Raw genomic sequence first — 56,860 nt, forward strand, 5'->3', positions numbered from 1 at the left:
TCAAGCGTTTCGCCGAGGCGACCGATGCCGAGACCTTCTATGGCGCGGCCCTGCGCGAGCGGATGAAGCAGATCGAGGATATTCCGGACAACGTCCTCTATCACGACGATCTCAATCCGGGCGCGCGCGCCTTCGCCCTGCACGAGGTGCTGGCCGCGGCGGAGCCCCATGGGCTGCAATTCCTGGCCGAGGCCTCCTTCCCGAACAATTTCGGTGGAGCCCGTGGGGCGGCGCAGCAGGTGCTGAACGAGATTCCGATCACGGAGCCGCTGCGACAGGAGCAATCGCTCGACCTGCTCATCGGTCGCTGCTTCCGCCAGACTCTGCTCTGCCGCGCCGACGTCGCGCTGCAGCGCGGCTTCTCGCACTTCAGCCTCGAGCCCTACCATCTTGCGGCGAGCGTGAGCGAGGTCGAGGAGAAGGACGAGAAGCGGCCGGAGGCGGTGAGTTTCCTGTTCTCGGAAGGAGTGCGCCTCGCTTTGGATCTGCCGTCGGCCATCGCGGCCCTGCGGGCACTGGGCAAGGCTTGGCCCGGCAGCATTGACCATGGCGAGCTCGTGGCGCTGGCCTTGCTCGAGGCGAAAGACAGCCTGGGCCCCGATCTCGTCCGCGAGAAGGGCCGTCTCAACGAGGCGCTGACCGCGATCTACCGCGCCGGCCTGCTCGAGATCAATCTGGAGCCGCATCAGCTGACGACGCGCATCAGCGAGCGGCCGCTTGCGAGCCTGCTGGCGCGTCGCCAGGCACTGACCAGCCAGGAGGTCACCGATCTGCGCCATCGCGCGGTCGCGCTCGACGGAATCGTGGTGCGCAAGTTCGTCAGCCTGCTGGACGGGACGCGGACGCCGGCGATGCTGCTCGACGAGATCAATGCCTTCCTGACGGAAGCGCATGCCTCTGGTCGCGATGCCTCGACGTTGCCGAAAAAGGCCACGGCCGAGGAGGTCGACCTGCATTTGAAGGATGTCGCGCGGCTGGCCTTGCTGGCAGGCTGAGCTTGCCGTGGTCGGACCGCCTGCGTATTGCGGAGCGCGGCAGTAGCGGTAGCGAGGGATGAGTCAGCGCTTCAAGCAGTTTCAGGCCGCATTCCAGGAGGATGCCTGCCTCGAAACCATCATGCAGGCGCGGCAGGGCGGCATCACCCTGGCCTGCTCGGCCTGCGGGAAGACGTCGGCTTTCGCGCCGCGGGTGAAGCTGCGCGCCTATGCCTGTCCGCATTGCGGTTTCCTGGTCTCGCCCTGCAAGGGGACGCCGCTGGAGAGCCGGCGCACGTCTCTCCAGCTCTGGTTCTTCGCGCTCAAGGCGTTGACCGAGCAAGGGCCGCGCGGCGCGGCGACGACCGTGGAACGCGAGGGAAATATTCCGGCCCAGCAGGCGCGCCGGATGATCGCCGAATTGCAGGAGGCGGCCGGTAAGGATGGCAGTCCCCCAAGCTGGCTCGTCGCAGCGCAAAAGTCGGTGATCGGTGGCGCCAATGCCACGAACCTTGCTGCCGGCGTGCCCTTCGCTGCGACGGATGGCAGCTCCCGGCTCCGGCTCGTCTCTTTTATCGGCGGAGGTGCGCTGGTTCTGGCCATCGCCGGCGGTGTCGCGGTCGCGACCCTGCGACCGGGATCGACCGAGCTGAGCGGCGGGTTCGAGCCGATCGAAAGCGTCGAGGCGCCATCGCTCAGGGCGCCGACCCGGCCTTCACTTATCCTGTCCTCGGTCGAAGGCGACCTCGAAGCGGCGCGTCAGGCGACGCAGTACGCACTGAACGCCGATCCATCGCTCGCTAAGATCAAGGAGCAGATCGCGACGGAGACGCCCAACCAGCCGGCGCTGCCGATCCCGGTGATGCCGCCGTCGAACATCATTCTGGTGCCGCCCACCTCTTCAGGTAAGCCGGGTGCCCCGATCGCGGCTCCGCGAAGCCAGTTGCCGCAGGCGCCGGTGAACTACGCCGGCGATCCCAACCAGGTCCTGACCTTCGGACCGATCAAGATCCGCCGGCATCTGGTCGAGATGATCGTCAGGGCAGGGCGCGTCGTCGGCGCCGACCCGACCCTGCTGATGGCAGTCGCCGACAAGGAATCCTCCTTCTCGACCGCGGTGCAGGCGAAGACCTCCTCGGCGACCGGGCTCTATCAGTTCATCGAGCAGACCTGGCTCGGCGTGATCTTCGAATTCGGCCGCAAGCACGGACTTCATGCCGAGGCCGCTCTCATCGGCCGCAACGGCCGGCAGTTCGTCATCGCCGACGCGAACGAGCGCCAGCGCATCCTTGATCTTCGGCGCGAACCCTATCTCTCGGCCCTGCTGGCGGGTGAAATGCTCAAGCGCGACACGCTCAGGCTGGAGAAGGCGATGGGGCGCCATCTCACCGGCGGCGAGATCTACCTGATCCATTTCCTCGGGCCGGATGCGGCACAGACCTTCATCGAGACGATGGAGGAGACGCCCGGCGCCAGTGCGGCGGCGCTGCTGCCGCGCCCGGCCGAGGCCAACCGCCCGATCTTCTATGCCCAGTCCGGCGGTGAGACCAAGACGCTCTCGGTGTCCGAGGTTCACAAGAAATTCGACGAGATGATCAAGGTCAGGCTCGACCGCTACAAGGTCGTGCGTGGGCCTGCTGCCGCGCCGGCGCGGACGCCACAGAAATAGGCGCCCGAGGCGAATACCCGCCAGGTTGGGCCAAAGCGATCGCGGGCGCAGCGAATTTGCCGCGAAAGCTGCCATGGCCCATGATCAAGCGAGCGCACAGGCGAGGAGACGACGATGGCGAAGAACCGGTTCGAGCAGGTCGATGAGCCGCAGCCCGATGCCATCACGCTGAGCCTTGGCCAGCGCGACGGCAAGAGCTTCATCCGCATTGCCTGTCCGGCTGAGCTGGCTGCCGGCCATCTCGCCAATGATTTCGTCAGTGACGAGCTCGACCCGATCGAAGGGTTCCGCTCGGCCGTCCGCCTCGCCAACGAGATCAAGGCGCCGATCGTCGTCGAGGACAATGAAGGCCTGTGGCAGGCGGAATGGGGCGAGCTGTTCCGGGAGGAGTGAGGAGCGCAACCTCTCACCGTCATTCCGGCCGTAGCGAAGCGGAGCGCCGGAATCCATCGTAGGGCGCTTTACTCTACGATGGATTCCGGAGCTGCGCGCCTTCGGCGCTTGTCCGGAATGACGGCTACTCCTTGAAGAGAAGCCGTCAGCTTCACTCGATCCTAAAATACTTGATACCGATGCCGACCTTGCCACCGGCCCGGGCGATGTCCTGGTGCAGGCCGGGGAAGATGTCGCCGGCCGGAGCCGGGTTGGGGCCCGACAGTGTTGGCAGCGGCGCCTGGCTCACGAGGGCAAGGACCGTCTGTGGCCTGACCGGGGCACCGGAGGCGGCGGTCGATTCCAGTTTCAGGCTGAAGCTCGCCTTTCCGCCCTCGCGACGGGTGTAATTCGCGAGATTGTAGACCAGCCCGTCATCGCCGACGAGCAGGATGTCGAGATGCCGGTTCGGGTCGCTCTCGACCGTGCCCGAGAGCGCGTCGCCGCTCTTGATGGTGAAGGCGCCGATCTGCATCACCGGGCTGCGGTCGATGCCGCGACCGAGCTGGCGCAGGAAGTCGACCATCGGGCATTGCGCTGTGGTGATCGTACGCAGGCTGATCTGCGCCTCGTAGCCCTGCGCCTTCTTGAAAGCTCCGTCGAAGCTGACGAAGGGCTCGGCCGAGCTGCCGAAGCCTTCGATCGCGGTGCGCTTGTCGGCGATCGCCGTTGGCCAGAGGAAGAAGCAGGCGCCACCGTCATAATCCGCGACATAGCGCGCCGTCCGTTCGGCGGCCGTGCGCGGCTCGGGCTCCGGGGTGGACGCTGTCGGCAACGGAACGGTCGGTGTCGGCTTCGGGCCGGTCGTCGACGTTGGGCTGGGCGGCGGTGACGTCGGCGTCGGCGTCGGCGTCGGGTTCAGCTCCGGCGGGGCGGCTGCGGGCGGCTGAGGCGGCGCAGTCGGTCCCGGAGAGGTCGGCGGCTGCAAGGTGGGTGGTTCGTTCTGGCTTGCCGGCTGCGGCGACGGTGCCGGCGGAGCCGGGTTCACGGGGGTGAGTTCGGGGGCAGGCGTGCCCGGTGCCGGACCCAGTGCAGGCGGCTGACGATTGTCGCTCAGCGGAGGCGGCGAGGTGTTCATCGCCTGCTGTGTCGGGCTGCCGCCGCCCAATATTTGCCAGGCGACGAAGCCGCCGCCCGCGAGGAGAGCGAGCGCCGCGACCCCCGCGACCAGCGGCCAGGGGAAGGCACGCTTGCCGCTGGGCCCCGCGCTACCCTTGGCCTGCCAGGCGGCGACCTCGGCCATGTCGGCCTGGCGATCCTTCGGATCGGGCGCGAGCATGCGCGCCAGCAGCGGGCGGATGCGCTTGTCGATGGCCGACAGATCCGGAATGCGGCGGCGCTTCTCGAGGATCTGCATCTGCGTTCCGCCCATGTCGAGCGGGCGGCCGCCGAGCGCCTCGGCGAGAACGAGGCCGAGGCTGTAGATATCGGACTTGCCGGTGACCTCGGCGCCGTAGAGGCCGAGTTGCTCGGGCGAGACGTAGTTGTATTTGCCGGCAAAGCCGGAGCCGATCACCGTCTTCTCGGCCAGTTTCGATTTGGCGATGCCGAAATCGATGATCTTGGCGCGCGTGACCTGGCCGCCGGGCAGGATGATGTTGTCGGGCGAAACGTCGCGATGGGTGATGCCGAGCATATGGGCGGCATGCAGGCCGGACGCGATGCGCCGGCGCAGCAGGTCGACCTGCTCAAAGGGTAACGGGCCGTCCTTCAACCGGTCCGACAAGGCCTGGCCGTCGACGAACTCCATGGCGAGATAGGTCGCCTGCGTCGCGGGGTCGACGGTGAAGACGTAGTAGCGGACGATCGCCTCGTTATAGAGGTTGTGCAGCGCCGACGCCTCGTTACGGAACAAGGCGAGGACATTGGCGTCCTGCGCCATGTCGGGGCGCACGATCTTGATCGCGACGGCGTCGCCGGTCTGGATGGCGCGGCCCTGATAGACCTCGCCCATGCCGCCGGTCGCGATCAGGCGCTCGATCTCGTAGATGCCGTTCAGCCGCACGCCGGGCGCCAGGCCCGTGCGCGGCAGGAAGACGGTGCGGTCGGGGTCGCTCATGGCGCATCGCTCCGGCGCTGGCGCATGTTCGGCACCCAGCGCGTCTTCTCGGTTCCGCCGTCGTGATGATAGCGCACCACGATCACGGTGACATTGTCGGTGGCGCCGCGCTCCAGGGTCAGCGCCAGCAGCGCATCACTGGCGGCCTGCGCACCGCCTGAGACGGCTGCCCGCAGAATCTCCTCGTCGCGGACATGGTCGGTGAGGCCGTCCGAGCAGAGCACGAAGACGTCGCCGCCTTCGAGTTCGCCATGGTCGATCTCGAGCTCTGGCCGATCATGGACGCCGATGGCGCGGGTGATGACGTGCCGCCGCGGCCAGGTCCGCGCCTCTTCGACGGTCAGCAGGCCGCGTTCGATCATGTCTTGCGCCTCGGTGTGATCGCGCGAGACCTGGGTGATGCGATTGCCGCGGACGAGGTAGATGCGGCTGTCGCCACACCAGACGCAGGCGAAGTGGCGGCCATGGGCAAGCAGCACGGCGAGGGTCGCGCCCATGGTGGCGCCGTCATGCTCGCGGATCTTGCGGCGCAGTTCCGCATTGGCCTCGATCACGCCGCGCTCGAGCCGGTCGAGCAATTCGGCAGCGGAGCCGGCGGGGCCGATGGCGGACAGGCTCGCGGCCACGGTCGCGCTCGCCATGGCGCCGTTCTGATGGCCGCCCATGCCGTCTGCGACGGCCCAGAGACCATGCTCGGGCCGGACAACCAGATTGTCCTCGTTATGGCTGCGCACGCGCCCGGCATGGCTGACTGCACCCGTCTCGAAGGCAGCGCCGGGGCTGTGCTCGTTCATGCTGTCGATCCTGCACCGAGGAAGGCGTCGAAGCGTCCGGTCAGAAGGCCGGTGAAGAGATAGGGGCTCGGCAAGCCCTGGCCGACCAGAGCGAGCGGCTCGAAATCGTCGCCGCCGACCGTCCAGAGATAACTGGCATGGGCAAAGGAGCGGGTATGGTCCTCGACTCGCAAAGCGGTGAGCCGCGCCGGGAAAGTGGCGGAATCGAGCGCGCTGACGATCGTGCCGTCCGAGAGCCTGACCATATCGGCGGGTGGGGCAGCCATGAGCTCGTCGCTCGGCATGGCGAGCCCGCCGAGCGCCTGCGAGACCGCTTCGAAGCTCGCGTCGGGTTCGAGCGCGCGCAGCAGGAAATCCTCGGCCTGTGCGAACCAGGCGTCCTGCGGATCAAGCTCTGGCGGCGGGATCGCAGCCCCAGGCCCGGCGAGCGCGAAGACCGTCAGCGGGAAATAGCGGCCGATGCCGTCGACCGACGGCATGAAGGCGCCGGCGACCGTCGTGCCGCAGAAGGCGCTGCCGAACCAGAAGCGCCAGATCGGGGCGTTCAGGAAGGCATTCTGCCAGCCAGTGCCGAGCTCGACCCGGCTGGCGGTGAGCCCGCCCTGGAGCCAGGGCTCATAGGCCGAGAGAAAGGCCGTTGGCGCGCCCAGCGCGATGAAGTCCCGTTTGCCCGGAAGCTTCCCGAACAGTCCGCAGCCCATTCTCAAATCCCCGCCGGACAACGGATTTCGCGCAGCGCCGGCAGCACCAGCGGGTTCTTCAGCGAGCCGACGCCGAACTGGTAGCCGACCTGGCGGCCGCTTGCGGCGAGCGTGAAGACGACGTTGTCGCCCTGGCGCAGCACCGAGCCGGCATCGAGCAGGCGGAAGAACGACCAGTCGCCGTCGCGCTCGAACATCTTGACCTCGCTCGGGGCGGCTGGCGTCGGGCTGTTGGAGAAGAAGCCACCGCCGAAGATGCCGCCGGCATTGTTGTTGGCAGCAGCGCCACCGATCGCGAGGATGATCGAGGTCTTCTTCAACCCCGCGCCCGGCCACATCACCGGCGTCGGCGTGTTGACGCCCTGCTGGCTGGCGACCGTGAAGCCGTTGATCTCGAGCTTGGCGCTCTGCGCATCGGAGGAGATGGTGGTCGGGACGACGACCATCTGGAAGTTGGGCAGGTTGCCGCCGGTCGGGAAGAAGGCTTCGCGGATGTCGCTGGCGCGCTGGAATTCGCGCAAGGTCGTTGGCGAGAGGGCGCGGGCGACCCGGCTGTCCTGGCGCCAGCTCCAGTTCTGGCCGGACTTGTCGATATAGGGGTCGAGCCGCTCCTTCATGAACTTGTCCATGGTGCCGCCGGGAGCGAACATACTGGCGAAGGCGGTGAGCGGCACGTCGCGGGTCGAGCCCTTCACGAAGGGATAGCGGTTGGTCAGGATGTCGGCGCACTGGCGCGCGACGTCGCTGGCGAGCGCCTGGCGCAGCAGCGAGACGGTCGCGCCGGTGGCATCGCCCTCGAAATCGTTCACGGCGGCGACGATCATCGCGTCGAACGGTGCCGGATAACGCGAGGAATTGCCACGCAGCGAGGCGATCAGCGGCACCAGCGCCGCATTTGCTGCGGCAGCCTGCGCCGGCGTGGTCGCGGCCATTGCGAGGTTCTGGTTGATCTCGGCGAAGATCTGCAGCGCCTGATCGACCGGCCGCTTGCCGCCATCGCCTTCGACGAGGACATGGAAGGCCTTGAACTGCGACTCGATATTGGCGCCGAGCGCCTCGCCGCCACCGCCGCCGCCGAGGACGCGGTCGACGCCGGGCGCGCTGAGCGGCAGGCTGGTGCCGAGGCGGCTGAGCGAATAATTGGCGCGCTGCTCCAGGGTCTTGGCGGCATGGTCCGCGACCTGGCCGGCCATCTTCTCGGCTGCCTGCGTCCCGGGGGGGCGTTTCGGCGCCGCGCGCTCCTTGGTCAGCTGCGTCTCGTCGCGGATGGACTCGAGCAGCTGCTTGAAGGGCGAGGTCGGTGCGGCGATCGCCGAGAGCGCGATGTATTTCGGCTTGTCGGCATTGAGGGGGCGCAGCTTCAGCCGGCGCAGCGTCCGTTGCCAGGAGGCGGTGAAGTCACGCGCATAGAGCTTGAGCAGGTCCTGGAACAGGCTGGCGTATTGCGAGGTGATCGCAGCCTGGTCGGCATTGTCGCCGAGCACCCAGCGCTCCTTCTCGATGCGCTCGCCGATATCGCCGAGCCGGTCGACGAAGGCGCTCTGGAAGCCGTCATAGGTGTAGAAATAGGGCACCCGGACCGAATCCAGATCCTCGCCGGAGACGCCCTCGAAGACCAGCCGCGCATCCGAGCCGCCGCGGATCGCCGCGACCCAGTCGCGGCTGGCGTTGCGCCCTTGCGTGCGCAGCAACTCGTAGGCGCGCTCGGCGATGCTGAGCCGGCGCAACGTGCGCTGGCTGCTCTCGATCAGCGGCTGGTTGAGCTTGACCACCGGCTCGCTGCCGTCGTCGAGATCGAGCAGCGCGATGAGATGCTCCTCCAGCGCCTCGCGGCCCTTGGCGTTGGCGGCGCCGGGGAAGAGGTTCTCGGTCCAGTCGAGCCGCATCCAGGCGAGCACGAGGTCGCGGTCGAGCGGGGCCCGGCCGCCGACCATCAGATAGACCTTGAGCGCTTCGTAGATGAAGCCGGGGTTGTTGACGTTGGCCTCGAGCTGCTCCTCGAGCCGGAAGATGATGCGCGAGCGCAGCAGCCGTTCCAGCGCCTGATGATAGCTCTCCTGAGCCGCCGATTGCAGCCGCTCGCGCTGACTCAGGCCGAAGGTGGCGGCAACCGGCGTCGGCTCGTCCTTGTCGGCGTAACCCGCCGGCATATGGCGCAGCTTGTGCAGCAACGGCAGGACCCGGCTGAAATTGCGGTCCGACAGCGTCGTCTCCTGCAGCACCGGCGCGGCGCTGGAACGGTAGTCGGCGAGGCCGTAATTGCTCTGGTTGATCAGGTCGCTGTTGCGGGCATAGCTCGTCCACCACATGCCGCCGAGCGCCACCGAGACCAGGGCGACCGCGGCGAAGCCGGCGATGCGCAGCAGGGTGGAACGGCGCGCGGCGCGCAGGTCGGTCGAGACCCAGCCGGATTCGCCGATGATCACCTTCTGGATCAGGTCAGTGAGGAAGAAGCTCTTGCCACGGCCGGAATAGCTGCCGGAATCGGCGTGCTCGCTGCCGAAATTACGCGATAGCGCACCGATCAGCTGGTCGATCGGCGTGCCTTCCTGGGTGCCGGAGGTGAAGTAGAAGCCACGCAGCGTCGCGCTCGACTGATAGCGCGTCGGTTCGAAGACCCGGCCGAGGAAGTCGTTCACGATCGGCTTCAGCGCCGCCATCTGGCTCGGCAGGCCGAAGAGCTTCGCGCGCGAGGTCGGGTTGTGCTCGTCCTGCAAGCGGTCGGAGAGGCGCTCGTTCAGGCGCTCGATCAGCGCGTCGAACTCGGGCAGCACGTCGCCGATCATGTTGCGGGTCTTGTCGACGGTCTGGAAGGTGTGGCCCCAGACCATGCGCCGCTGCGGCTCGGAGAGCGCGGCGAAGAATTCGTTGAAGCCGGCGATCAGGTCGGTCTTGGTGAAGACCGCATAGACCGGGAAGTCGACCTTCAGCCGCTCGTTGAGCTCGAGCAGGCGGGCGCGGATCGCCTCGGCATGGGCGGTGATCTCCTCCTGCGAGGAGGTCAGCAGGTCCTCGACGCTGATCGCGACCATGACGCCGTTGATCGGCTGGCGCGGCCGGTTGGACTTGAGCAGATCGAGGAAGGCGAGCCAACTCGTCCGCTCGGCCTTGCTGTCGGTGTCCTGGGTGGTGTAGCGGCCGGCAGTGTCGATCAGCACCGCCTCTTCGGCGAACCACCAGTCGCAATAGCGGGTGCCGCCATTACCGGCGACCGCCGCCGGTGCCTGGCCGCCGCGGGCGAGCGGGAACTTCAGGCCGGAGTTGACCAGAGCGGTGGTCTTGCCGGCGCCTGGCGGGCCGATGATCACGTACCAGGGCAGGTCGTAGAGATAGTCGCCGCCATCCTTGCCGCGGGTGCGCCTGAGCGTCGCCAGCGCATCGCGCATGCCGGCGCCGAGCGCGGCACCGTCGCCTGCTTGCGACTCTTCCTTGGCCATCGCCTCGGAGAGTGCGGCGACAGCCCTGCGCCGGCGGATCACGATCCAGGCGATCCAGCCGAGCGCGCCGAGCATCAGGACGAGTGCGATCGGCAGCCGGACCCAGAATGATTCGAACGGACGCACCTCGCCGAAGGCGACGAAGGGGCCGCCGAACCAGATCAGCAGCGTCAGCGCGAGTGCGCCGACAAAGATGGCTGCGATCCTGAGCCACGTCGCGAGATTCATCGTCTGCCCGTCTCCTGCATCTTCGCCCGTCCTAGCCGTTTCGCTGGATCAGGATCTCGACGCGCCGGTTCTTCGCTTTTCCGGCTGCGGTTGCGTTGGTGTCGATCGGCGCATCCTGGCCCTTGCCATCGGTGCTGATCCGGTCCGGCTGCTTCAGCTTGCTTTTCAGGAGGTCGCCGACCGCCACCGCGCGTGCCTTCGACAGCTCGAGATTGGAGGGGAAGCGTGCGGTGCGGATGGGGTCGGAGTCGGAGTGACCGACGACCTTGATCGCGCCGCCTTCCTCGTTGAGCACGGCGGAGATCCGCTCGATCAGCGGGCGGAACTCGCCCCGCACCACGGCCTGGCCCGGGTCGAACAGCGTGATGTCCATCAGGCGCACGATGATCAGGTTCGGCGTGACCTGGCAGGTGATCGGCGGCTGCACCGTGCCGCAGACCTTGGGTTGCTGTGCCGGAGGCGGCAATGGCGGCGGCGGCCTTGCGGTGACCTTGCGGATGATCTCGATGTCGCTCTTGGGGTGGACAGAGAGCAAGGCGGCGGCCGAGGCCTCGGCATTGCCGCCGAGCAAGGCGCGGAAGATGAAGTAGAGGCCGAGCACGGCAACCGCCGCCACGGCGGCGACTGACCAGACCGGTATCTTGAAGCGCGCCAGCCGCCCGACCAGAGCCTGGCCTTGCCAGCGTGGCGACAATTCGGGATCGGGCTGCTTCACACGCCTCAGCGTCTCGAACAGGCTGCGCTGGATCATCTGCAGATTGGCGGCGCCGCCGGCCGAGGTGCGGTGCACGCCCTCGAAGCCGAGTGCCAGGCAGGCATGCATCAGTTCGAGCAGGTCGTAATTGACTGATGGGTCCCGCTTGGCGCGCTCGAGCTCTTCGAAGAAGCGCACGCCGCCAGTCCGCTCGCCGAAGAAGCGCGAGAGCATGCTGTACTGCGTCCAGACATGGCGCTCGTCGCCGGGGATGTTCTGGACGATGTCGTCGGCGAAGGCGCAGATGATGTATTTTGCCGTGCGCGTCTGCTCGGCGGTGAAGCCCGCGGCCCGCACCTCATGGTCGAAGGCCTCGATGGTCTCGCCGACCTGGCCGATCATCTGCGTTGCCGGCGCGCTTGAGAGATTGGCGCGCAGGCGCCCGAGCAGGAGCAGCAGCGGGCCGGCGGCCTTGAGCAGCGGATTGACGTTGGGCGTGAGCATCTGCTCGCGCTTCGGCAGGGCTTGCGGCACATAGCCCTGCGGGGGCGGTGGCGCGCTTTGCCGCGGTTGCGGCTGCGACATCCACTCCTCGCCGCCTGGCACGCCGGGTGAGGGGGCTGCCTGCGGGTATTGCGGGCCGCCCGAGGGCCCATAGGGCGAGGCCTGCGGCGGGTAGCCTGCAGGCTGCTGCGGCGGATAGGGCGCGTTTGGCGGCGGATAAGGCTGGCCCTGCGGCGGATATCCCGGAGCTGCGTCCGGTGCCGGGCGTGAGGTTGGCGGCACGCGCCGTCCCGCCGGGTTCGGCCGGATGAAGGTCCGGTCCGAGCGGCCGAACGGATCGGAGCCGTCGTTGCTCATCGCCTGCCCTCGAGCACGGCCCAGAGCTCCATTTCGAGATCGGGCCAGTCACCGGAGAAATGCATGCCGATCGAACTCGCCGTGCTGAACTCCGGCCAGAGTGGCGAGGTGCGGTCGAGATAGAAATAGACGTGATCGGTCAGCGCCCGGATCTGGGGCGGCGGCGTCGGCAAATGAACGAGATTGATGCCCGGCAGGTGGGCATGGACGATCTCGTTCATCTTGGTGTTGGGACCGATCTTGAACAGATGCGGAAACTGCGACTGGATTTCGGTGAGGGGCCGGCGCGCCGCGACTTCGAGGATCAGCGTCGCATTGCGCATCAGCGCGCGGTCGCGGATCGTCGACATGAAGGCGTTCTGCGCGCGCTCGACGATCTCGAGCCGGATGGCGCGGCGGCCGAGCTGGGCCGAGAGGAAGTCCTGGATGTCGCGCACCACCGGGGTGAAGCAGCCTTCCAGGTCGTCATGGTCATAGGCCGGGTAGTCGCGGGCGCGGCGTTCGGCGGTGGTGAAGGTGGCAAGCTCCCCGGCGATGGTGAGCAAGGCGATGAACAGGCGCTCGGGATGGACGAAGCGCGAGCCGCGCATGTGCTTCAGCACCGGGATGTGCCGGTTGAGCAATTGCAGGATGAAGTAGTCGGCGCTCTGCAGGCCACCGCCCGCGGTCGGGTCGGCGGCGTAGCGGGCGAGCTCCTCGAGCTTGTTGTCGATCCAGCCGATGACACGGTCCATCCAGCCGTCGACGACCGGATGGGCCGAGCAGAGCAGCACCGGCGGGGCGAATTTCTCGTCGAACAGGATGGCGCGATCGCGCACTTCCAGCACGCGCCCGAGCGCGAGGCCGACATAGCCGGGCTTGCCGGTCTTGCGCAGCTCCAGGCCGAAGCGCGGATGGGCGATGTCGATCTCCTCGTCGACCCGCAGCGAGGCGGTCGAATCGATCAGCATCTCGGTTGCCGGATAGAAGCGGCTGGCCGAGCCGTTCAGGCTGTCCTCGACTTCGCGGGTATTGGAGGAGGCGAGCGGCAGCGAGAGCCAGGCGACCTGGCCGGCGGCGTTCTCCGGCACTTCGATCGCCGGTGGCAGCGGTGAATTGTCAGGCATGGCGAAGGGCGTGCCGTCCGGCATCACGCCGACGGCGCGCCTGAGCCCGATGCGGCTCTGCTGCGCCAGGTCGCGGTCGATCTCGAGCACCGAGAACCCCCACGGATAAGGCGTGACCTGCCGGACGCGATTCTCCAACAGATTCTCGAGATAACGATCGTTCTGCTGCAGATGATGCGGCCGCAGGAACAAGCCTTCGGACCAGACGACCTTACTATACCACGACATCCGGTTCTCGCTATCTCAAGGCCTTCCAAGAACCATATACAGCTCGTTCCCGAGCGTCACCATGGCACGGTCGCCGATGCTTAAACCATTGCTGGCTTTTGAGCGTATTTCGCGGTGCAGCCCTGGCGAAACGGTCGCAAGTGGGCGCAGATGGATGTAGCGTGAGAGGCAGCCGACCGACCGTCGCATATCGGGGCAGCAGGATGACCCAGAACCAGGCGCCAGACTATGATCGCAGCGGGCGGTTCCCGATCGACGAGGATGGCTGGCAAGTCATCAATCTCGATCGCGACCTCTATCCCGGCGGGCCCTGGGCGTTCCGCGTCCTCGCGCCCGGATTTCCGGTGTTCCACGGCGGCTACCGTTATGCCGGCGAGCGCGATGCCCAGGGGCGCAGGCGGGTGGTGATGTCGCATCTGGGAGGCAGGCTGGCGGCATCCGAATACGGTCGTGTGATCCTCACCGCCGCGATGCTCAGACGCGTTGAAGACCATCTGCGCGCCTATGCCATGCTCCATGCCGGCCAATTGTTCGGAAAGCCGATCCTCGGTGTCGACTTCGTCGCCGAAGACCGGCGGGTCGAGATCTTCTGAGGTGACGCGATGACGACGGCTGCCGATGCGATCGCGCGCCTAGGGGGGAAACCGAGCGTTGCGGAGCTCATCGCGCTGGCCCGCGAGGTCCCGGCGACTGCAACTGGCCCGGGAGCGATCCTCTATTCCCGCCTCGGCTCGAAGGCGGCGAAGGCCGAGGACGTGGTCGCCGAGGCGCAGGAAGCGACCGGATACGCCCTGATCGACGATACGCCCCGTGCCGCCTTCCTCATGAGCCGCCGATTTCAGCTCGCGCTCGCTGAGGCGTTCGGTCTGACGGGTGTCGACGACGACGAGGTGATCGAAAAACTTCAGACGGGCTCCTGGCTGCCGGCGACCGACCCGCAAAGGGCAGCCGCGACCGCGGCGAATGAGCTGCTCTACGGGGTCGAGGGTGATGCCAAGTCGCTGCAGGATTCGTTCTGGGGCGATGCGTCGCGTGAATTCATCGAGAGCCTCGAGGGACCTGTCCACGTCATGCTGATGATGGGCCAGCCGGTCCAGAAGGTGTTCTGGGCCGTCGAGTTGCCGGCGGTGCTGGCCGCAGCTGCTGCCGGCAAGCTCGCATCGAACGCGACCATCAACGGTGTTCCGGTGGCGTCGCTGCCGGCGAACCGGGATGCCGCCTTCGCGGTCTTGACGGCCTCGGCAGACAGGAACGCCAAGGCCTTCATGAACAGCGCGGCGGTGACCGCGGCCGCAGCCGGTGGCGCTGGAGCCGGTGGTGGTGGAGGTGGAGGCGGCGGAGGAGGCCGTCCGGCCGCCCGCATTCTCGACCCGGTGATCCACCCGCTGCCAGGAGTACTGCAGCCAGGGCCGGGGAGCTTCAACGTGATCATCGGGGGCAAGCTCGCCTGGCGCGGCGTTCCGGCCGGCGCAGCGGCGGCGATCCAGTCCGCCAAGGCGGTCTCCGATGCGGCGATCCAGGTTGCCGAGGCGGCGACGCTCGCGGCGGCGGGCACACCGGGGGCGCCGGTGGCCAAGGCTGCGGAGGAAACCGCGAAGGCAACCGCAGCCGCCAGCATGGGCTCGATGATCTCGGGTGCCGCCGGCGGTGCCGACATCCACCTCTGCGCGACGCCCCTGCCACTGCCGCCGCACGGGCCAGGCGTCGTCATCGACGGCTCGCAGACCGTGCTGGTCAACGGCTTGCCGCTTTGCCGCATGGGCGACACGATCATCGAGGCGGTCGGGCCGCCCAACAAGATCGCCATGGGCGAGCCCACCGTGCTGATCGGTGGCTGAAATGGGGCGCCGTCGTTCTCCCGATCGCGCGGTCTCCGGCCAGGAGCGCTTCCGCCTGCTGCGGGTCGAGCGCTTTTCCTCCGATACCGAAAAGGCGATCTGGCACGGCCGTTCGCGCAACGCGCGCGTCGCCAAGGTGCTGGTCTACATGGCGGCGATCCGGATGCCGGGCCAGGGAGGGCTGCCGCTGACGCCCAACCCGAATGTGACCTGCAAGGGCGCCGAGCAGCAGTTCTTCAGCGCCTCCGGCGAGAATGAGGCCGCGCATCTGCTGCCCGGCCAGATCCTGATCGACAACGCCTATCCCTGGCTCTTCCTCCAGGGCGAGCCGGCGCGGCTCCTGCAGAATGAATTCGCCTATGTCGACCCGATCCATGCCAACTACAACGCGGCCGACCGGCTGGCCGAGCGCAACGGCATGGTCGATACGTTCGCTGCCGCCTGCCGCGCCGTGCTGACCAGCGCGGGCGAGCCCGAGCGGGACGTCTCGAACGCGTATCATCGCGTCTGGGTCACGGGGGCTTTGTCGGCGATCGCGGCGGCCGAGCACGAGTTGCGCTCCGAGCCGCTGCCGCCGCCACTGGTCTACGGTGAGGGCGTGGAAGACTACGGCATGATCCTCAATCTCGAGGAACGCAGCCAGGCGATGAACGACGAGGAGATCTGGAACAATTTCGAGCAACTCAGCATGCTCGACTATTACCGAGCCGCCTTCGACGAGACGCCGTCCGAGATCGAGCCGCGTGCGATCATCGCAGTGCTCTCGGGCCTGGTCCGGTAGCTTCTCCACGAACTGCCGGCACCGCGGCTGCGAAACCTGACCTTAAGGAATTCGCGTGCAGCACTGGCCTCCTTCAACTGGAGGTCGCTGACATGGTGCAGCGCCATATCCTCGATCGTCTGCGGGCCGTCAGCCTGCGCCACCAGATCTATGCTGCGAGCTGCGCCTTCTTCGTCGTGATCTGCGCGCTGGTGGCGGTTGCGCTCCTATCCTTCCGGCAGCAGGCGGAATACCAGGACAAGCTCAGCCTGTCGTCGCGTTCAGCCGCCTATGTCGAGCGGGCGAACGGCTTGATCTACGCCGTCGTGATGGAATCGCGCGGTATCTACATGTCGAGCGATTCCGCGACGGTGGCGCGCTACGGCGAAAACCTGCTGAAGCGCAATCGCGACCTTGCCGAGGTGGTCGATGCCTGGGAGAAGATCGTCCGAAACGACGATGCCGGGCTCTTTGCGACGTTCAAGACGCGCATTGTCGAGTTCATCCGGTTCCGGGCCGAGCTGGTGCGCCGCGCCAATGTCATCAGCCAGGCGGCCGGGCGGGCTTGGGGCGACAACGAAGCAAACCGCACCGCCAGAACTGCCCTCAATGCCGACCTGGAAGCGCTCGGGCAGATCTATGCGCGGCGAGCCGACGAGGTCGTCATCCTGAATCAACGCGCCTGGTTCACCACCTGGCTCATCGTTCTGCTCGGTCTCGTGGCGCTCGCTCTCGCCGCTTATGTTGGCGCGGTGATCCGCCGCTCGCTGATCGCCCCGTTGCACGAGATCACTGAAACCGCCGACCACATCGCGGCGGGCAAGGTCGTCGTCACTGTGCCACACAGCGAGCGTCTCGACGAAGTCGGCAAGCTCGGCCAGGCCGTGCAGCAGCTTCAGGACACGCTGATCCGCAACAAGGAATTGCGGACGCTCGAACGGACGAGTTCGCGGCAGCGCGACAATCTCGAAATTCAGCTCCAGGAGAACAAGCGCCATCTGCTGGCTGCGATCAACAGCATGATGCCGGGCCTGATGATGCTGGACCCTGAGGGCAAGGTCATCCTGATGAACGCGTCCTACCGGAAGATCTATCGGCTTCCCCAGGACATGCCGCAATCGGGCCTGACAATCCGCGATATCCTTCGGCGCCGGATCGAGATCGGCACCTTCGCCGGCGACGTCGAGAGCTATGTCGAGGCCATCCTTGCGCGGATCGAGCAGGGCAGGCCCGCCGTCAAACATGTCGACCTCAAGGATGGACGGGTCATCCGTATCGTCGAACGGCCGATGACTGGCGGCGTCGGCTGGGTGTCGACGCATGAGGATTTCACCGAGCAGCGGCATCTGCAGCACTCGCTCGAGCGCACCGAGCATCTGCTCGCCGCGATCATGGAGAACATCCGCGTAGCCATCGTCGTCAAGGATGCGGCCACGCTCCGCTACATATTCGTCAATCGCGCGGCAGAGGTCCTGTTCGGCGTCGGTCGCACCGAGATGATCGGGCGGACGGCACGCGATGTCTTCGGTGCCGAGACCGCTGAGTGGATCGAGCGCGAGGATCGCCAGCTCCAGCGGGCGGATGCCGGTGCCACAATGACGGTCCGCGCGATCGAGACACCCGGGAACGGCCGCCGCCTGATCGGCATCAGGCATGTGCCGATCGCGAGCGATGACGGTGAGGCGCGCGTGCTGCTGAGCCTGATCGAGGAGCAGGCCGAGCAGGCGACGGAGGCGGCCGGCTGAGGCGCGTTGCCTCAGCTCTCGCGGCGCGCGGGTGAAGCGGTCGCGACGATCAGCCCGGCGACGACGATCACGGCGATTCCGGCCCAGGTCATCGGCGAGGGCAGGTCACCGAACAGGGCGTAGCCAAGCACAGTTGCGCCGATCAGTTCGAGATAGACGAAGGGCGAGAGCGTCTGCACCTGCGCCAGGCGGAAGGCGCTGATCGTCATCAGGTTGCTGAGCGTCGAGACGAGGCCCATCAGCAGGATCAGCAGCAAGCCTTCGCGGGTCGGCGTCGTCCATTGCAGCAGGGCGAAAGGCATCAGCATCAGGATGCCGAGCACGAGCTGGATCGTCAGCGTCGCCACCGGCGGCCTGTCCTGCGCGGTGGCGCGGGTCAGCACCAGATAGCAGGCCATGCAGAAGCCGGAAGCGAGCGCGATCAGCGTGTCGGTGCTGGTCTCGGTGCCCGGACGCACGACGAGGATGGCACCGACGAAGCCGAGGGCGACGGCGATCAGCTTTCGCCGGTCGAGCCGCTCGCGCAGCACGATCGAGGCAAGCAGGGTCGCCGCGATCGGGGCGATGAAATAGGCGCCGAGCGCATCGGCCAGCGGAATGCGTGTGATCGCCACGAAATAGAGCGTCATCGCCGTGACGAGGAAGGCGGTGCGCAGGATCTGCGCCAGCCAGTATCTGCCTGACGATGCCGAGGGAGATACCGGTGCACGCCCGCGCTGGACCAGGGCGACCGGGAGGATGAAACCGAGCGCCGCGACATAGCGTATCCAGCTCAGGAAGGCTGGAGAGTGCGCGCCGCTGAGGTATTTGGCGATGGCGTCGGAGGTCGGGATGATCAGCATTGCCACCGCCATCAGCACGACGCCGAGCGCCTCGTTGCGGAGCCGAGGGCGGGGCTGATCTGAGGAGGAGGTCATGCGGCCGAGCCTTACATGATTCCGCCTGACGGGCAGGTGCTGTCGTTAACGCCTTTGAAGTCCCGGTAAATGCTCGTTAACCGCTTGCGGTATTGGCCAGCCAGCATTGCCCTTGCGATATTGACGCGAACAAACAGAAAACTAATATGAACATATAGAGAACATTGGAGATCGGACATGCTGGTTGCTCGCAAACTGATGGCCGGAGCCGTGGAGTTCCTGGCGCTCGCGCTCTTCGTCGGAATGATCTGGGTCTGGGCGGCGCTCGCCTCGGGGCCGCACGTCTGAGGGGCACGGCGGACGGGAGCCGGGGAGGCTTCGTTCGCATGTCCACAGCCTCGCATCCCGGCCCGCTCGACCGAGATGGGGTGGCGCGCCATAACCGGTTCGGAGCATGCTCCGGGATCAAGAATCGGCGCAGGCTCTCCCGCTCGGCAAACTGGCTGAACGGATGGCGCGCCGGAGGGCGCGATGACCGACCGAAAAGACGACGCACTGGTTCAGGACGAGGTCGGCTTCGTCCACCTCCATGTCCATTCGAGCTATTCGCTGCTCGAGGGCGCGATCCAGGTCGGCACGCTCGCCAAGCTCGCTGCAGGCGATGGCCAGCCGGCCATGGCGCTGACCGATACCAACAACCTGTTCGGTGCGCTCGAATTCTCCGAGAAATTGGCGAGCTCCGGCATCCAGCCGATCGCCGGCGTGCAGCTCTCCGTCGATTTCGCCGATGAGGACACGGGCGGACGCAAGCCGGTCCAGAGTGTGACGCCACATCTCGTCCTGCTGGCGACGAGCGAGGCCGGCTACAGCAATCTGATGAGGCTGGTGACGCAGGCCTGCCTGGTGGCGGGAGCCGGCGCGCCGGTCGCGGCGATCGACCATGTCGCCGCATGCGCCCATGATCTGATTGCGCTGACCGGCGGCTTCGGTGGGCCGCTCGACGCAGCTTTGCGTGCCGGCCAGCCGGCCCAGGCTGCGGCACGGCTTGCGCGCCTCCGCGAGATCTTCGGCGATCGACTCTATGTCGAGCTCCAGCGCCATGATCGCGAGGACGGAGCGGCGATCGAGGCCGGGCTGCTGCGGCTCGCCTATGACAATGACCTGCCAATCGTCGCGACCAACGAGCCGTATTTCGGCAAGCCTGCCGATTTCGAGGCGCATGACGCGCTGCTCGCCGTCGCGGCCGGCCGGCTGGTTTCCGACAATGAGCGCCGGCGCGTCACGCCGGAGCATTATTTCGCCAGCCGCGCCGAGATGAAGCGCCGCTTCGCCGACCTGCCGGAAGCTCTGGCCTCGACGGTCGAGATCGCCCGGCGCTGCTCCTGGCGCGTCGGCCTGCGCAAACCGATCCTGCCGCGCTTCGGCGAGGAGGGGCGCGACGAAGCCGAGGAACTGGAGAGCCAGGCGAAGGCGGGGCTCGAAGCACGGTTGGCCAAGCATGGGCCGGCCGCGAGCTTCACGGTCGAGGACTACGAAAAACGCCTCGCTTTCGAGCTTTCAATTATCACCCGGATGAAATTCCCGGGCTATTTTCTCATTGTTGCCGACTTCATCAAATGGGCCAAGGATCATGACATTCCGGTCGGGCCGGGACGTGGTTCGGGTGCAGGCTCGCTCGTCGCCTATGCCCTGACCATCACCGACGTCGATCCGCTGCGCTTCGGCCTGCTGTTCGAGCGCTTCCTCAACCCCGACCGCGTCTCGATGCCGGACTTCGACATCGACTTCTGCCAGTACCGGCGTGAAGAGGTGATCGAGTACGTCAAGCATCGCTATGGCGAGCAGCGCGTCGCCCAGATCATCACCTTCGGTACCTTGCAGGCGCGCGGCGTGCTGCGCGACGTCGGCCGTGTGCTGGAGATGCCCTACGGCCAGGTCGACAAGCTGACCAAGCTGGTGCCGCAGAATCCGGCCAAGCCGATCACCTTGCCGGAGGCGATCGCCGGCGAACCCAAGCTGCAGGAGGCGGCGGCGGAGGAGCCGGTTGTCGCGCGCCTGCTCGAGATCGCCCAGAAGCTGGAAGGGCTGCACCGCCACGCCTCGACGCACGCCGCCGGCGTCGTCATCGGCGACCGGCCGCTGGAGGAGCTGGTCGCGCTTTCGGTCGATCCGCGCACCGGCATGCGCGTCACCCAGTTCAACATGAAATGGGTCGAGCAGGCCGGGCTGGTGAAGTTCGACTTCCTCGGCCTGAAGACGCTGACCACGCTGACCATCGCGGTCAAGCTGATCGCCCAGCGCGGCATCGAGGTCGATCTGGCGCAACTGCCCTTCGACGATCCGAAGACCTACGAGATGCTGTCGCGCGGCGAGACGGTCGGCGTGTTCCAGGTGGAATCGGTCGGCATGCGCAAGGCGCTGGTCGAGATGAAGGCCGACCGGATCGAGGACCTGATCGCGCTGGTGGCGCTCTACCGCCCCGGCCCGATGGACAACATCCCGACCTATTGCCGCCGCAAGCTCGGCCTGGAGGAGCCGACCTATCTGCATCCCGGCATGGAGCCGTTCCTGGCCGAGACGCATGGCATCATCGTCTACCAGGAACAGGTGATGCAGGTGGCGCAGGCGCTGTCGGGCTATTCGCTCGGTGAAGCCGACCTGTTGCGCCGCGCCATGGGCAAGAAGATCAAGGCCGAGATGGACGCCCAGCGCGACCGTTTTGTGAAGGGCGCCATCGAGGGCGGGCTGAAGAAGGACATCGCCTCGGAGATATTCGAGCTCCTGGCGAAATTTGCCGATTACGGCTTCAACAAGAGCCATGCGGCCGCCTATGCCGTCGTCGCCTTCCAGACCGCCTATCTGAAGGCGAACTTTCCCGTAGAATTCCTCGCCGCGTCGATGACGCTCGACATCGGCAATACCGACAAGCTCTCGGAATTCCGCCGCGATGCCGAGCGGCTCGGCATCAAGGTCGAGCGTCCCTCGATCAACCGTTCCGGCGTCGATTTCGACGTCGCCGACGGCGCGATCCGCTATGCGCTCGGTGCGATCAAGGGGGTCGGTCGCGTCGCGGTGGAGTCGATCGTCGCGGCGCGCGCCAAGGGGGGGCCATTCCGCGACCTCGCCGATTTCGCCCGCAGGATCGATACGCGCCTGGTCAACCGGCGCACGATCGAGGCGCTGATCTCGGCCGGAACGCTCGATGAGATCGAGCCGGAGCGGGCCAAGGCGATGGCGGCTGTCGACGGCATGCTCGCGCTCTCGAACCGCACCCGCGACGCAGCCGAGGGCGGCCAGTCCGAGCTGTTCGGTGGCGGCGGCGTAGCCGAGGCCTTCCGCATCCCGCCCTTCGAACCCTGGGCGCCGGCCGAGCGACTGCAGCGCGAGCACGATGCTGTCGGCTTCTTCCTCTCCGGCCATCCGCTCGACGATTACGAGCATGTCCTCAAGCGCCTGCGGGTGCAGAGCTATGCTGATTTCGCCCGCAATGTCCGCGCCAGCGGCACCTCGATCGCCAAGGTCGCCGCCTCCGTCATCGATAGGTCGGAGCGCCGGACCAAGTCCGGCAACAAGATGGGCATCGTGCAGCTCTCCGACCCCAGCGGCCAGTTCGAGGCGATCCTGTTCTCGGAGGGGCTGCAGCGCTATCGCGAGTTGCTCGAGCCCGGCGCCGCGCTGGTGCTGCGGCTCTCGGCCGTGCTCGACGGCGAGGAGGTGCGCCCGCGCATCGAGGATTGCGAGCGGCTCGACGAACTCGCAAACCGGCAAAAGCAGGACCTCTGCATCTTCCTGCGCGACGACAAGGCGCTGTCCTCGATCGCCGAGCGGGTGAAGCCGCGCGACGGTGTCCGCGCCGCGGGCAAGATCTCGCTGGTGATGATCCTCGACGACGGCGCCCAGGAGGTCGAGATCGAATTGCCCGGGCGCTATCCGGTCAACCAGCAGGTCGCCAATGCGGTGCGTGCCGCGCCCGGTGTGGTGAACGTCGAGCTACGCTGACGGGCGGGTACAAGGCTTGCCGAGGCCAGCCTTGCGCTGCCGGCGGCCAAGGCATCAGAGTGGGCGCAGACACGGATCATGTCCGGGGGGACTGAATGAAGCAGTATGTCGCGCGTATTCCGATGAGCCTTGCCGTGCCCGAGGCTATGCACTGGGCGATCAAGGACGTGCTGGAAGGCGAGTATGAAGCCGGCTTCGACGGCGTCGGCCTCGACATTCTCGACATCGGCGCCAATGTCGGCTCGTTCGCGCTCTGGGCGAGTGCGCGCTGGCCCGGCAGCACGGTGACCTCCTACGAGCCGCATCCGGGGACCTTCGCGCTGCTGCAGCAGAATACCCGGCTGCGCCGCGACATCGTCACGGTCAACGCCGCGCTATTTCCGGGTGGTCAGAAAACGGCGACCTTCCTCAGCCGCTTTGCCGGCGATGGCGAATCGGGGCTCGCTTCCTATGCTGGCGACACCTTTGTGGCCGGCGCGATGGTCGAGCGCTACGAGGTCGCGGTGGTCGATCCGGCGAGCCTGCCCTCGGCGGATATCGTCAAGATCGATATCGAAGGCGGGGAGGGCGATGTGCTCGACCATCTCGACCTGTCGAAGACCTCGCTGGTGCTGCTGGAATACCAGAATCGCAAGAACCGCCTGCAGTTGGAGGCACGGCTCAAGGCCGATTTCGAGCTCATCGACACCGTCGAGCACATCTGGGACCCGTTGCTCGAACAGCGCTGCTACCGGCCCGATCTCGCCGGCGACGTCTATGGCCGCATGTTCGCTGCCCGAAAAGGCGTGACGCGGATGACGCGGGCGGCGAGAGCGTGATCGGCGGCCTGCGCCAGGCTGTCGTCACTGTCCGCGCGCGAAGGCGTATCGTCGCGCGCTGGTTGGCGGTAACATGGTGCGCTCCGGTTCCGGCTCCATACCCCCGGCCGCCGAGACGCCGATAGCAGCTCGGGAGGCGAGGATGCAGGATGGCTTCAGGATCGACCGGCGCAGCTTGGTCGCTGGCGCGACGGTGCTCGTCGCATCCGCCGCGGCGTCACCGCTGAAGGCACAGGAGAAACCGGTGATCGACGCAAGGACCGCCCTCATCGTCGTCGACGTGCAGAACGATTTCTGCCCGGGCGGCAGCTTGGCGGTGGGCAAGGGCGACGAAGTCGTCGCGGTCATCAACGCCTTGGGCAAGCGCTTCGCCAATGTCGTCATGACGCAGGACTGGCACCCGGCCGGCCATTCCTCCTTCGCCAGCAGCCATCCCGGCAAGAAGCCGTTCGAGATGATGCAGATGCCCTATGGCCCGCAGGTGCTCTGGCCCGACCACTGCATCCAGGGCAGCAAGGGCGCCGAGTTCCGCGCCGATCTCGACCTCACCATGGCGCAGACCATCGTGCGCAAGGGTTATCGCCGCGAGGTCGACAGCTATTCCGGCTTCGTCGAGGCCGACCGCAAAACGCCGACGGGCCTCGGCGGCTATCTCAGGGAACGCGGCGTCGCCCGCGCCGTCGTCGTCGGCCTCGCCACCGATTTCTGCGTCGGCTGGACAGCGCAGGATGCGGCGCGCAACGGGCTGGAGACCCTCGTCGTCGAGGAGGCGTGCCGGGCGATCGACCTCAACGGTTCGCTCGACAAGGCCTGGGCCGACATGGCGGCGCTCGGCGTGAAACGGGCGCGGCTGGCCGATCTGATCTGACGAATTGAGGTACGCTTACTTCGCCAGAGCGCGAATCTGCACCTGGACCCATTCCGAGGCTGGATTGATCATTGCCCCGAGCGGGCGACGAGGTATTGCTTCCAGCTGAACGGTCTCAGGCGTTTGGAGGCAGATTCTGCCGCGCATTGCGGACGGTGTGCGGGCGCGCTTGCGTTCTACTACTGGGCTGGTGCGAGCTTGCCGCAAACAGCGGGGAAAGCTATTGCAGCCTCGGGGAAGCGGGGCGTGTATCTGCGGATGCATTCAACTTGAGAGAGATTGTCATGCTCCTTTCCTTCAAGCGTTTCAGCGCAGTCGCCGCCTTTGCGGCTCTGTCCTGCAGCCAGGCTTTCGCGCAGAGCCAGGTCGATCAGCTCGCGATGGCCTACCAGGCCGGCCGCAACCAGCTTGGAATCCTGAGCTATTGCGCCGAGAAGAGTTATGTCGGCGCGGATGTCGTCGAAATCCAGCGCAAGGTGCTGGCCCTGATTCCGCCGCCGGCCGACAAGAGCGCCGGCGACACCGCGGAAGCCGCCGGCAAGAAGGGCACGATCGCGATGATGGGCGTGACCCAGGATCTCGAGACGATCGCCAAGGCGCAGGGCGGCACGGCTGCGGCCTACTGCAAGCAGATCGGCGACGTCGTGCTGAAGGCTGCCGCGTCGCTGCCCAAGTGAGCTTAGCAACGGCCGCTCCTGCCAGCTTTCGGCAGAGCACGGCTTGACCTCAACCACGATCGAGGTCGTATCGACCCGGCTCCTGCATTTGCATTGAAGGAGCCGGGCATGCCCGACCATCCGATCGTCAACATCAGCGTCATCACGCCGAAGCCTGAATGCTTCGCCGAGTTCATGAACTTGCAGCTCGCCCAGCACCATGCCTTGCGCGGCAAGGTCGATGGGTTGGTCGGCGGGCGATTGTTCCGTTCCCGCGAGGATCGCGACGTGGTGCTAGTGACGATGTTCGAATCCGAGGACGCGGCCCTGCGCTTCAGCCGCGACGAGCGTTTCACCAGCCATCTGGCACGCGTGCGCCCGCTGCTGGAACGCGCTGTGCCCGGCGCCTATGACGTGGCTTATGAGGTTGGCTCGCTCTGACGAACTGACCTGAAGTCTTGCATTCCGGCGCGACGGCGTGTAAGGCGCGCCCTATCCCACATGGGGAGCATCACCTCGACACCGAGGCGTTCCGGTGACTGGTCAGCTTATGGCCGGCTCATTCGCTCCCCAGAGGCTCAACCGGAAGGACAAGAATACCATGGCTCTGCCAGATTTCTCCATGCGTCAGCTGCTCGAGGCCGGCGCCCATTTCGGCCACCAGTCGCATCGCTGGAACCCGAAGATGTCGCCGTTCATCTACGGGACGCGCAACAACATCCACATCCTCGACCTGTCGCAGTCGGTGCCGATGCTGTCGCGCGCCCTGCAGGCGGTCAGCGACACCGTCGCCCGCGGCGGCCGCGTCCTTTTCGTCGGCACCAAGCGCCAGGCGCAGGACGCCATCGCCGACGCGGCCAAGCGCTCGGCACAGTACTATGTCAACTCCCGCTGGCTTGGCGGCATGCTGACCAACTGGAAGACCATCTCGGCTTCGATCCAGCGCCTGCGCAAGGTCGACGAACTGCTGAGCGGCGCCAGCACCGGCCTGACCAAGAAGGAGCGCCTGATGCTGGCGCGCGAGCGCGACAAGCTTGAGAAGGCGCTCGGTGGCATCAAGGACATGGGCGGCACGCCCGACATGATCTTCGTGATCGACACCAACAAGGAAGCGCTCGCGATCAAGGAGGCCCAGCGCCTCGGCATCCCGGTCGCGGCCATCATCGACTCCAACAGCGATCCGGATGGCATCACCTTCCCGGTTCCGGCCAATGACGACGCCGGCCGCGCCATCCAGCTCTATTGCGATCTCGTCGCGCGCTCGGCCATCGACGGCATCTCGCGCGCCTCGGGCGACCATGGCGTCGACCTCGGTGCTGCCGAGACCCCGATCGTCGAGACGGCGATTGCCGAGCCGGCGGCTGTCGAGGGCCAGGCCCAGGCTTTCGAGCTGCTGACCGGACCGCGTGGTGCGCCGGACGACTTCATGAAGCTCTCGGGCATGGGTCCGGAGATCGTGCAGAAGCTCAACGATGGCGGCATCTTCCACTTCTGGCAGCTCGCTGCCATGACGCCGGCAGAGGTCACCAAGATCGATCATGACCTGAAGCTCGCCGGCCGCATCGAGCGTGACGGCTGGGTTGCCCAGGCGCGCGACCTCGCCGACGCCTGATCTCCCGGATTGCGATGCGTCATCGGCGCGTCGCACTTCGATACCTGACTAAAGCCGAAGCAGCGCCGACGACCGGAAACGGAGCGTCGGCGTTTGCCAATCCAGGCTTCGATTTTTCGACAATGCGGTACGCCACCGGGCGAAGGCCGCAAGACAGCAAGGACGACGCAAATGGCTGCGATCACCGCCGGCATGGTGAAGGAACTCCGCGACAAGACCGGCGCGGGCATGATGGACTGCAAGACCGCGCTCTCGGCCACCGACGGCAACATGGAAGCCGCCATCGACTGGCTGCGCGCCAAGGGCCTGTCCAAGGCCGCCAAGAAGGCCGGCCGCGTCGCCGCCGAAGGCCTCGTCGCGGTTGCCGTGCGCGGCCATAGCGGCGTTGTGGTTGAGGTCAACTCCGAGACCGACTTCGTCGCCCGCAATCTCGAATTCCAGGCGCTGGCCCGCACCATCGCCGATGTCGCGCTCGAGCGTGGCGGCGATGTCGAGGCACTGGCCGCCCATCACTATCCGGGCGGCGGCACCGTCGCCGACGCGATCGCCAACGCCATCGCCACGATCGGCGAGAACATGACGCTGCGCCGTGTCGGCTCGGTTTCCGTCTCGGCCGGCGTGATCGGCTCCTATGTCCACGGCGCGGTCGCCGACGGGCTCGGCAAGATCGGCGTCATCGTCGGCCTGGAGACCAGCGGCAAGGGCGATGAGCTCACGGCGCTTGGCCGTCAGCTCGCCATGCACATCGCCGCGACCAACCCGGTGGCGCTCGACCTCGCTTCGGTGGATCCCGCGGTGCTTGAGCGCGAGAAGGCGATCCTGGCCGAGAAGAACGCCGGCAAGCCCGAGCACGTCCTCGCCAAGATCGTCGAGAGCGGCATGAAGAGCTACGCCAAGGAATATTGCCTGCTCGACCAGGGCTATATCCATGATGGCTCGAAGTCGGTCGCCCAGGTGCTGAAGGAAGCCGAAGGCAAGGTCGGCGGTCCGATCAAGCTCACCGGTTTTGCCCGCTTCGCGCTCGGCGAGGGCATCGAGAAGGAAGAGACCGACTTCGCCGCCGAGGTCGCGGCCGCTGGCGGCACCACGGGCTGACAAGCCCGTTGATAGGACACAGAAAGGCCGCGCCTCGCGCGGCCTTTTTTGTAAGAAGGGGCAGTGGTCGATTCGGCCTGCCTCAGTTCCGAACGAAGGAGAGCCCCGATGAGACCTAAACGCGTTCTCGTGAAGCTCTCCGGCGAAGCCCTTGCAGGGACTGCAGGAAACGGCCTCGACGGCGCGACGCTGACAGCGCTCGCTGCCGACATCGCCCATGCCTCGCACGAGGGTGTCGAGATCGGCATCGTCGTCGGCGGCGGCAACTTCTTCCGCGGCGTGCAGGGCCTCAACAAGGGCCTCGATCGAACGACGGCCGATTCGATCGGCATGCTCGGCACGGTGATGAATGCGCTCGCGCTCGAGCACGCTATTGAGGCGGCCGGCGCCCCGGCGCGCGCCATGTCGGCGGTGCCGATGCCCTCGCTCTGCGAGAGCTATGCCCGCAAGCGGGCGCTCGACCATCTCAGCCACGGCAAGGTCGTCATTCTCGGCGGCGGCACTGGCAATCCCTATTTCACCACCGATACCGGTGCGGCGCTGCGCGCGGCGGAGCTCGACTGCAGCCATCTGCTCAAGGCGACGCAGGTCGACGGCGTCTACTCAGCCGATCCGAAGAAGGATCCGAGCGCGACCCGTTTCGACACGCTGACCCATGAGGACGCGATCAGGCGCGATCTCAAGGTGATGGACACCGCCGCCTTCGCGCTGGCGCGCGATGCGAGCCTGACCATCGTGGTCTTCTCGATCGCGGAGAAGGGCGCGCTCGCGGCCGTGCTGCGCGGCGAGGGCAGGGCGACCTACGTCACGCCCTGATGGATAGAGCATTTCCGGCGAACACGAGTTCGCCTCCAATGCTCTATCTCATTGTTTTCACGCAATTCTTGACGCAAGACCGCTACGCACTTTTGCTGGAATTGCTCTAGTAGTTCGGCCAGTTGCCAGGCGTCATGATCTCGAGCAGATGGCCGTCGGGATCACGAAAATAGATGCTGGTGCCGCCGCGATTCCAAGCCATTCGTCCCTCGATCGACACGCCCTGCTGCTCCAACTGCGCCTCCCAGGATGCCAGCTCGTCGGCATCGACGGCAAAACAGATGTGAAGCGGGCCCTGGCCATCATGCGGCGGAATGCTGCCGCGCTCCGAGACTTGCGTCTCCACCGAGGCGCCGCGCCGGAACAGCAGCAGGACGTTCTGGCCGCCGATATCATAGGCAAAGAGCGTCCTGGTCCTGAGCATGGAGTTGAGGCCGAGCTTCACCTCGTAGAATTCTGCGGCGCGGTCGAGATCGTCGACATAGAGCGCGGTTTCGACGATGCGGTTCAGCCGGGGCATCAGACATTTCCTCGAGGCTGCGCCGACCGCGCGCGCGGCCGCAATGCTGAGCTAGGAAGTTCTCTCGGCATTAGCCAGCCCGCGAGCGGGCTTATCCGATATGCATCAGCGATTGAGCTTCGATTCCCCTTGCAGACCTGCTGGGGAAAATGCTGTTGAAGCATAAATCCTTGACCCTCGGGCGGGTGCTCGCCATGGTCGCGCGCATTTCCGGCTCGATCCAGCCGGTTTCGACAAGGTTTTGAAGACGATGGCCCAGACCACTTTCGATCTCGCCGATTTGAACCGCCGCATGGACGGCGGCGTGCAGAAGTTCAAGAGCGACCTGGCTTCGCTTCGCACCGGCCGCGCCTCGTCCAATGTGCTCGATCCGATCACGGTCGAGGCCTATGGCGCGCGCACGCCGCTGAGCCAGCTCGCCACGGTCAGCGTGCCCGAGCCGCGCCTGCTCTCCGTTCAGGTCTGGGACCGCAGCATGGTCCAGGCAGTCGAGAAGGCGATCCGCGAATCCGATCTCGGCCTCAACCCCCAGACCGAGGGGCAGGTGTTGCGCATCCGCATTCCGGAGCTCAACGAGCAGCGCCGCAAGGAGATGGTCAAGGTCGCGCACAAATATGCCGAAGACGCCAAGGTGGCCGTCCGGCATGTCCGCCGCGACGGCATGGACCTGATCAAGAAGCTCGAGAAGGACGGGCATATGCCCAAGGACGACGTCACCAAGCAGACCGATCTGGTCCAGAAGGCGACGGACAAGCATATCGGCGAGATCGATCAGGCGCTCGCCGCCAAGGAAAAGGAAATCCTGCACGTCTAAAGTGCGTGGCGCGGCGCCGTCCTGTATCATCGACGCATGGGCTGTCGCCCTGAAGAGGCATTCGTATGTCAGATGGCCCGCGCCCGGCAGCGCCTGATCCAGCACCGGCCCATGTCGCGATCATCATGGATGGCAATGGCCGCTGGGCGCAGATGCGCGGCCTGCCGCGCCAGGAGGGGCACCGGCGCGGCCTCGAAGCCTTGCGGCGCACGGTCCGCAACGCTGCCGATCTCGGTATCAAGGTCCTGACGCTTTACTCGTTTTCGACCGAGAACTGGAGCCGGCCAATGGCCGAGGTCTCCTTCCTGCTGGGACTGCTGCGTCGATTCGTCGAGAACGATCTCGCCGAACTGAACGAGGCCGGCGTGCGCGTGCGCATCATCGGCAGCCGCGAGGACCTCGCGCCCGACCTACGCGCCCTCGTCGAACGCGCCGAGACCATGACGCAAGGCAATGCCGGATTGACCCTGGTCGTCGCCTTCAACTACGGCTCGCGCGACGAGATCGCGCGCGTAGCGCGGCGCCTTGCGACAGAGGCGGCAGCCGGCCGGCTTGCTCCCGAGGCGATCGACGAGGCCATGCTGTCCTCGCATCTCGACACTGGCGCGCTGCCGGATCCGGACCTGGTGATCCGCACCTCGGGCGAGACCCGCATTTCGAACTTCCTGCTTTGGCAGGCGGCTTATGCCGAATTCGTCTTCACACCGGTGCTTTGGCCCGATTTCGACCGCAAGGCGCTCGAGGATGCGCTGGCCGAGTTCCATCGCCGCGAGCGCCGCTATGGCGGCGTCGGCCAGCCGGCCGAAGCCAAGGTCGGGGTCGCGTGAATGAGACGGGCGCCAGAGCGGGCGCATCCGAGCTTCGCCTGCGGGTCGTCTCGGCGCTGGTGCTCGCCGTTGTCGTGCTGGGCGTCACCTTGCTCGGAGGCTGGCCCTTCCGCCTGATCTGGACGGTCGTCGCCGGCGTCGTCGCCTATGAATGGCTCGCTATCGTCAGCCGCAGGAACGCGGTCGCCGGCGGGATCGGCGTCGGCCTCGCCGGGCTCGCGCTCGGCTTCCTGCCGGTGAGTGGCGCAGCGCTCGCGGGCGTCGCGGCGCTCGCCGGCTTGATCGGCGCGATCGTGACGACGCAATCAGCCAACCAGCGCCTCCTCGAAGCTTGCGGCGTCGCATACGCGCTCTGCTTCGCACTGGTGACCCCGACGCTGCGCGATACGCCCGAAATCGGGCTCGCTTTGATCATCTGGACCTTCGCGGTGGTCTGGCTCACCGACATCGCCGCCTATTTCACCGGCCGGGCGCTGGGCGGACCAAAGCTTCTGCCGCGCGTCAGCCCGAAGAAGACCTGGTCGGGCGCGTTCGGTGGTGCGGCGGCGGGAACCCTGTGCGGCACCGCCGTCTGGGCATTCTTCTTCCCCGGTTTGCCATCGGGTGTCTGGCCGGTGCTCGCAGTCTCGTTTTTCGCTTCGATTGCGAGCCAGGCAGGCGATCTGTTCGAATCGGCGATCAAGCGGCGCTACGGCGCCAAGGATTCGAGCCATCTGATTCCAGGCCATGGCGGCTTCCTTGACCGGCTCGACGGTTATTGGGCCGTGCTGGTCTTCGCCGGCCTGCTGCTTTATCTGGCGCGGCTGGGACACTGATCACTCGATGCGCCGCACCGTCACCATTCTCGGAGCTACCGGCTCCATCGGCCGCTCGACACGCGCCGTCGTCGCCGAGAACCCGGAACGGCTGCAGGTTGCTGCAGTCGTCGCTGGCCGGGATGCGGCGGGTCTGGCGCGGATCGCCCGCGAGACAGGCGCAAGCTTCGCCGCGATCGCGGACGAGGGGCAGGGCGCAGAACTCGCCGCGGCGCTGTCCGGCAGCGGTATCGGCCACGGCGCGGGCCGGGAGGCTGTTCTCGAAGCGGTGGGGCGCGACAGCGACATCGTGGTCAGCGCCATCTCCGGAGCAGCCGGGCTGGAGGCGACCTTCGCCGCATTGACACCGGGCCGTGTCGTCGCATTGGCCAACAAGGAGAGCCTGGTCTGCGCCGGAGCTGCGGTGATGGCACGGGCGAGGGCGGTCGGCACCCGCATGCTGCCGCTGGATTCCGAGCACAACGCCCTGTTCCAGGTGCTGGGAGCCGAGCCGATTTCGGCAGTCCGCGCGATGACGCTGACCGCCTCCGGCGGCCCGTTCCGGACCTGGTCGGCCGAGCGGATCGCGAGTGCAACGCCCGAGCAGGCGCTGGCCCATCCGAACTATGCGATGGGTGCCAAGATCACGGTCGACTCGGCCAGCATGATGAACAAGGGGCTTGAGCTGATCGAAGCCTCGTTCCTGTTTGGGCTCGGCGCCGAGCAACTGGAGGTGCTGGTCCATCCGCAGCAGATCGTGCACGGCCTCGTCACCTTTCGCGACGGCTCGGTCAGCGCCGGCATGGCGGTGCCGGACATGCGCGTGGCGGCAGCCCATTGCCTCGGGATCGACGGCCGGCTCGATGCGCCGCCGAGCCGCTTCCTCGATCTGGTCGCGGCCGGCCCGCTCGCTTTCGAGCGTCCCGATCTCGTCCGCTTCCCGGCATTGCGTCTCGCCATCGCGGCCCTTGCGGAAGGGGGCGCCATGCCGGCCGTGCTGAACGCCGCCAACGAGATCGCCGTCGAGGCTTTCCTCGCCGGGCGGATTGGCTTTCCGGCGATTCCGGCGCTGGTCGAAGCCGTCTGCGCGCAGGCGGCAGGCGCGCCAATGCCGCCGCCAGCGGACGTCGCAGAGGCCCTCGCTGTTGACCACGATGCGAGAAACCGGACGCGCGCGCTCTTGTCCGGAGGCCGCTTCACTGTCACTTAGTGACGGAAGCCGGGAGAGTTTTATGGATATATTCGGATCGGTTTGGCACGCGGGCAGCTTCCTGCTTGGCTATCTGCTGCCGTTCCTGTTCGTCCTCACGCTCGTCGTATTCGTGCACGAGCTCGGCCATTTCCTGGTCGGTCGCTGGTGCGGCGTCGATGTGAAGACGTTCTCGATCGGTTTCGGCCGCGAGCTGTTCGGCTTCAACGACCGGCACGGCACGCGCTGGCGCTTCGCGCTGATTCCGCTCGGTGGCTACGTCAAGTTCTCGGGCGATGCCGATGCGGCCAGCTCGCCCGACGGCGATGCGCTCGTCGGAATGAGCCGGGAGGAGCGCGAGCGGTCATTCCCGGCCCAGTCGATCGGAGAGCGAGCGGCGATCGTCGCCGCAGGGCCGATCGCGAACTTCCTGCTCGCCATCCTGATCTTCGGCGCGACGGCGTATTTCATGGGCAAGCCGACTTTGGCTCCGCGCGTCGACAGCGTCACTGTCGGCGGGGCGGCGGCGCGCGCCGGTTTGCAATCCGGGGATCTGGTCCGCCTGGTCGATGGGCGCGAGATCAAGAGCTTCAGTGATCTCCAGCGTGCGATCTCGATCCGGCCTGGTGAAACCCTGCCCGTGACTGTCGAGCGTCGAGGCGCCACGATCGCCCTCTCGGTGACGCCCGATCTCGTCGAAACCTCGTCGCCACTCGGCAAGCAGAGGCTGGGGATCATCGGCGTGCAGGCGTCGGCGAAGCCGGAGGACTGGTCGACCCAGCATTTCAGCCTGGGCGAATCCGTCCTGCTCGGCATGAGCGAGACCTGGTTCGTGGTCGAGCGGACCTATGACTACATCGCCAAGCTGATCAAGGGTAAGGAATCGACCGACCAGTTGTCGGGGCCGATCCGCATCGCCCAGGTCTCGGGCATGGTCGCCTCCAGCGGCGGTCTCCTGGCGCTGATCAATCTGGCGGCGCTGCTGTCGGTTTCGATCGGGCTGATGAATCTGTTTCCGGTACCGATGCTCGATGGTGGCCATCTACTGTTCTATGCCATCGAGGCGCTGCGCGGAAAACCACTGAGCGAAAGGGCTCAGGAGATCGGCTTCCGATTCGGCCTGGGACTCGTCCTGATGCTGATGCTGTTCGTGACCTGGAACGACCTCGTCCATGTCCGTTCGCTGCTCTGACAACGCGGCTGTCGCTGTTGGTGCAAACTAGCTTGCACCGGGCTGACGGCGGTCATCGCCAAGGCCGCTGCGCGCTATGGATTATGGCTTTTTATGGCCCGTTTTCGTCACGTGACCCGGTTTTCTCGGCTGTGCGCGTGGCCTCCCGGCAACGACCTCCGCAAAAATCTTTTGTTAACGACAATGGCGGTTTGCACCCCGCGGGAAACTTTGTAGAAGCGTTTGGTCTTCAATGTCGCCGAGCCTCGCCCGTAGCGGGGTCCCCCTTATTCGGGGTGGCGACCCAAAGAATGGAATAGGCGACCCGATGACGTCGACGCTTCAGAGCCGGTCCTTGCGCATGCGGCTCTCTCGATCAGTCGGACTTGCGGCCATCATGGTGGCCGTCAGCGGTAGCGTGGTGTTCGCGCAGTCCGTACTTGTCCAAGGCAACCGTCGTGTCGATGCGGAGACGATCCGCTCCTATGTGACAGGGCAGGGCTCGAGCAACCCGCAGGAGATTCGCCAGAATCTCATGGCGACCGGCTTGTTCTCCAACGTTCAGGTCAGCCGCCGCGGCGCGCAGACCGTCGTCTCTGTCCAGGAGAACGATACGATCAATCGCGTTGCCTTCGAGGGTAACCGTCGCCTGAAGGGCGATGTCCTGCTCGGCCAGGTCCAGTCCAAGGCCCGCGGCCCGCTGAGCCAGCAGCTCATCGATGCCGACGTCGAGCGCCTCAAGGAAGTCTATCGCCGCGCCGGCTACGGCCTGGCCACGATCAGCGGTCGTATCCAGCCGCTGCCGAACGGCCGTTCGGACGTGGTCTTCACGGTCGTGGAGAGCGGCAAGACCGGCATCAAGTCGATCAACTTCGCCGGCAACGGCGCCTATTCCTCGTCGCGCCTGCGCGGCCTGATGACCTCGACCGAGTCGAACTTCCTGAGCTGGATCAAGACCTCCGATGTCTACGATCCGGACCGGATCAATTCCGATCTCGAGCTGGTTCGCCGCTATTACCTGAAGAACGGCTATGCCGACTTCCGGATCGTTTCGAGCGATGCGCGCTTCGACGATGCGGCCGGCGGCTGGGTCGTCGACGTCGCGGTCGATGAAGGTCCGCAGTACAGGGTCGGCAACGTCTCGGTCGATTCTCGTCTGCGCGACGTCGATCCGGCTGCTCTGCAGTCGCTGGTCAACACCTCCGCCGGCGATACCTACAATGCCGAGGCGGTCGAGCGTTCGCTGGTCACCCTGACCACCGAGGTGGCGAAGCGCGGCTATGCCTTCGCGCAGGTCCGCCCGCGCGGCGAGCGCGATGCAGCCGGTCAGCAGATCGGCATCACCTATGTGGTCGAGGAAGGGCCGCGGGTCTATGTCGAGCGCATCAATGTGCGCGGCAATACCCGCACCCGCGACTATGTCGTCCGCCGCGAGCTCGATCTTGGCGAAGGCGATGCCTACAACAAGGTCTTCGTTGACCGGGCCGAGCGCCGCCTCAACAATCTCGGCTTCTTCAACAAGGTTCGCATCACCAACGAGCCAGGCAGCGCGCCCGACCGCGTGGTCGTCAACATCGACGTCGAGGACAAGGCGACGGGTTCGTTCTCGGTCGCCGGCGGTTACTCGACCTCGGACGGCATCATCGGCGAGGTCTCGCTGTCGGAGTCGAACTTCCTCGGCCGCGGCCAGTATGTCCGTATTGCCGGCACGATGGGCCAACGTACCCAGGGCATCGACTTCTCGTTCACCGAGCCCTACTTCCTCGGTCACCGCATCGCGGCCGGCTTCGATCTGTTCTCGAAGTTCAACGACAACACCAATGTCGGCTATTTCGAGAGCCGTGTGACCGGTGGTCAGGTCCGTTTCTCCTTCCCGATCACCGAAGAGTTCTCGATCACGCCGCGCTATTCGATCTACACGACCGAGATCAAGATCCCGAACTCCTACTCCAAGCCGTACAACGACTGTAGCGTCCCGCTCGAGGGTATCACGCCCGGCACGTTGACCGGGACCCCCGCGTCGACCGCGTTCAACTGCTTGACGAACGGCGAAGCGACAGTCGCGGTCAAGGAAGCGCAGGGCACGACGCTGACCTCGCTGGTCGGCCTGAACTTCAACTACAACTCGCTCGACAACTACCAGAGCCCGCGCAACGGCTTCATCGCTGAGATCAAGCCGGAGTTCGCCGGCGTCGGCGGCGATTCGAAGTTCCTGCGCGTCAGTGCCGATGCGCGCTACTATCGCGAGTTCCTCGAGGACTTCGTCGGCATTGCGCGCGTTCAGGCCGGTCACGTTCAGGCGACCGGCGACGACCTGCGCATGATCGACCACTACTTCCTCGGCCCGACACTGGTGCGCGGTTTCGCGCCCTCCGGCATCGGCCCGCGCGACGTGCTCAACGACCCGACCGGCAACGCGCTCGGCGGCACCACCTATTTCGGTGGCTCGCTCGAAGTGCAGTTCCCGATCTTCGGTCTGCCGCGCGATCTCGGCCTGAAGGGTGCGGTCTTCGCCGACGCGGGCACGCTGTTCAACTATGACGGCGGCTCGAAGTCGGTCACCAACCCCAACTTCGGCGCCTGCCCTGCAGGTTCGGAAGCACGCCAGTTCAACGTTGCGATCGTCTCGGGCTTCCAGAGCAACGTGGCCTGCGTGCGCGACAAGAACATCATCCGCTCGTCGGTCGGCGTGAGCTTACTCTGGCAGTCGCCGCTCGGCCCGATCCGTTTCGACTACGCCTACGCCCTGTCGAAGGACGATGGCCAGTTCGGCACGGCGGTCCTTCCGAACGGCCAGACCATCACCGGCAAGTTCGGCGGCGACCGGACGCAGGCCTTCCGCTTCTCGGGCGGCGCCCGCTTCTGACCGGCGGGGCGCACGCGCCCCGCAACGGACCATCTTATGGCAGATCCCAGTTTCTTTCCGATCGCGACCTCGCTGTCCTTCAGCGAGGTCGCTTCCTTGTCGGGCACCGCCTTGCCGGAGGGCGTCGATCCGGAGCGCCGGATCGAGGGCGTGGCGCCGCTAGAGACGGCCGGCGGCAGCGATGCCGCCTATATGGACAATCCAAAATACGTCGAAGCGCTGGCCGCGACCTCGGCCGCGCTCTGCTTCGTGTCACCACGTTTTGCCGCACGCGTGCCGGCCGGGACGGTCGCCCTGGTCACGCCGGCGCCCTACCATGCCTTCGCCAAGCTGCTCTCGGTCTTCCATCCGCAGGCATTGCGGCCAGGCTCGATGTTCGGCTCGGCCGGCGTTGCACCAGGCGCCTTCGTGCATGCGACGGCAAAGCTCGAGGCCGATGTCACCGTCGATCCCGGCGCGGTGATCGGCCCCGGCGCCGAGATCGGCGCCGGCACCGTGATCGGCCCACATGCCGTGATCGGTCCGCAGGTCCGGATCGGGCGGCAATGTGCTGTCGGAGCCGGCTCGACGCTACAGGCGGCGCTGATCGGCAACCGCGTCATCATCCATCCCGGCGCACGGATCGGCCAGGATGGCTTCGGCTTCGCCATGGGGCCGAAGGGGCACATGAAGGTGCCGCAGGTCGGCCGCGTCATCATCCAGGACGATGTCGAGATCGGCGCCAACACGACGATCGATCGCGGCGCCAGCCGTGACACGGTGATCGGCGAAGGCACGAAGATCGATAATCTCGTTCAGATCGGGCACAACTGCGTAATAGGCCGGCATTGCGTCATCGTCTCGCAGGTCGGCATCGCCGGTTCCAGCACGCTCGAGGACTTTGTCGTGCTGGGCGGGCAGGTCGGATTGGCGGGGCATCTGACGATCGGGATGGGCGCGCAGATCGCGGCGCAGAGCGGTGTCGCCGGCGACGTCCCGCGTGGCGCGCGCTATGGGGGCTATCCTGCGCAGCCGGCACTGAGCTGGGCGCGCGAAGCCGCATTGCTCAAGCAATTGGTCGCCAAACGCGGCAAAGGCCCGGCTGGCGGCGAAAACGCTTGATCTCACGCCGGCTTCCGGCAAAACCAGCTTTTCATGACGGGTGGTGGCGAACGCCCCGCGTCGGCCGCGGGCGTCCGAGGAGAAACGACACGATGACGGATGCGACGAAAGCGCTCGGCGTGGCCGATATTCAGAAGATCATGGCCTGCATCCCGCATCGCTACCCGTTCCTGCTGGTCGACAAGGTCGTCGAGATCGACGGGGATGCATCCGGCGTCGGCATCAAGAACGTCACTTTCAACGAGCCGCAGTTCACCGGGCACTTCCCGGGCCGGCCGGTCTTTCCCGGCGTGCTGATGATCGAGGCCATGGCGCAGACAGCGGGTGTGCTCGTCGTCAGCGCGCGTGGCAGCGACGATCTCGCGGTCACCACCGTGCTGTTCACCACGATCGACAAGGCGAAGTTCCGCAAGCCTGTCGTTCCGGGCGACACGCTGCGCTTCCACCTCACCAAGCGGGCGCATAAGCGCAATATCTGGTTCTATCGCGGCGAGGCCAGGGTCGACGGCGTGCTCGTCGCCGAGGCCGAACTGTCGGCGATGGTCGTGTAGCGGGGAGATCGCGATGCACGCTCCCGTTCCCGGCCAGACGCAGGATTCCGCCATGAGCACCTCGATCCACCCGATGGCGATCGTCGACCCGTCTGCCAAGCTGGGCGCGGGCGTCAAGATCGGCCCGTTCTGTACAATTGGCCCGGATGTCACCCTTGGTGACGGCGTCGAGCTGATCAGCCATGTCGTAGTCGCAGGCCTCACGACGATCGGTCCGCGCACCAAGATCTATCCTTTCGCCTCGATCGGCCATCCGCCGCAGGACCTGAAATACAAGGGTGAGCCGTCGACGCTGACAATTGGCGCCGATTGCGTGATCCGCGAAGGCGTGACGATGAATCCGGGCACCGAAGGCGGCGGCATGAAGACCGTCGTCGGTGATCGCGGGCTGTTCCTGGCCAACTCCCATGTCGGCCATGACAGCATCATCGGCAACAATGTCATCTTCTCCAACAATGTGATGTGCGCCGGGCATGTGACCGTCGGCGATTTCGTCATCGTCAGCGGTGGTACCGGCCTGCAGCAGTTCGTTCGGATCGGCGATCACGCCTTCATAGGCGGCGGCTCCGGTGTCCTGCTCGACGTCATCCCGTTCGGGATGGTGCGCGACAATCCGGCTCATCTTGCCGGCCTCAACCTCGTCGGCCTCAGGCGCCGCGGCTTCTCGCGCGAGCAGATTCACGAATTGCGCCGCGCCTACCGCCTCCTCTTTGCCGACGAGGGCACGCTGTCCGAGCGGGTCGAAGATGTCGCTGCCGAGTTCGCCGAGCATCCGCTGATCCATGAGATCCTCGACTTCATCCGTGCCGGCGGCGACCGGGGGATTTCGGTGCCACGCGACGTGAACGCGCCCGAGCGGTGAGTACAGGGCCGGCCGACGCAACTGGCCGGCCGCAGGGTCGGCGTATCGCCGTCCTGGCCGGCCGTGGCGAATATCCGTTGCGGGTTGCGAGCGCCGCCGCTGCGCAGGGGGCGAGCGTCTATGTCGCCGTGCTCTCAGGCGCGGGTGAGCCGGACGATTATGCTGCCTACGACGCCAAGGAATACCGTCTGGGTCAGCTCGGGCGTTTCCTCGACGAGATCAAGCGCCGCAAGATCGACGAGATCGTCATGGTCGGCGCCTTGCCGCGGCCGAGCTTCGGTGCGCTGGCGCCGGAACTGTCGACGCTGAAATACCTGCCGCATTTCGCACGAGCCTTCCAGGGCGGCGATGATCACCTGCTGCGCGGCGTCGTCACCTTTTTCGAGGGGCAGGGGCTGCGCGTGCTCGGACCGGCCGATGTTGCGCCCGATCTCGTTGCGCCTGTTGGCACGCTGGGACGCCACAAGCCGTCGCCGATCGCGCGTGAAGCGATCGCGACCGGCTTCAATCTGCTCGCTGCGCTCTCGCCGTTCGACATCGGCCAAGCCGCGATCGTCGCCGACCATCGTGTCGTCGCCGTCGAGGCGGCCGAAGGCACCGATGCGATGATCGAGCGTGTTGCCGGGCTCGTCCAGGCCGGGCGCCTCAAGCCGGGCAAGGGCGATGGCGTCCTCATCAAGACGCCGAAGCTCGGGCAGGACCTACGGGTCGATATGCCGGCGATCGGTCCGGACACGGTGGCGCGCGTGGCGGCCGCAGGTCTCGCCGGTATCGCGATCAGGGCCGGCAGCGTTCTGATCGGGGACCGAGATCGGCTTGCGACGCTCGCGGACGCGGCAGGCCTGTTCATCGAGGGCGTGGCGTGACCCGCCCATTCAGACTCTTCATCATTGCTGGCGAAGCATCGGGCGATGCACTCGGCGCGCGCTTCGTGGCTCGGCTACGCGAGGTACTGGGCAAGCGGCCGCTCGAGTTGTCGGGTGTCGGCGGCGAGGCACTGATCGTCGAGGGGCTGCAGAGCGTCTTCCCGCAGGAGGACATCGCCGTGATGGGCTTCGGTCCGGTGGTGGCGCGCCTGCCATTGCTGCTACGCCGGATGTCGGATGCAGCGCACGCCGCCGCAGCCTTCAAGCCCGACCTGATGCTCACCATCGATGCGCCCGATTTCAGCGTGCGCGTCGCCAAGAAGGTGAGGCGGCTTGCGCCTGCCGTGCCGATTGCGCACTGGGTCTGCCCCAGCGTTTGGGCCTGGCGCCAGGGGCGGGCAAAGCGCATGCGCCCGCATGTCGACCGGATCCTGGCGCTGCTGCCCTTCGAGCCGGCCGCGTTGGCGCGCCTCGGTGGACCCGAGACCGTCTATGTCGGCCATCCGCTGATCGAGCGGCTGGAGGCTTACCGGCCCGGTCCGAGCGAAGCTGCGCAGCGTGATGATGCGGCGGCGCCGACGATCCTGGTCTTGCCCGGCAGCCGACGCTCGGAGATCCGGCACCTGATGCCGCCCTTTGGCGAGGCGATCGCATTGGTCGCCGAGCGGCTGCCGCAGGCTCGTTTCATACTTCCCGCCGTGCCGCGTCTGGCTGAGGAGATCGCGGCGCTCAGCGCCGACTGGCGCATCAAGCCGGAGATCGTCACCGGCGAGCCGGCGAAGCTGGCGGCATTCCGGCAGGCTCGAGCGGCGCTGGCCGCCTCGGGGACCGTTACGCTCGAACTCGCTTTGGCACAGGTGCCGACGGTCGCAGCCTATCGAGGCGCCGGCTGGGAGGCCGTGCTGGCGCGGCGCCTGATCAAACTGCCGACCGTGATCCTGCCGAACCTGATCATCGGCGAGAGCGTGGTGCCGGAATTCATCCAGGACGACGCTTCGCCTCAGGCGCTCGCCGAGGCGCTGCTCGCGGCAGTGGCCGAAGGGCCCGCGCGCCAACGCCAGCTCGACGGCTTCGCGACGGTCGAGCAGAGCATGCGCAGTGCCGGGCCGAGCCCGGCGGCGAACGCCGTCAATGCGGCGGTCGCCCTTGTTCGAGACCCTGTCAGCGCTTAGTCGTCACTCGACGACGGCGCCGGACGCCTTGGCGATCGGTCCCCATTTCGCCAGCTCGGCCTTGACGTGCTCGCCCAGTGCCTCTGGTGTCGAGCCGACGATCACGGCGCTGATATCCTCCAGGCGCTGCTTCACATGCGGGTCCTTCACGGCCGCGTTGGCGGTCGCGTTGAGCTTGTCGACGATCGGGCGCGGCAAATTGGCCGGGCCGAACAGCGCGTTCCATGTATAGGTCTCGTAGCCGGCAAGCCCGCCCTCGGCGATGGTCGGCAGGTCCGGGAAGGAGGAGACGCGTTCCTTGGTGGTGACGCCGATGGCGCGCAATTGGCCGCTGCGGATGAACTGGGCCGAGGAAGGCAGGTTGTCGAACATGATCGGCACGGCGCCGGAAACGACGTCGTTCAGCGCCGGGCCGGCGCCGCGATAGGGCACATGGTTCATGCTGACGCCGCCGAGCGACTTGAACAGCTCGCCGGAGAGATGCAGCGGCGTGCCGACGCCGGAGGAGGCGTAGGAATACTTGCCCGGGTTGTCCTTCAGCAGCTTGATCACCTCCGGCACGGTCTTGGCCGGGAAGCTCGGATGCACCACCATGACGTTCGGCACGACCGCCAGCAGCGAGATCGGCGTGAAGTCCTTGACGGCGTCGAAGGTCACGGTCTTCAGGATCGCCGGATTGAGCGCATGGGTCGCGATCGTGCCCATCAGAATCGTATAGCCATCGGGCGTGGCCCGGGCGACGGCCGTCGAGCCGATATTGCCGCCGGCGCCGGCACGGTTGTCGATCACGAAGGACTGGCCGAGCAATTCGCCCATCTTCTGGCCGACCAGGCGCGCGACGATGTCGGTCGAGCCGCCGGCGGCGAAGGGCACGATCAGCGAGATCGGCCGCGTCGGAAACGGCGCCTGGGCGGACACGGAACCGGCCGCGCCCACGAAGGGCAGGGCGGAGGCGCCGGCGAGGAATCCGCGGCGGCTGAGACCTTCGGTTGTCGACATGAGCGGTGAACCTCTTTTGTGGGTCGGCGACTGTAGCGTACCAAACGCAACCGTCATCTGCGTCAGATGCATCAATAAGCTGAAACAATAAAGGCCGCGACGGAGTTCCGTCGCGGCCTCGCTTGTCTCGAATCTACATTTTTCAGCGGCGACCGATCGGCGTGTAGTCGCGCTTCGGTGCGCCGGTGTAGAGCTGGCGCGGACGGCCGATACGCTGGGACGGATCCTCGATCATCTCCTTCCACTGCGCGATCCAGCCGACGGTGCGCGCGAGCGCGAACAGCACCGTGAACATCGAGGTCGGGAAGCCCATCGCCTTCAAGGTGATGCCCGAATAGAAGTCGATGTTCGGATAGAGCTTCTTCTCGATGAAGTACTCGTCGTGCAGCGCGATGCGCTCCAGCTCCATGGCGACGTCGAGAAGCGGATCGTCCTTGACGCCGAGTTCGGCCAGGACCTCATGCGTGGTCTTCTGCATGATCTTGGCGCGCGGATCGTAGTTCTTGTAGACCCGGTGGCCGAAGCCCATCAGGCGGAACGGATCGTTCTTGTCCTTGGCCTTGGCGACGTATTTCGGGATGTTGTCGACGCTGCCGATCTCCTCGAGCATCTTCAGCGCTGCTTCGTTGGCGCCGCCATGCGCAGGGCCCCACAGGCAGGCGACACCCGCCGCGATGCAGGCGAAGGGGTTGGCGCCGGACGAGCCGGCGAGCCTGACCGTCGAGGTCGAAGCATTCTGCTCATGATCAGCGTGCAGGATGAATATGCGGTCCATCGCGCGCGAAAGCACCGGATTGACCTTGTACTCCTCGGCCGGCACGGCAAAGCACATGCGCAGGAAGTTCGAGGTGTAGTCGAGCGAGTTGAGCGGATACACGAAGGGCTGGCCGATCGTGTACTTGTAGGCCATCGCCGCCAGTGTCGGCATCTTCGCGATCATCCGCATCGAGGCGATCATGCGCTGCTGCGGATCGGAAATGTCGGTCGAGTCGTGATAGAAGGCCGACATGGCGCCGACCGAGGCCACCATCACAGCCATCGGGTGCGCATCGCGGCGGAAGCCCTGGAAGAAGCGGGCCATCTGCTCGTGCACCATGGTGTGGCGCGTGACGCGATAGTCGAAATCCGCCTTCTGCGCAGCGGTCGGCAACTCGCCGTAAAGCAGCAGATAGCAGGTTTCCAGGAAGTCACCGTGCTCGGCGAGTTGCTCGATCGGGAAGCCGCGATAGAGCAGGACGCCCTCGTCGCCGTCGATATAGGTGATCTGCGACTCGCAGCTTGCGGTCGAGGTGAAGCCGGGATCGTAGGTGAACATCCCGGTCTGGCCGTAGAGCTTGCCGATGTCGATGACTGAAGGCCCGATCGAACCCGTTTTGACCGGCATGTCGACGGCCTTGCCCTCGACAGTCAACTGGCTGGTAGTTCCGCTCATGGATCCGATCCTTTCAGGCTCGTTCTTCAGTCATATTTCCGGTCGGACGGACGCGCCGGCTGCCTGTCGCATTCCGGCGTCATCCGAACGTCCCACGATGACGGCTCCATGACGGGAATGTCGGGGCGGGCAAGCGGGAAGGGTTCATCGGACTGATTTTGAAGCATTTTTTATGCCGGACCGGCAGCGGGAGCAGCCGGTCCGCAGGGGCGTTGCTAGACCAATTCCGCAAGGCGTTCAACCGAGCGGTCATTAGCCTTTCTGCGAGCCTTCAAGCGGCGTCGGCGAGGCGCGCCAGCACCTCGTCCCGGCCGAGGACCGCCATCACGTCGAACAGGCCCGGCGAGGTCGTCTTGCCGGTCAGCGCCGCACGCAAGGGCTGCGCCACCTGGCCAAGCTTGACGCCGCTCTCCTCAGCGAAGTCGCGGATCGCGCTCTCCAGTGGCGGCGGAGCCCAGTCGGCAACCGCCGAGAGCTTTTCCGCCAGCTTGGGCATACGCTGCCGGGCTGCATCGTCAAGCAAAGCGGCGGCTTTCGGCTCGAGCGCCAGAGGCCGCTGGGCATAGAGATAGGATGCGCTGTCGATCAGTTCGATCAGCGTCTTGGCGCGCTCCTTCAGGCCGGGCATCGCGGCCATCAGCTTGGCTTCCAGTTCCGCGGTCGGCTCTGTACCGATGCCGCGGGGCGGGCCGATCTCCGACCAGATCGCCTTCAGCGCCGTCATCAATTCGTGATCCTTAGCCTCGCGCATATAGAGGCCATTGAGGTTCTCGAGCTTGGCGTAGTCGAAGCGCGCCGGCGAGCGGCCGATCGAAGAGAGATTGAACAGCGAGATCATCTCCTCGGGCGAGAATATCTCCTGGTCGCCATGGCTCCAGCCGAGGCGCAGCAGATAGTTGCGCAGCGCGACCGGCAGATAGCCCATCGAGCGATAGGCTTCGATGCCGAGCGCGCCGTGCCGCTTCGACAGCTTGGCGCCATCGGCCCCGTGGATCAGCGGAATGTGCGACATGCTCGGCACGGTCCAGCTGAGCGCCTGGTAGATCTGGGTCTGCCGCGCGGCATTGGTCAGGTGGTCCGAGCCGCGGATGATATGGGTGATACCCATGTCGTGATCGTCGACGACCACGGCGAGCATATAGGTCGGATTGCCGTCCGAGCGCAGCAGCACGAGATCGTCGAGGTTCTCGTTCTGCCAGGTGACGCGGCCTTGGACCTCGTCCTCGACCACGGTCTCTCCGGTCTGCTCGGCCTTGAGGCGGATCACCGGCTTGACGCCTTCGGGCGCCGTTGACGGGTCGCGGTCGCGCCAGCGTCCGTCATAACGCCACTGCTTGCCCTCGGCGCGCGCCGCTTCGCGCTCCGCCTCGAGCTCCTGCGGCGTCGCATAGCAGTAGTAGGCTTTGCCGGCTGCGAGCATCTGCTCGGCGACCTCGCGATGGCGCGCCGCGCGCTGGAATTGGTAGACGGTCTGCCCGTCCCAATCGAGGCCGAGCCAGGCGAGGCCGTCGAGGATCGCGGCGATTGCACCCTCGGTCGAACGTTCGCGATCGGTGTCCTCGATGCGCAGCAGCATCTTGCCGCCATGGCGGCGGGCATAGAGCCAGTTGAACAGCGCGGTGCGGGCACCGCCAATGTGCAGGAATCCGGTTGGCGACGGCGCGAAGCGCGTGACGACCGTATCGCTCATGAAAACAGGCTCCGGGGGAACGGGCAGGCAAAAAGGCGAGGGCGGGCTGCAATGCGGGCCTCGGCCGGGGCTGACATCCGGCGCGGCCGCTGTAACATGCCTTGCCAGCCGCCGTTAAGAGCCTCCTGTGGGGACGGGCTCACCATTCGCGCGGTGGCGACGGGGGGTCGGATGCTCTCCTACGGGCCAGAAGAGCGCCGTAGCAGGGGACGTGCCGGCGTGCTGGCCTTGCCGGCGCGGCTGCGGCGCGTCGGCGGCTTCGCCTGGCCAGCAGCCTTGCCGTTGCACGAATGGGGCGGTCGGTTTCGCCGGGCCCTCGAAACCGAGGTCGAGCGGCGACGTCTGTTCAACTGGCTGCCGGTCTGCATGGGCGCCGGCGTGCTGCTCTATTTCCTGGCCGATCGTGAACCGGGGCTGGCCGCGCCGCTGGCCGGGCTGACGCTGTGCGCGCTCGCCGGGTGGCTGACGCGCCGCCGCCGTGCCGTCATGGCGGTCTGCATCGCAGCTGCGGCCATCTTCGCCGGTTTCGCAGCGGCTGCCTGGCGAACTGCCGGCATCGCCGCGCCTGCGCTGACGCGGAACCATGTCGGCAAGCTCACCGGCTTCGTCGAGGCGCTGGAGCAACGCGACAAGGGCGTGCGGATCGTCGTCCAGGTCACGGACCTGCCGGGCATCGAGGCCGCGCAGAGACCGCGGCGGGTGCGCGTCACCACGCCGGTGACGACGCTGAAGCCCGGCGACCATATCAGCGCGACGGCGCGCCTGTTGCCGCCGCCCGGCCCGGCGCGCCCCGGCGGCTATGATTTTGCCCGCGACGCCTTTTTCCAGGGCGTCGGGGCCGTCGGCAGCATTGCCGGCAAGATCACGCTCGCGCCGGCGCCGATCCAGATGCCGCGCCGGCTCGCCTTGGCGGTCGCGATCGACCAGGCCCGCAACGCGCTGACCGAACGCATCGCGACGAGTGGCGGCGGGCAGGCGGGGGCGATGGCGGCGGCGCTGGTCACCGGCAAGCGTGGGCTGATCAGCGAAGCAACCAACAACGACCTGCGCGCCGCGGGCATCTACCACATCGTCTCGATCTCCGGCCTGCACATGGTGCTCGCCGCTGGGACGATCTTCTGGCTGGCGCGGGCGCTGCTCGCACTCTCGCAGACGGCGGCGCTCTACTGGCCGGTGAAGAAGCTCGCGGCACTCGCAGCCATGGCCGGTGCGACCGCCTATTGCGTCTTCTCCGGCGCCGAGGTGGCGACCGTGCGCTCGCTGATCATGACGCTGGTGATGCTGGGGGCGATCCTGGTCGACCGGCCGGCGCTCTCCATGCGCAATCTTGCGCTCGCTGCGATCATCGTGCTGCTGCGCGAGCCCGAGGCCGTGCTCGGCCCGAGTTTCCAGATGTCGTTCGGGGCGGTCGCGGCTTTGATCGCCTTCGCCGAGCGCTGGCAGGAGCGCCCGCCCGACGCCGCTGCCGCATCCTGGCCCTGGCCGCTGCGCCCGCTCTGGCTCTCGGCCGTGGGTATCGTGACTACGACCATGGTCGCGACCGCGGCAACGGCGCCCTATGGCGTCTTCCATTTCCAGACCTTCAACCCGTTCGGCCTGCTCGGCAATGCGCTGGCGCTGCCCTTCGTCTCGCTGATCGTGATGCCGGCCGCCGTCTTCGGCGTGCTCGCCTATCCGTTCGGGCTCGACTGGCCGGCCTGGGCGCTGATGGGCTGGGCCTCTGGCCTCGTGCTCCAGCTCGCCCATTGGGTCGCCGGCATCGATCGTTCGACCATCGTGCTGCCGGCCTTCGGCTCGCTCGCCCTGATCCTGTTCTCGCTGTCGCTGCTCTGGCTGACTTTATGGACGACGGCGTTGCGGTTCCTCGCTGCCGTACCGTTGGTCGGCGGGCTGGCGCTGGCCTCGGCCCCGTCGCGGCCTGACATCCTGATCGAGCGCGACGGTTCCGGCGTGTTGGTACGTGGACCGGAGGGGAAGATGGTGCTCGCGGGCAAGCCGAGCCGCTTCGTGCTGACACAATGGCTGCATGCCGATGGCGATGCGCGCTTGCCGGATGATGCGGCCTTGCGGGAAGGCGCTGCCTGCGATGCGCGCGGCTGCGTCATCCGCCTGCCGGACGGCCGCAGCGTCGCCTATACGCGCGACCGCATCGCGCTGGTCGAGGATTGCCAGCGCGCCGATCTCGTGGTGACGTCGCTCTATTGGAGCGCGCCTTGCGCAGCCCGATTGATCGACCGCAGCGCGCTGATCCGTGACGGCGCGACCGCCTATCACGCGGCTCGCGGCGGCTGGCGCGCCTATACGGCCGACGAGGCTGCGCGCCTGCGCCCCTGGACGCGCGCACGGCCGGAGACACGGCCTGCTCCCGAATCCGCTCCTACGCCGACCCCCGTGGTTGCGGAGCCGTCACAGGATATCGAAGCGCTTCAGTAGCGCCGCATCAGGTTGACGAGGCGGCCCTGGATCTTGACCCGGTCCGGCCCGAGCACGCGCGTCTCATAGGCCGGGTTGGCGGCCTCGAGAGCGATCGAGGAGCCACGCTTGCGCAGCCGCTTCAGTGTCGCCTCCTCGTCGTCGATCAGGGCGACGATGATGTCGCCGGTATTGGCGCTGTCCTGCTTGCGGATCACGACGGTATCGCCGTCGAGGATGCCGGCTTCGATCATCGAATCGCCGCGGACTTCCAGCGCGTAATGCTCGCCGCCGCCAAGCATGTCGGCGGGCATGGACACGCTGTGGCTGCGATCCTGGATCGCCGAGATCGGCGTGCCGGCCGCGATCCGGCCCATGACCGGGATCGAGACGGTGGCGCGCCCGCTTTCCTCGGCGCCCGTGGGGCGCGGCTTCGCCAGGGTCGCGGCAGGAGCGGGCGGGGTCTGGCCGAGCCCGCCCTGGACGATGGAGGGGCTGAAGCGGGCGCGCTGCGCCTGCGGTCCGCCGATGCCGTCCGGCATCTTGATGACTTCGAGGGCGCGGGCCCGGTTCGGAAGCCGGCGAATGAATCCGCGCTCCTCCAGCGCCATGATCAGGCGGTGGATGCCGGATTTGGAGCGCAGGTCGAGCGCGTCCTTCATCTCGTCGAAGGAGGGCGGCACCCCGGATTCGCGCAGGCGCTCATGGATGAAGCGAAGCAGTTCAAACTGTTTGCGTGTCAGCATGGTCGCGCCGCTCGCCTCTCGGGCTGGAATCGAAACAAAGCACGAACACCATACTCGTTCGCCTTGTGTTCCGCAAGGCGCGTCCTGCCGCAAGGTGAACGGATTCAGCGCAGCGGGATAATGCGGCAAGGATCGCCTGCCTTGGCGGCCTCGGCAAAGACCGGGCGGATCACCAGGGCCTCGGCCCGCGACAAATTCGCCAGCATCGACGAATCCTGCTTGGCAAAGGGCCTGACGCGGCGCTCGCCATCGACCGTCTCGATGGTGGCGCGCAAATAGTCCTGGCGCTCGTCATTGGCCGGCAGATCGATGGCGAGGATGGCGGGCTCGCTGCGGTCGCGCTCGGGATCGTCGATGCCGAGTAGCGCCTCGACCAGCGGCATGGCGAAGAGATGCCCGCAGACGATCGAGGAGACCGGGTTGCCGGGGAGGCCGAGCGCGACCATGGGTCCGAGCCGGCCCATCATCATCGGCTTGCCCGGGCGCATCGCGATCTTCCAGAAGCCGAGCTCCATACCCTGCGCCTTCAGCGCCGCCTGGACGAGGTCGTGCTCGCCGACCGAGGCGCCGCCGAGCGTGATCAGCACGTCGGCGCCGGCCGTGCGCGCCGCCTCGATCTTGGCGGCGAGGTCGGGGTGGTTGTCGCGGGCGATGCCGAGGTCGAGCGCGATGCCGCCGGCCTGCTCGACCAGTGCGGCGAGCGCAAAGCTGTTGGAGGCGACGATCTGGTCGGGGCCGACCGGCTCGCCGGGCAGGACGAGCTCGTCGCCGGTGGCGAGGATCGCGACCAGCGGCTTGCGGCGGACCGCGAGCGCCGGGTGTCCCGCTGCCGCAGCGAGGCCGAGCGCGGCGCTATCGAGCCGGCGGCCGGCTTTCAGCAGGATTTCGCCGGTCCTGAAGTCGAGCCCCGCTAGGCGGACGAACTGGCCCTGGTCGGTGGGTTTGGTGACACGGATCACCGGGCCGCCGACGCCTTCGGCATGTTCCTGAATGAGGATCGTGTCCGCGCCTTCGGGCAATGGCGCTCCGGTAAATATTCGTACCGTCTCGCCAAGAGAAATCTTGCCGGAGAAGCCGCGACCGGCGGCGGACTCGCCGACAACGCGGAGCTCGGCGCCGCGCGCCAAATCCTCGGCACGTACGGCATAGCCGTCCATGGCTGAGTTGGCGAAAGGCGGCTGGGTCCGCAGCGCCGCGACGTCCTCGGCTAGCACGCGGCCGGCGCAATTAGCGAGCGGCAGCGTCTCGACCGGCGTCGGGCCGGGCACGCTGTTGAGCAGCGCCCTGAGTGCGACGGGTACGGGGGTGAGGCTCATGCCTATGGTCCTGCGAGCTCGTAGGTTCCGGATTTGCCGCCGGATTTATGCACGAGCTGGATGCCTTCGATATGCATGGCGCGATCAACCGCCTTCACCATGTCGTAGACGGTGAGGCAGGCGACGCTGACGGCGGTCAGCGCTTCCATCTCGACGCCGGTCTTGCCGGTGAGCTTGACCTCGGCACGAACCCGCACGCCAGGCAGGGTCTCGTCGATCGTAAGGTCCACTGCGATCTTGGTCAGCAGCAGCGGGTGGCAGAGCGGGATCAGTTCATGAGCGCGCTTGGCCGCCATGATGCCGGCGAGGCGGGCGGTGCCGAGGACGTCGCCCTTCTTGGCCTCGCCATCACGGACGATCGCCAGCGTCTCGGGCTGCATCACGACGTGGCCTTCGGCGACCGCGACGCGGACGGTCTCGGCCTTGTCGCCGACATCGACCATATGGGCCGCGCCCTTCTGGTCGAGATGGGTGAGGCGGCTCACGCCGCCGCCTCGGTGGTCTTGCCAGTCAGAAGCTCGCGCGTTGCAGCTGCCACGTCTGCCTGGCGCATCAGGCTCTCGCCGACCAGGAAGGTGTTGACGCCGCAGGCCTGCAGGCGGGCGATGTCGGCATGCGTGAAAATGCCGCTCTCGCCGACGAGCAGGCGGTCCTTCGGCACGCGCGGCGCCAATCGCTCGGTGACGGCGAGGTTGAGTTCGAAGCTGCGCAGGTCGCGATTGTTGATGCCGACCAGCCTGGTGTCGAGCGTCAGAGCCCGCTCCAGTTCGGCCTCGTCATGGACCTCGGCGAGCGCGGCCATGCCGAGCGCCTTCGCCGTGGCAGTGAGCTCGCGCGCCGCGGCATCGTCGAGCGAGGCCATGATGATCAGGATGCAGTCGGCGCCCCAGCTCCGCGCCTCGAAGACCTGGTAGGGCTCGAACATGAAGTCCTTGCGCAGGCCGGGCAGGCCGGAGGCGGCGCGCGCCTCGTCAAGGTATTCCGGCCGGCCCTGGAAGGAGGGCGTGTCGGTCAGGACCGAGAGGCAGGCGGCGCCGCCTTCGGCATAGGCCCTGGCCAGCGCCGGCGGGTCGAAATCGGCGCGGATCAGCCCCTTTGACGGAGAGGCCTTCTTGATCTCGGCAATCAGGGCCGGGCCGCCGGCGCGATGCTTGGCCTCCAGCGCGCCGATGAAGTCGCGTGGCGCCGGCATCGCCGCAGCGCGCTTTTCGATCTCGGCTTGCGGCACCGCGGCACGCGCTGCCGCGATCTCCTCGCGCTTATAGGCCTCGATCCGCTTCAGGATGTCGGACATGGGGCAGCCTCACGCATTGGAGCTAGCGACCAGGGTCGCGAGCGCAGCCTTGGCCTTGCCATTGTCCAACACCGCATAGGCCTGCGCCAGCCCCTCGCCAAGCGTGGCCGCCTTGCCGGCGACGACGAGCGCGGCGGCGGCGTTGAAGGCGGCGATGTCGCGGAACGCGCTCCTGGCGCCGCCGAGCACGTCCTGCAGCGCCTGCGCATTCTGTGCTGGCTCGCCGCCGCGCAGATCCTCAGGCTTCGCACGGGCGATGCCGACATCCTCGGGCGCGATCGAGAAGCTCTCGATCTTGCCGTCCTTCAGCGCGATCACGCGGGTCGGGCCGGTGGTGGTGATCTCGTCGAGGCCGTCGGAGCCGTGCACGGCCCAGACCGTCTTCGAGCCGAGCGATTGCAGCACCTTGACCATCGGCTCGAGCCAGGTTTCGGAGAAGGCGCCGATCAACTGCTTCTTGACGCCAGCCGGGTTCGAGAGCGGTCCGACCAGGTTGAAGATGGTGCGGGTGCCGAGCTCGGTGCGCACCGGTCCGACATGGCGCATCGAGGCGTGGTGGGTCGGCGCGAACATGAAGCCGACGCCGGCCTCTGCGATGCAGCGCTCGGTGCCGGCAGGTTCCAGCCCGACTTTGACGCCGAGTGCAGTCAGCACGTCGGCGGCGCCGGAGCGCGAGGAGGCGGCGCGGTTGCCGTGCTTGGCGACCGGCACGCCGCAGGCGGCGACGATGATCGAAGCCAGCGTCGAGACGTTGTAGGAGCCGGAGGCATCGCCACCGGTGCCGACGATATCGATGGCGTCGGCAGGGGCATCGACCGTGAGCATGCGCGAGCGCATCGCGGTGACGGCGCCGGCGATCTCCTCGGTAGTCTCGCCGCGCACCCGCAGCGCCATCAGGAAGGCGGCGGCCTGCGCATTCGTGACCTCGCCGGAGAGCATGGCCTCGAAGGCGTCGCGGGCTTCCTCGCGCGACAGCGAGGCGCCGGTCGCGACCTTGGCGATGAAGGGTTTGAAGTCGTCCATGGGAACTCGATCGATCAGGCTGTCGCGGAAAGGGCGGCTTTTTGATTCTGGCGCGACCATCGCTCGGCGAGATCGAGGAAATTGCGCAGGATCGTCGCGCCGTGCTCCGAGGCGATGCTCTCGGGGTGGAACTGCACGCCATGCACCGGCAGGTCGCGATGCGACAGCGCCATGATCATGCCGTCGCCGGATTCGGCCTCGATCGAGAGCTCTGCCGGGCAGCTTTCCCTGCGGACGACCAGCGAGTGATAGCGCGTCGCCTCGAGCGGGCCGTTGATGCCGTGGAACAGGCCGCGGGCGCGATGGGTGATGGTCGAGACCTTGCCGTGCATCGGCAGGGGGGCGCGCACCACCTCGCCGCCGAAGACCTGGCCGATCGCCTGCAGGCCGAGGCAGACGCCGAAGATCGGCTTTTGGCTAGCGCCTTCGCGGACGAGATCGAGGCAGATGCCGGCTTCGTTCGGCGTACAGGGGCCGGGCGAGAGCACGATCGCGTCATGGTCGCCGGAGAGGGCTTCGCCGACGGAGAGCATGTCGTTACGGCGCACGTCGACCGTGGCGCCGAGCCCGCCGATCAGGTGGACCAGGTTCCAGGTGAAGCTGTCGTAGTTGTCGATCAGCAGGATGCGCATTGCGTCGGGGCCGTCCCCACCCAGTTTCTCGGGTTTTGCACATGCCCCCGAACGCGCGTGCCGGTCAAGCGCGAGGGCGCGGAGCTGGTCGCTCCGCGCCCTCGCTGGGAGAGTTTCCTCAGTATGCTCCGTCATTCCGGCTGGAGCGAAGCGGAACGCCGGAATCCATCGTCGAGCTGTGCGCCCTGCGATGGATTCCGGAGCTGCGCTGCTCCGCAGCTTGTCCGGAATGACGGTGTGGTGGGCCGACCTACTTCACCCGGCGGTAGTGCGCCGTCATGAACTGGACCCACTCGCCATCCTCGCCCTTGCCGCGCGAGGACAGGATGTGGTGGTCCGGGCTCTTGATCTCGACGATGTCCTGATAGGCCGCCGTCTTGCCGGGATTGGCGAAGTCCGGGCCTTCGGTGTCGAGGGTCAGCACCGTTCCGTCGGCGCTGCGCGTGCCGGTGTAGACCCATTGGTTGCCCATCATCGAGCCGATGAAAGAGCCGACATAGCGCTCCTTCAGTGGATCATAGCCGAGCGTGATCCGGGTCTTCGCCGGGCTGCCGTCCGGCATCTGGCCTGTGCCGTCGCCGACGAGCCAGAGCCTGCCAATGGACGAGTAGGACTGTGTACCAGAAAACTTCATCGGCGGCTGGTCCGGGCCCATCATGCATTCGGTCTCGTAGGTCCATTCGCCGACGAGCTGGAGGAGCCAGTCATGTTCCGCCTGGGGCTTGGCCGGCGTGCAGCCGGACAGGTCGCCGGCCTGCGGTTTGTCGAGTTCTGCTGCGTTGCTCATGGTTCTTCCTCCTTGGCTTTGCTTCTGTGGCGTGGACAGTCGAATGCGCCGTGGTCAGGCCGCGGCAGCAACCAGTTGCGGTCGCTCGGTGGCCTGCTTGAGGGCGGCGAGGCCCTTCTCGAAATCGCCGCCGACCATGCGATCCATGTTGAAGATCGTGCCCATCAGCTTGCCGATGAACGGGCAGCCGCCCTGCATGTGCCAGGTCACCAGCGTACCGCCCTCTGCCGGGGTGAGGCTGAAGGTGATCAGGTTGTGGCAGGCCATGGGCTTGGTCATGTCGAGCGTGACGGCGAGCTTCACCGGCGCCTGGACCTCGACGATGGCGAGCTCGCCGGTGCCGGCCTGCTTGTTGCCGTCGAAGGCGTAGACGGCGCCGACACCGGAGGTCGCGCCCTTGAAGCTGCGCTTCATCGCCGGATCCTTCTTCTCATAGGGCGACCAGGCACCCCATTCCTGGAAGTCTGCGAGCAGGGCGAAGATGCGCTCGGGCGTCGCCCGGATCGTCGCGGAACGGCTGACCTCGAAAATATCGGGCTTGCGTGCGGCGACAATGAGGACGCCGGCGACGAAAGCGAGCACGGCGATGGCGAGATAGGTGAGCATGACGTTCTCCTGTTTTGACGGGCGCTTTGCTTGATATTCGCGACCGGTGAATTCCGGCCGGTCCGCACCAAGGACGTAGGCGCCTTGGGCGATCCGACAGGGCGGTCGAAAAAACTTTTCCCGCTTCCCCGCCGCCTCGGCTCGCTGCACAATCCCTTCAGGTTCCTGGCATCAGGAATCACTGGCAAGCGGTTGTCATCGATAAGTTTTCGGCTTTGATCGTATCCCGCCAGCGCCGTCTGATCGTCGCCCCTTTGAAGCAAGGACGAGCGAGCGGGCACGATGCCGACACGGCGCCCGGAGAAATTTTTAGCAGCGGTATCTCGCCGGCCTCAGCCGGCTGCGGCCTGTCCGCTTTCGCGCATCAGCCGGTCGATGTGCTGGCGGATATGGGCGGCTTCGCTAGCCGAGCCGGCGAGCCCGATGGCACGGTCGAAGGCGGCGCGCGCCTCGCGGCTGCGGCCAAGCTGCATCAGCAGCCAGCCCTTGAAGCCGAAGAAGTAGAAATAGCCCGAGAGCTGCTGTTCCAGCGGCTCGACCATGGCGAGCGCTGCCTCCGGCCCACGCAGCTTGGCGATGGCGACGGCGCGGTTGAGTGTGATGACCGGCGAAGGCTGGATATGTTCAAGCGTGGCGTAGAGGACATCGATCTGGGCCCAGTCGGTCTCGTCCGGCCGCGCGGCGCGAGCATGGACACCAGCGATCCCGGCCTGGATCTGGTAGGGGCCGGGCCTGCGGTGGCGCATCGCCTTGTCGACGAGAGCGAGCCCTTCGGCGATCATTTCGCGATCCCAGAGCGAACGATCCTGGTCCTCGAGCAGGATGATCTGGCCGCCGGCATCAAGTCTGGCCGGCGCGCGGGCGTGCTGGAGCAGCATCAGCGCCAATAGGCCCATGATCTCCGGCTCTGTCGGGAATAGCCGCAGCAGCAGCCGCATCAGCCGGATCGCTTCCTCGCTGAAGGGGCGGCGGCGGTCGCCCTCGGCGCCACTCGCAGAATAGCCCTCGTTGAAGACGAGGTAGAGCATCGCGGCCACCGCCGCGAGGCGCTCGGCGCGCTCGACCGGGCCGGGAGTCTCAAAGGGAACGTCGGCAGCGGCGACCCGCGCCTTGGCGCGGGTGATGCGCTGCTCCATCGCGCTCTCGCCGACGAGGAAGGCGCGAGCGATCTGCTTCACCGTCAGCCCCGAGACGATGCGCAGGGCCAGCGCGACCTGCTGTGTCGATGGCAGGTCGGGATGGCAGCAGATGAACAGCAGCCGCAGGATGTCGTCGCGGTAATGGCCGCCGTCGAGCCGCTCGGCAACCTCGCTCTCGGCATCGTCGAGGTCGGAAAGCTGGTCGTCTTCCGGCAGGGCCGTTTGCTTCTTTTGCCGCCTGACCTGGTCGAGCGCGACATTGCGGCCGACGAAGATCAGCCAGGCGGCGGGATCGCGCGGCGGGCCGTTCTGCGGCCAGGTCCGGAGCGCCCTCAAGCACGCCTCTTGATAGGCCTCCTCGGCGACATCGAGATCGCGGAAATAGCGCAGCAGGGCGCTGATCGCCTGAGGCCGCGCCGAGGTCAGCGCCGCGTGGATCCAGGCGATCTCGGCCATGATCAGACTCCGGCCGGATAGTAGACGGCGAGCGGGCGGACCTCGAAGGCGCCGCCTGGATTGGCCTCGCCGAGCTCCCGCGCAATGCCGAGCGCCTCGTCGAGGTCGGCGACGTCGACGATGTAGAAGCCGAGGAACTGTTCCTTGGTCTCGGCGAAGGGGCCGTCGAGGATCAGCGGCGGATCGCGGTCCTTGCGCAGCGTCGTCGCGGCGGTGGTCGGCAGCAGCCTTGCGACCGGGCCGAGCTTTCCTTCCTTGGCGATGCGCTGGCGGATCTTTTCGAGGCGGCCCATGACCTCGTCGTTCTGCTCCTTCGACCAGGCCATGACGACCTCTTCGGAATGATAGCAAAGGATGGCGTAGTGCATGCGCAGCGCTCCGATTCAGGCCAAGGACGTTTGGCCGAGCCGGCAGCCGACAGGGCCGGGCAGAAAAAATCAAGCTGCGTCGATCTTCCTCCAGACGATGTCATCCCGGGCGACCGTAGGGAGACCCGGGACCCATTCCGGAACCTCTTTCGGAAAGGCTCAGGCATGGATCCCGGATCTTCGCTTCGCTGCGTCCGGGATGACGGCGCGGGAGGCGAGAAGGGGCTAAACGGCAGGCGGGTTGAGCCGGGCGAAGCCTTCCTGGCGATGATAGGGGAAGGCCGGGTAGGGCGGCACCGTCGCGCTCGCGGTGTCGAGCTTGGCGATCTGCTCGGGCGTCAGGGCCCAGCCGACGGCGCCGAGATTGTCGCGCAATTGCGTCTCGTTGCGGGCGCCGATGATCACCGAGGCGACGGTCGGACGCTGCAGCAGCCAGTTGATCGCGATCTGTGGGACGCTCTTGCCGATCTCCTTGGCGAGCGCGTCGAGCACATCGACGATGTCGTAGAGCTTTTCGTCGTCGACCGGCGGCCCGAAATCGGCGGTCTGGTGCAGGCGGCTGCCTTCAGGCAGTTTCTGGCCACGCCGGATCTTGCCGGTGAGGCGGCCCCAGCCGAGTGGGCTCCAGACCAGCGCCCCGACGCCCTGATCGAGGCCGAGTGGCATCAGGTCGAACTCGTAGTCGCGGCCGACCAGCGAATAATAAACCTGATGCGCGACGTAGCGCGGGAAACCGTGCTTCTCGGCGAGAGCGAGCGACTTCATGAGCTGCCAGCCGGCGAAGTTGGAGACGCCGACCTGGCGGATCTTGCCGGCGCGAACCAGCGCGTCGAGCGTCGACAGCACCTCTTCGATCGGTGTGAAGGCGTCGAAGGCATGGAGCTGGAGCAGGTCGATATGGTCGGTGCCGAGCCGGCGCAACGCGCTTTCCGTGCCATCGATCAATCGGCTGCGCGAGGAGCCGGCGTCGTTGGGGCCAT

At 66.7% G+C, this 56,860-nt stretch carries 48 protein-coding genes and 1 pseudogene (2 of these 49 cut by a window edge); 27 read left to right on the forward strand and 22 right to left on the reverse strand.

The annotated features are described in order from the left end of the window. The 3 genes and pseudogenes from B6S44_RS03580 to B6S44_RS03590 form a co-directional block, all read left to right on the forward strand. Positions 1–995, forward strand: the 3' portion of a protein-coding gene (locus B6S44_RS03580; RefSeq protein ID WP_164985709.1) for a methyltransferase domain-containing protein. The gene continues 547 nt to the left of window position 1, outside the view; the window shows 995 of its 1,542 coding nt (coding positions 548–1,542); its start codon lies beyond the left edge, outside the window; the stop codon is at positions 993–995. Positions 996–1,944: 949 nt separating this feature from the next. Further along, positions 1,945–2,643 (forward strand): annotated as a pseudogene (locus tag B6S44_RS03585) (transglycosylase SLT domain-containing protein); the annotation flags it as partial. 114 nt (positions 2,644–2,757) lie between these two features. Further along, positions 2,758–3,036, forward strand: coding sequence for a hypothetical protein (locus B6S44_RS03590; RefSeq protein WP_129155359.1), 279 nt, complete (start codon positions 2,758–2,760; stop codon positions 3,034–3,036). A gap of 151 nt (positions 3,037–3,187) precedes the next feature. On the opposite strand, the gene B6S44_RS29780 is transcribed toward B6S44_RS03590, so the two are convergent. Genes B6S44_RS29780 through tssK form a run of 6 tightly spaced genes read right to left on the reverse strand, consistent with a single transcriptional unit; the run spans position 3,188 to position 13,183 of the window. Next, on the reverse strand, positions 3,188–5,134 hold the full coding sequence (locus B6S44_RS29780; RefSeq protein ID WP_248309419.1) for a serine/threonine-protein kinase: 1,947 nt from the start codon (positions 5,132–5,134) through the stop codon (positions 3,188–3,190). Continuing rightward, positions 5,131–5,928, reverse strand: coding sequence for a PP2C family protein-serine/threonine phosphatase (locus tag B6S44_RS03600; RefSeq protein ID WP_129155360.1), 798 nt, complete (start codon positions 5,926–5,928; stop codon positions 5,131–5,133). Before B6S44_RS03600 ends, B6S44_RS29780 begins: the two co-directional genes overlap by 4 nt. After that, positions 5,925–6,629, reverse strand: coding sequence for a type VI secretion system-associated protein TagF (gene tagF, locus B6S44_RS03605; RefSeq protein WP_129155361.1), 705 nt, complete (start codon positions 6,627–6,629; stop codon positions 5,925–5,927). Before tagF ends, B6S44_RS03600 begins: the two co-directional genes overlap by 4 nt. 2 nt (positions 6,630–6,631) lie before the next feature. Further along, positions 6,632–10,294, reverse strand: coding sequence for a type VI secretion system membrane subunit TssM (tssM, locus tag B6S44_RS03610; protein WP_129155362.1), 3,663 nt, complete (start codon positions 10,292–10,294; stop codon positions 6,632–6,634). Between the two features lie 31 nt (positions 10,295–10,325). Then, positions 10,326–11,849, reverse strand: coding sequence for a type IVB secretion system protein IcmH/DotU (gene icmH, locus B6S44_RS03615; protein ID WP_129155363.1), 1,524 nt, complete (start codon positions 11,847–11,849; stop codon positions 10,326–10,328). After that, entirely contained in the window at positions 11,846–13,183 is a 1,338-nt protein-coding gene (gene tssK / locus B6S44_RS03620) for a type VI secretion system baseplate subunit TssK (RefSeq protein WP_129155364.1), read from the reverse strand. Before tssK ends, icmH begins: the two co-directional genes overlap by 4 nt. A 203-nt stretch (positions 13,184–13,386) precedes the next feature. Between tssK and B6S44_RS03625 the strand changes: the two genes are divergently transcribed. The 4 genes from B6S44_RS03625 to B6S44_RS03640 all read left to right on the forward strand — a co-directional run bounded on the left by B6S44_RS03625 (position 13,387) and on the right by B6S44_RS03640 (position 17,526). Continuing rightward, complete coding sequence (locus B6S44_RS03625) at positions 13,387–13,776, forward strand: hypothetical protein (protein ID WP_129155365.1); 390 nt, start codon at positions 13,387–13,389, stop codon at positions 13,774–13,776. Positions 13,777–13,785: 9 nt separating this feature from the next. Further along, positions 13,786–15,021, forward strand: coding sequence for a PAAR domain-containing protein (locus tag B6S44_RS29785; RefSeq protein WP_248309420.1), 1,236 nt, complete (start codon positions 13,786–13,788; stop codon positions 15,019–15,021). A gap of 1 nt (position 15,022) precedes the next feature. Continuing rightward, positions 15,023–15,802 (forward strand): hypothetical protein, encoded by a 780-nt coding sequence (locus tag B6S44_RS03635; protein ID WP_129155366.1) that lies wholly within the window; start codon positions 15,023–15,025, stop codon positions 15,800–15,802. 92 nt (positions 15,803–15,894) lie between these two features. Further along, on the forward strand, positions 15,895–17,526 hold the full coding sequence (locus tag B6S44_RS03640) for a PAS-domain containing protein (protein ID WP_129155367.1): 1,632 nt from the start codon (positions 15,895–15,897) through the stop codon (positions 17,524–17,526). Positions 17,527–17,537: 11 nt separating this feature from the next. On the opposite strand, the gene B6S44_RS03645 is transcribed toward B6S44_RS03640, so the two are convergent. Then, positions 17,538–18,443 (reverse strand): DMT family transporter, encoded by a 906-nt coding sequence (locus B6S44_RS03645; RefSeq protein WP_129155368.1) that lies wholly within the window; start codon positions 18,441–18,443, stop codon positions 17,538–17,540. Between the two features lie 471 nt (positions 18,444–18,914). Here B6S44_RS03645 and dnaE point away from each other — a divergent pair, with 471 nt between their 5' ends. The 8 genes from dnaE to pyrH all read left to right on the forward strand — a co-directional run bounded on the left by dnaE (position 18,915) and on the right by pyrH (position 28,247). After that, positions 18,915–22,382: a DNA polymerase III subunit alpha gene (gene dnaE, locus B6S44_RS03650; protein WP_129155369.1), complete on the forward strand. Its 3,468-nt coding sequence runs from the start codon at positions 18,915–18,917 to the stop codon at positions 22,380–22,382. Between the two features lie 95 nt (positions 22,383–22,477). Beyond that, a complete protein-coding gene (locus B6S44_RS03655) occupies positions 22,478–23,200 on the forward strand; it encodes an FkbM family methyltransferase (protein ID WP_129155370.1) in 723 nt (240 codons plus the stop codon). 142 nt (positions 23,201–23,342) lie between these two features. Further along, on the forward strand, positions 23,343–24,068 hold the full coding sequence (pncA, locus tag B6S44_RS03660) for a bifunctional nicotinamidase/pyrazinamidase (protein WP_129155371.1): 726 nt from the start codon (positions 23,343–23,345) through the stop codon (positions 24,066–24,068). A gap of 284 nt (positions 24,069–24,352) precedes the next feature. Then, on the forward strand, positions 24,353–24,745 hold the full coding sequence (locus tag B6S44_RS03665) for a pore-forming ESAT-6 family protein (RefSeq protein ID WP_129155372.1): 393 nt from the start codon (positions 24,353–24,355) through the stop codon (positions 24,743–24,745). A gap of 108 nt (positions 24,746–24,853) precedes the next feature. Further along, positions 24,854–25,165, forward strand: coding sequence for a putative quinol monooxygenase (locus tag B6S44_RS03670; protein WP_126111188.1), 312 nt, complete (start codon positions 24,854–24,856; stop codon positions 25,163–25,165). 160 nt (positions 25,166–25,325) lie between these two features. Next, positions 25,326–26,336 carry a 30S ribosomal protein S2 gene (locus B6S44_RS03675; protein WP_129155373.1) on the forward strand — a complete coding sequence of 337 codons (1,011 nt, stop codon included), beginning with the start codon at positions 25,326–25,328 and terminating at the stop codon, positions 26,334–26,336. 171 nt (positions 26,337–26,507) lie between these two features. After that, the gene (gene tsf / locus B6S44_RS03680) at positions 26,508–27,431 is read left to right on the forward strand and encodes a translation elongation factor Ts (protein ID WP_129155374.1); all 924 of its coding nucleotides are present in this window, start codon (positions 26,508–26,510) and stop codon (positions 27,429–27,431) included. 108 nt (positions 27,432–27,539) lie between these two features. Continuing rightward, the gene (gene pyrH, locus B6S44_RS03685; protein ID WP_129155375.1) at positions 27,540–28,247 is read left to right on the forward strand and encodes a UMP kinase; all 708 of its coding nucleotides are present in this window, start codon (positions 27,540–27,542) and stop codon (positions 28,245–28,247) included. A gap of 106 nt (positions 28,248–28,353) precedes the next feature. Here pyrH and B6S44_RS03690 read toward each other — a convergent pair whose 3' ends face one another. Next, the gene (locus B6S44_RS03690) at positions 28,354–28,767 is read right to left on the reverse strand and encodes a VOC family protein (protein WP_129155376.1); all 414 of its coding nucleotides are present in this window, start codon (positions 28,765–28,767) and stop codon (positions 28,354–28,356) included. 250 nt (positions 28,768–29,017) lie between these two features. Here B6S44_RS03690 and frr point away from each other — a divergent pair, with 250 nt between their 5' ends. From frr to lpxB, 11 genes are all read left to right on the forward strand, one after another. Then, on the forward strand, positions 29,018–29,581 hold the full coding sequence (gene frr, locus B6S44_RS03695) for a ribosome recycling factor (protein ID WP_129155377.1): 564 nt from the start codon (positions 29,018–29,020) through the stop codon (positions 29,579–29,581). A 65-nt stretch (positions 29,582–29,646) separates the two neighbouring features. Beyond that, positions 29,647–30,408 carry an isoprenyl transferase gene (locus B6S44_RS03700; RefSeq protein WP_129155378.1) on the forward strand — a complete coding sequence of 254 codons (762 nt, stop codon included), beginning with the start codon at positions 29,647–29,649 and terminating at the stop codon, positions 30,406–30,408. Then, the gene (locus B6S44_RS03705; protein ID WP_129155379.1) at positions 30,405–31,223 is read left to right on the forward strand and encodes a phosphatidate cytidylyltransferase; all 819 of its coding nucleotides are present in this window, start codon (positions 30,405–30,407) and stop codon (positions 31,221–31,223) included. Before B6S44_RS03700 ends, B6S44_RS03705 begins: the two co-directional genes overlap by 4 nt. A 7-nt stretch (positions 31,224–31,230) precedes the next feature. After that, a complete protein-coding gene (gene dxr, locus B6S44_RS03710) occupies positions 31,231–32,412 on the forward strand; it encodes a 1-deoxy-D-xylulose-5-phosphate reductoisomerase (protein ID WP_129155380.1) in 1,182 nt (393 codons plus the stop codon). A 22-nt stretch (positions 32,413–32,434) separates the two neighbouring features. Next, positions 32,435–33,583 carry an RIP metalloprotease RseP gene (gene rseP, locus B6S44_RS03715; RefSeq protein WP_129155381.1) on the forward strand — a complete coding sequence of 383 codons (1,149 nt, stop codon included), beginning with the start codon at positions 32,435–32,437 and terminating at the stop codon, positions 33,581–33,583. Positions 33,584–33,890: 307 nt separating this feature from the next. Further along, entirely contained in the window at positions 33,891–36,428 is a 2,538-nt protein-coding gene (gene bamA / locus B6S44_RS03720) for an outer membrane protein assembly factor BamA (RefSeq protein ID WP_465246080.1), read from the forward strand. A gap of 36 nt (positions 36,429–36,464) precedes the next feature. Next, positions 36,465–37,529 carry a UDP-3-O-(3-hydroxymyristoyl)glucosamine N-acyltransferase gene (gene lpxD, locus B6S44_RS03725; protein WP_129155382.1) on the forward strand — a complete coding sequence of 355 codons (1,065 nt, stop codon included), beginning with the start codon at positions 36,465–36,467 and terminating at the stop codon, positions 37,527–37,529. Between the two features lie 92 nt (positions 37,530–37,621). Next, positions 37,622–38,080, forward strand: coding sequence for a 3-hydroxyacyl-ACP dehydratase FabZ (fabZ, locus tag B6S44_RS03730; protein WP_110489539.1), 459 nt, complete (start codon positions 37,622–37,624; stop codon positions 38,078–38,080). Positions 38,081–38,132: 52 nt separating this feature from the next. After that, positions 38,133–38,942, forward strand: a complete 810-nt coding sequence (lpxA, locus tag B6S44_RS03735) for an acyl-ACP--UDP-N-acetylglucosamine O-acyltransferase (protein WP_129155594.1) — start codon at positions 38,133–38,135, stop codon at positions 38,940–38,942. Then, on the forward strand, positions 38,939–39,808 hold the full coding sequence (locus B6S44_RS03740; protein ID WP_129155383.1) for an LpxI family protein: 870 nt from the start codon (positions 38,939–38,941) through the stop codon (positions 39,806–39,808). Before lpxA ends, B6S44_RS03740 begins: the two co-directional genes overlap by 4 nt. After that, positions 39,805–40,980 carry a lipid-A-disaccharide synthase gene (lpxB, locus tag B6S44_RS03745; protein ID WP_129155384.1) on the forward strand — a complete coding sequence of 392 codons (1,176 nt, stop codon included), beginning with the start codon at positions 39,805–39,807 and terminating at the stop codon, positions 40,978–40,980. The genes B6S44_RS03740 and lpxB overlap by 4 nt, the downstream gene beginning before the upstream one ends. 3 nt (positions 40,981–40,983) lie before the next feature. On the opposite strand, the gene B6S44_RS03750 is transcribed toward lpxB, so the two are convergent. From B6S44_RS03750 to gltX, 3 genes are all read right to left on the reverse strand, one after another. Next, entirely contained in the window at positions 40,984–41,979 is a 996-nt protein-coding gene (locus tag B6S44_RS03750) for a Bug family tripartite tricarboxylate transporter substrate binding protein (protein ID WP_129155385.1), read from the reverse strand. 142 nt (positions 41,980–42,121) lie between these two features. After that, positions 42,122–43,411 (reverse strand): citrate synthase, encoded by a 1,290-nt coding sequence (gene gltA / locus B6S44_RS03755; protein ID WP_129155386.1) that lies wholly within the window; start codon positions 43,409–43,411, stop codon positions 42,122–42,124. A gap of 271 nt (positions 43,412–43,682) precedes the next feature. Then, positions 43,683–45,101, reverse strand: coding sequence for a glutamate--tRNA ligase (gene gltX / locus B6S44_RS03760; RefSeq protein WP_129155387.1), 1,419 nt, complete (start codon positions 45,099–45,101; stop codon positions 43,683–43,685). Positions 45,102–45,272: 171 nt separating this feature from the next. Here gltX and B6S44_RS03765 point away from each other — a divergent pair, with 171 nt between their 5' ends. Beyond that, on the forward strand, positions 45,273–47,534 hold the full coding sequence (locus tag B6S44_RS03765) for a ComEC/Rec2 family competence protein (RefSeq protein WP_164985711.1): 2,262 nt from the start codon (positions 45,273–45,275) through the stop codon (positions 47,532–47,534). Here the strand turns inward: B6S44_RS03765 and lexA are convergent. The 11 genes from lexA to B6S44_RS03820 all read right to left on the reverse strand — a co-directional run. Further along, on the reverse strand, positions 47,528–48,259 hold the full coding sequence (gene lexA / locus B6S44_RS03770) for a transcriptional repressor LexA (RefSeq protein ID WP_129155389.1): 732 nt from the start codon (positions 48,257–48,259) through the stop codon (positions 47,528–47,530). The genes B6S44_RS03765 and lexA overlap by 7 nt on opposite strands. Before the next feature lie 104 nt (positions 48,260–48,363). Next, positions 48,364–49,575 carry a molybdopterin molybdotransferase MoeA gene (locus B6S44_RS03775; protein ID WP_129155390.1) on the reverse strand — a complete coding sequence of 404 codons (1,212 nt, stop codon included), beginning with the start codon at positions 49,573–49,575 and terminating at the stop codon, positions 48,364–48,366. Between the two features lie 2 nt (positions 49,576–49,577). Beyond that, a complete protein-coding gene (gene moaC / locus B6S44_RS03780; RefSeq protein ID WP_129155391.1) occupies positions 49,578–50,060 on the reverse strand; it encodes a cyclic pyranopterin monophosphate synthase MoaC in 483 nt (160 codons plus the stop codon). Beyond that, positions 50,057–50,869 (reverse strand): indole-3-glycerol phosphate synthase TrpC, encoded by an 813-nt coding sequence (trpC, locus tag B6S44_RS03785; protein WP_129155392.1) that lies wholly within the window; start codon positions 50,867–50,869, stop codon positions 50,057–50,059. The genes moaC and trpC overlap by 4 nt, the downstream gene beginning before the upstream one ends. Positions 50,870–50,878: 9 nt before the next feature. Then, entirely contained in the window at positions 50,879–51,892 is a 1,014-nt protein-coding gene (trpD, locus tag B6S44_RS03790; protein ID WP_129155393.1) for an anthranilate phosphoribosyltransferase, read from the reverse strand. Positions 51,893–51,906: 14 nt separating this feature from the next. Beyond that, the gene (locus tag B6S44_RS03795; protein ID WP_129155394.1) at positions 51,907–52,524 is read right to left on the reverse strand and encodes an anthranilate synthase component II; all 618 of its coding nucleotides are present in this window, start codon (positions 52,522–52,524) and stop codon (positions 51,907–51,909) included. A gap of 250 nt (positions 52,525–52,774) precedes the next feature. Then, positions 52,775–53,311, reverse strand: coding sequence for a DUF1579 domain-containing protein (locus B6S44_RS03800; RefSeq protein WP_129155395.1), 537 nt, complete (start codon positions 53,309–53,311; stop codon positions 52,775–52,777). A gap of 54 nt (positions 53,312–53,365) precedes the next feature. Continuing rightward, positions 53,366–53,917, reverse strand: coding sequence for an SRPBCC family protein (locus B6S44_RS03805; RefSeq protein WP_129155396.1), 552 nt, complete (start codon positions 53,915–53,917; stop codon positions 53,366–53,368). 332 nt (positions 53,918–54,249) lie between these two features. Then, positions 54,250–55,512, reverse strand: coding sequence for an RNA polymerase sigma factor (locus B6S44_RS03810; protein WP_129155397.1), 1,263 nt, complete (start codon positions 55,510–55,512; stop codon positions 54,250–54,252). A 2-nt stretch (positions 55,513–55,514) separates the two neighbouring features. Next, positions 55,515–55,880, reverse strand: coding sequence for a YciI family protein (locus B6S44_RS03815; protein WP_129155398.1), 366 nt, complete (start codon positions 55,878–55,880; stop codon positions 55,515–55,517). A 225-nt stretch (positions 55,881–56,105) separates the two neighbouring features. Continuing rightward, on the reverse strand, positions 56,106–56,860 hold the 3' portion of the coding sequence (locus tag B6S44_RS03820; RefSeq protein ID WP_129155399.1) for an aldo/keto reductase. The gene runs 280 nt beyond the window's last position; only the last 755 of its 1,035 coding nucleotides appear in the window; its start codon lies off the right edge, out of view — the gene reads right to left on this strand; it ends in the stop codon at positions 56,106–56,108.

The organism is Allobosea sp. Tri-44, from assembly GCF_004123845.1.
GTDB lineage: Bacteria > Pseudomonadota > Alphaproteobacteria > Rhizobiales > Beijerinckiaceae > Allobosea.

What these genes read in the sequence shown, in the direction of transcription:
- B6S44_RS03590 (WP_129155359.1), top strand. Translation starts at nt 2,758, where the DNA reads ATGGCGAAGAACCGGTTCGAGCAGGTCGATGAGCCGCAGCCCGATGCC.
- B6S44_RS29780 (WP_248309419.1), bottom strand. Translation starts at nt 5,134, where the DNA reads ATGAGCGACCCCGACCGCACCGTCTTCCTGCCGCGCACGGGCCTGGCG.
- B6S44_RS03600 (WP_129155360.1), bottom strand. Translation starts at nt 5,928, where the DNA reads ATGAACGAGCACAGCCCCGGCGCTGCCTTCGAGACGGGTGCAGTCAGC.
- tagF (WP_129155361.1), bottom strand. Translation starts at nt 6,629, where the DNA reads ATGGGCTGCGGACTGTTCGGGAAGCTTCCGGGCAAACGGGACTTCATC.
- tssM (WP_129155362.1), bottom strand. Translation starts at nt 10,294, where the DNA reads ATGAATCTCGCGACGTGGCTCAGGATCGCAGCCATCTTTGTCGGCGCA.
- icmH (WP_129155363.1), bottom strand. Translation starts at nt 11,849, where the DNA reads ATGAGCAACGACGGCTCCGATCCGTTCGGCCGCTCGGACCGGACCTTC.
- tssK (WP_129155364.1), bottom strand. Translation starts at nt 13,183, where the DNA reads ATGTCGTGGTATAGTAAGGTCGTCTGGTCCGAAGGCTTGTTCCTGCGG.
- B6S44_RS03625 (WP_129155365.1), top strand. Translation starts at nt 13,387, where the DNA reads ATGACCCAGAACCAGGCGCCAGACTATGATCGCAGCGGGCGGTTCCCG.
- B6S44_RS29785 (WP_248309420.1), top strand. Translation starts at nt 13,786, where the DNA reads ATGACGACGGCTGCCGATGCGATCGCGCGCCTAGGGGGGAAACCGAGC.
- B6S44_RS03635 (WP_129155366.1), top strand. Translation starts at nt 15,023, where the DNA reads ATGGGGCGCCGTCGTTCTCCCGATCGCGCGGTCTCCGGCCAGGAGCGC.
- B6S44_RS03640 (WP_129155367.1), top strand. Translation starts at nt 15,895, where the DNA reads ATGGTGCAGCGCCATATCCTCGATCGTCTGCGGGCCGTCAGCCTGCGC.
- B6S44_RS03645 (WP_129155368.1), bottom strand. Translation starts at nt 18,443, where the DNA reads ATGACCTCCTCCTCAGATCAGCCCCGCCCTCGGCTCCGCAACGAGGCG.
- dnaE (WP_129155369.1), top strand. Translation starts at nt 18,915, where the DNA reads ATGACCGACCGAAAAGACGACGCACTGGTTCAGGACGAGGTCGGCTTC.
- B6S44_RS03655 (WP_129155370.1), top strand. Translation starts at nt 22,478, where the DNA reads ATGAAGCAGTATGTCGCGCGTATTCCGATGAGCCTTGCCGTGCCCGAG.
- pncA (WP_129155371.1), top strand. Translation starts at nt 23,343, where the DNA reads ATGCAGGATGGCTTCAGGATCGACCGGCGCAGCTTGGTCGCTGGCGCG.
- B6S44_RS03665 (WP_129155372.1), top strand. Translation starts at nt 24,353, where the DNA reads ATGCTCCTTTCCTTCAAGCGTTTCAGCGCAGTCGCCGCCTTTGCGGCT.
- B6S44_RS03670 (WP_126111188.1), top strand. Translation starts at nt 24,854, where the DNA reads ATGCCCGACCATCCGATCGTCAACATCAGCGTCATCACGCCGAAGCCT.
- B6S44_RS03675 (WP_129155373.1), top strand. Translation starts at nt 25,326, where the DNA reads ATGGCTCTGCCAGATTTCTCCATGCGTCAGCTGCTCGAGGCCGGCGCC.
- tsf (WP_129155374.1), top strand. Translation starts at nt 26,508, where the DNA reads ATGGCTGCGATCACCGCCGGCATGGTGAAGGAACTCCGCGACAAGACC.
- pyrH (WP_129155375.1), top strand. Translation starts at nt 27,540, where the DNA reads ATGAGACCTAAACGCGTTCTCGTGAAGCTCTCCGGCGAAGCCCTTGCA.
- B6S44_RS03690 (WP_129155376.1), bottom strand. Translation starts at nt 28,767, where the DNA reads ATGCCCCGGCTGAACCGCATCGTCGAAACCGCGCTCTATGTCGACGAT.
- frr (WP_129155377.1), top strand. Translation starts at nt 29,018, where the DNA reads ATGGCCCAGACCACTTTCGATCTCGCCGATTTGAACCGCCGCATGGAC.
- B6S44_RS03700 (WP_129155378.1), top strand. Translation starts at nt 29,647, where the DNA reads ATGTCAGATGGCCCGCGCCCGGCAGCGCCTGATCCAGCACCGGCCCAT.
- dxr (WP_129155380.1), top strand. Translation starts at nt 31,231, where the DNA reads ATGCGCCGCACCGTCACCATTCTCGGAGCTACCGGCTCCATCGGCCGC.
- rseP (WP_129155381.1), top strand. Translation starts at nt 32,435, where the DNA reads ATGGATATATTCGGATCGGTTTGGCACGCGGGCAGCTTCCTGCTTGGC.
- bamA (WP_465246080.1), top strand. Translation starts at nt 33,891, where the DNA reads ATGACGTCGACGCTTCAGAGCCGGTCCTTGCGCATGCGGCTCTCTCGA.
- lpxD (WP_129155382.1), top strand. Translation starts at nt 36,465, where the DNA reads ATGGCAGATCCCAGTTTCTTTCCGATCGCGACCTCGCTGTCCTTCAGC.
- fabZ (WP_110489539.1), top strand. Translation starts at nt 37,622, where the DNA reads ATGACGGATGCGACGAAAGCGCTCGGCGTGGCCGATATTCAGAAGATC.
- lpxA (WP_129155594.1), top strand. Translation starts at nt 38,133, where the DNA reads ATGAGCACCTCGATCCACCCGATGGCGATCGTCGACCCGTCTGCCAAG.
- B6S44_RS03750 (WP_129155385.1), bottom strand. Translation starts at nt 41,979, where the DNA reads ATGTCGACAACCGAAGGTCTCAGCCGCCGCGGATTCCTCGCCGGCGCC.
- gltA (WP_129155386.1), bottom strand. Translation starts at nt 43,411, where the DNA reads ATGAGCGGAACTACCAGCCAGTTGACTGTCGAGGGCAAGGCCGTCGAC.
- gltX (WP_129155387.1), bottom strand. Translation starts at nt 45,101, where the DNA reads ATGAGCGATACGGTCGTCACGCGCTTCGCGCCGTCGCCAACCGGATTC.
- B6S44_RS03765 (WP_164985711.1), top strand. Translation starts at nt 45,273, where the DNA reads ATGCTCTCCTACGGGCCAGAAGAGCGCCGTAGCAGGGGACGTGCCGGC.
- lexA (WP_129155389.1), bottom strand. Translation starts at nt 48,259, where the DNA reads ATGCTGACACGCAAACAGTTTGAACTGCTTCGCTTCATCCATGAGCGC.
- B6S44_RS03775 (WP_129155390.1), bottom strand. Translation starts at nt 49,575, where the DNA reads ATGAGCCTCACCCCCGTACCCGTCGCACTCAGGGCGCTGCTCAACAGC.
- trpC (WP_129155392.1), bottom strand. Translation starts at nt 50,869, where the DNA reads ATGTCCGACATCCTGAAGCGGATCGAGGCCTATAAGCGCGAGGAGATC.
- trpD (WP_129155393.1), bottom strand. Translation starts at nt 51,892, where the DNA reads ATGGACGACTTCAAACCCTTCATCGCCAAGGTCGCGACCGGCGCCTCG.
- B6S44_RS03795 (WP_129155394.1), bottom strand. Translation starts at nt 52,524, where the DNA reads ATGCGCATCCTGCTGATCGACAACTACGACAGCTTCACCTGGAACCTG.
- B6S44_RS03800 (WP_129155395.1), bottom strand. Translation starts at nt 53,311, where the DNA reads ATGAGCAACGCAGCAGAACTCGACAAACCGCAGGCCGGCGACCTGTCC.
- B6S44_RS03805 (WP_129155396.1), bottom strand. Translation starts at nt 53,917, where the DNA reads ATGCTCACCTATCTCGCCATCGCCGTGCTCGCTTTCGTCGCCGGCGTC.
- B6S44_RS03810 (WP_129155397.1), bottom strand. Translation starts at nt 55,512, where the DNA reads ATGGCCGAGATCGCCTGGATCCACGCGGCGCTGACCTCGGCGCGGCCT.
- B6S44_RS03815 (WP_129155398.1), bottom strand. Translation starts at nt 55,880, where the DNA reads ATGCACTACGCCATCCTTTGCTATCATTCCGAAGAGGTCGTCATGGCC.